Below are 48512 nucleotides of genomic sequence, written 5' to 3'. Positions count from 1 at the left end.
CACCCTTGAAGTTAGAACGCGCCTGCATATACCCCAAAGATATCCAACGAATAACCGGTCGAACAGAACGCTACGGCCGTAAGTTATTATCTAAAATTAAGCAGCACTTTAATAAGGAGCCACATCAATTTATTACCATCAAAGAGTTCTCAGAATACACCGGTATAGACCAAGACACCATTCAAGAATACGTCACAAGCTAATGGACTTTACAAGATTAAGGTATAACAAAGTCATTTTATTATTACCAGGTCTCATACTTAAATTTAAAATAAGAAATTAGGGTTTAAACTTATTTTATAAACAGAGCCATTTAGTAGTAAGTATTAGTTGCCTTTTTTAATACAATTTATATTGTTTTATACCCTTTTGATTTGTAAATTTACTCAGTATTGGATGAAAGCCAATAAGCTTAATTTTAACAAAAATAGCTTGTCAGTTATTCGGTTAGTTCACTTTTAAGCAAGCTGGAATAGCACGTTATACATACGAATTACGGACAGAACTTAAATCCTGTCGCGATCACAAAAAGTCTTAACATATATGTTAAGACTTTTTTGTTTTAAAAAATGTCCATAAATATTATTTAGGTTCACATAATTAACAGCTTAGTTCTAGTTATATACTAATAGCCTTGGCGTGTATTATTAAAATCCATTTTTTCAACCTACTTTTCCACTCATAATAATACTTGTTACATTTTTTTGTTCCGATTTAGTTGAAATGTTTTTGTTTTCATCCAAAATAACGACCTTTTTGTATTGAACATTCAAATTTTAAATAAAGTAAGTACTATCCATTAATAGTGTTTTGTAAGATTAATTACATGGTTGAGTTTAGTTATTATTGAGTATAATTGATTTTTTGCTATCAAAAAAAAGGTTGTTGTATTAAAAAGGAGCTAATTATTTATAATAACGCAAAATTTCTTATCAATCTAATAAATTTGTCTATAGAGCCTTTATTTTTTGCTTATATTATTGAAAGCCGGTAATACTGCTTTTAAACTAACTCAAAACTTAAAGTTTATGCAAGAATATGGAGAACTAGCGTTGGCTTTAGCTTTGGAAAATAATTTACATGTAAATGAAGATGTTTTTTCCAATACTAAAGAGACGAGTTTAAATAACTTGAAAACTTCGAATAATGAAGATTTAAAAATATGGAAAAGACTTATTAAAGGTGATAAGTTGGCTTTAGGTGAACTTTACGATTTGTATATTGATGTTTTGTTTAATTACGGCATGTATCATTCTAAAGACCGAGGTTATGTTATGGATTGTATTCATGACTTGTTCCTGGATTTACACAAATACAGAAAAAACCTGTCTGTTACCAGTAATGTTAAATACTATTTACTACAGTCTTTAAAACGAAAAATAAATAAAAAATATAAAGTAAAAGATAAACCTTTTGAGAATAGTGAATTTCAATCTAAATTAGATACTACTCCAAAAAATCATACCGATTCTTGCGAAAGACAAATAATTAACAAAGAGCAAGTAGCTCACAGGAATAGCTCTTTGTCTAAGGCAATAAAAACCTTAACAGATAAACAACGAAGAGTATTGTATTTAAGGTTTAACGAAGATAGATCTTATGAAGAAATTTCAGAAATCATGGGTATTTCTGTTGAAACAGCTCGAACTTCAATATATAGAGCTATAAAAGCATTACGCAAACTTAATTTTTATTATTAGCAAAATATTGTAGTCTTTTTGTCTATAAAAAGCCCCTAGTTTACTTTAAATAAATGTTACCAACTAATTTAACTAACAGCAGAGTAGTTAATGTTATTAAGTTAAAAAATGAAAGAAAAAGAATCATCCAAAATAAAAATATTACCAATAACAGAGCTTGAAAAAGTTGTGCTTAAAAATAAAATTATTGCCTCTGTAAACGAGCTTCCAAAGCAAAAAAGAAGAAACAGAGTAGCTTATAGCATTATAATGTGTTCAGCTATATTATTGGTTACTTGTTTTTTTATGTATAAGACAACTCCAGAAGCATCTCTATCTAAATTTGTAAATGAATCCAATAATATAAATGTAAATAATTCTGGAGAAGTAGTTTTAGTATTGTCAGAGGGACAAAGTGTTAATATTACAGACGACTCAAAAGGTATAAATTATTCAAAATCTGGCGAAACGGTAGTTTTAGGAGAGACTGAACATTTACAACAAAACACTCAAAAAAATAATAAAGTTCTATACAATACACTTTTAGTGCCATACGGCAGACGTGGAAAAATTAAACTTTCAGATGGCAGTTTGGTATGGTTAAATTCAGGTTCTAAAATAGTATATCCAGCAGCATTTAATGGGAAACGTCGTGAGGTTTATTTAGAAGGAGAAGCTATTTTTGATGTAGCACACAATAAAAGCAAACCTTTTATAGTACTTTCCGAAAATCAGGAAGTAGAGGTGCTTGGTACTGTATTTTGTGTAACTAGTTATACAGACGAAAAAATTACAAACACAGTATTAAAAAGTGGTAGTGTAAAAATTAGTTATAAAGAAAATCTGGGTTCTACAGAATTTACAGAAAAAATGAAAATTACACCGGGAACAAAAGCTAGTTTTAATAAAGGTACTAAAAGCATAATGTCTGAAAAAGTAAACGTAGATAATTATTTTTCTTGGCGTGATGGAATATTAATATTTAAAAACAATAGTTTAAAATATATAACCAAACGAGTATCTAGATATTATAATATTGATGTAGATATTTTAGATAATGACTTAGCTAACGAAACATTTTCAGGATACTTAGATTTAAATGAAAATATAGAAAGCGTGTTACAGAATATTGCAGCTAGTACAGATATGACATACTCTTTAACAAATAATAAAATAATTATAAATCAAAAAAAACAATAAATGAAGAAAACTAAATTCTAAAATTAAAAAAGCTAGAAAATGCGGCAACATTTTCCAGCTATTTAAAATTCAACATTGCTACTTGCGTAGCAACATTAATTAACTCAACTCAAAAGTATGAAAAAAAAATCAAGTTTAGATATTCTAGCTCTCATGAGAATATTTTTATTATTCCTTAGTATCGGACTTACATCGGTTTATGCGAACACGATTTCAAGCCAATCGAAAATTGATATTGACGTAAAAAGTATATCAATAGAACAGCTATTTACCAAAATTCAAAATAGTAGTGATTATATCTTTTTTTATAAAGATGATGTTGTAAAGACATCAAAAAAAATATCTTTAAAATTTATAAATGCTCCGGTAACTAGTGTTTTAGATCAAGCTTTTATAAATACAGGACTTGTTTATAATATTGATGGTAAACAAGTTGTAGTTAAAAAAAATAAAGTTAAGGAGTCAGATGAATCCAAAGTAACTAATGTTATACAAGAAATTACAATAACTGGTACTGTTACAGACGAGTATGGTATGCCACTACCAGGCGTAAATATTATTGTAAAGGGCACAAAAACAGGTGCACAATCTGATTTTGATGGAAAATATAATATTTCAGTCCCAAATCAAGAAAGCGTTTTAGAGTTTAGTTACGTTGGTATGGCAACAGAGACTGTAGTTGTTGGCGCAAAAAAAGAAATTAATATTACCATGAAAGAAAGTGCTGCAGCACTAAACGAGGTAGTAATTGTTGGTTATGGTACACAAACAAAAGAATCAATAACAGGTGCTGTTTCAGTTGTAAAGTCAGAGCAATTAGAGCAAGCACCTACATCTTCTTTCGAACAATCACTACGTGGTAACGTAGCAGGTTTACAGGCATCTTCATCAGATGGAGCTCCAGGTGCGAACACTCAAATTAGAATTAGAGGTATTGGTTCTATAAATGCATCAAGTTCGCCACTCTATGTTATAGATGGTATTCCAATTTCAGCAGGAAGTCAAGCTTTAAACGATAACGACGGAGCAAGTTCTAACGTTATTAGTTCTTTAAACCCAAATGATATAGAGAGTATAAGTGTTTTAAAAGATGCCGCCTCTACAGCTATTTATGGTTCGCGTGGGGCAAACGGTGTAATTTTAATTACGACTAAACAAGGAAAGTCTGGTAAAGCTGTTGTAGAGTTAAAAACGCTTACAGGATTTAACTCTCAAGCTTCCAAGGATATTTTAAAACCTTTAAATGCAGCACAATATACAGAGTTGTTTATTGAGGGCTATGTAAACCAAGGAGACACAGAAGAAGAGGCACAAGCAAGATTAGATGCAAGGTTTATACAACAAACAGATCCTTTAACTGGAGAGCCTACAGATACGAATTGGTTAGATGCAATTACACGTACAGGTGTAACTCAAAGCTACGATTTAAGTGCAAGAGGAGGAACGGATAAAGTAAAGTATTTCATGTCTGCAGGCTATATGGATCAGGAAGGTTACATAATTGGCTACGGTTTTAAAAGATACAGCACACGTGCAAACATCGATTATAAGGTAAACGATTATGTGTCAATTTCAAATAATTTAACAGTATCAGATATAAAATCTAGCACAGCGCCGGATGGTGGTTCTTGGAACAACCCTTTTAAAAATACATTAGAATTATCTCCGCTAATTCCTATTTATGATGAAAACGGGCAATATAATGCGTTACATGCCTCAGCAAACTATTTTCCTATTGGTAGTAACCCTGTAGGGAGTTTAAGTGGAGATGATTTATGGGAAACAAAAACCTTACGTGTAATTGATAATTTTGCTGTAACGGTAACACCTATAAAAAACTTGTTGATTCGTTCTCAATGGAATTTTGATGTTGTTAGTATTGGTGAATCCCAGTATTATAATCGTCGTTACGGTACAGGTTATACCACTAATGGTTATGCATACGAAGGCTCTGTATTAAACAAAACTTGGGTAGGTACACAAACTGTAGATTATTCATTTGATATAAACGATAGCCATAGCTTCAATGTTTTAGCCGGTTACGAAGCACAACAAACTTACAGAGAAACACACTGGGGGTCTGGTACAGATTTTCCTAATGACATTGTTAGAAACTTAGGTAGTGCGGCTGCAGAATATGCTGTTGGTGGTTCAGACTCAGAGTACACATTTAATTCTATGTTTACTAGAGCTAATTATAATTACGATCGTAAATATTACTTATCGGGTAGTTTGCGTCGCGATGGATCTTCTAGATTTGGATCGGATAATCGTCACGGAATATTTTATTCTGTTGGAGCAAGTTGGAATGTTTCTAGAGAGAATTTCTTAGAAGATATGTCTTTTTTAAATTTGTTAAAAATAAGAAGTTCCTTTGGTGTTACGGGTAACGCTGGTATTGGTAATTTCGCGTCGCAAGGTTTATATGGTTATGGGCAAGATTACGATGGTTCACCAGGAGGTAGTCCTTCACAATTAGGTAATCCAGAGTTAACATGGGAAACACAAGAAAACTTTAACGTTGGGGTAGATTTTGGATTATTCAATAAAATTAACGGTACAGTCGAATATTTTAATCGTGAATCATCAGATTTAATTTTAGATGTGCCTATTTCTCCAACAACTGGTTTTACAGAATTAACTCAAAATTTCGGTTCTATGAAAAATTCAGGACTTGAAATTACTTTAAATGCCGATATTATCACAAAAAAAGATTTCAAATGGAGTTTAGGTTTTAACACTACTTTCCTTAAAAATGAAATTACAGAATTGGTTGAAGATTATACCGATGGCGCATACAGACGCCAAGTAGGTCAAGATTTTCAATCTTACTACATGTATGGTTGGGCAGGTGTAGATCAAACCAATGGTTTACCACAATATTATACAGATGCAACCGAAACCACAATTACCAACGATATTGGAGAGGCCGAACGTTATTTAATTGGTAAAAGTGGAACACCAGAATTTTACGGTGGTTTTAACACATCTTTATCTTATAAAGGATTTACCTTAGATGCTAATTTTATGTACTCTTACGGTAACGATTTATTTGATAGTAGAGCGCGTGGATCTTTAGGTGATGGACGATTAACTCCAAGAAGTACGGCTACCTATTTATATGAAAATAGATGGGTTGAAGGTAAAACAGATGCATTATTTCCACAATTTGTTTGGGGAGGGCAATCTGGTAGTAACCAAGCAAATGTTTCCCGTTGGGTTTACGATGGTAGTTTTATCCGTTTAAAAGATTTAACATTAGCTTACAACTTCCCAGAAAAAATAACGTCTTTAGTACATCTTAGTTCTATTAGAATGTACGCTAGAGGTACAAACATTTTAACATGGACCAAGCATAAAGGGCTTTATATAGACCCTGAGCAAGCAATTGATGGTTCGTATTACGGATTAACCCCGGCTATGAAAACTGTTTCATTAGGAATAGATGTTAAACTGTAAATTAAAAAAAAGACTTATGAAAAAATATAATAAAATATTACTGTTAATCATGGTAGGTGTTATGCTATCATGTTCAGAATCGTTTTTAGATGTTTCTCCTCAAAACGCAGTTTCCGATTCTGAGGCTATTACAAATGTAGAGGATGTTGAGACTTCTGTTACAGGAGTTTACGACGAAATTTCTGGAGCATATTACTATGGGCGTTATATGTTTTTAATTCCAGATGTAATGGCAGATGATGTTAAACAAAATGAGCAAGCTAACCGTATTGTAGATTACGCAGAACATATTCAAAGTGTTTCAGATGCACAAGCAAATGCGTTATGGACAGGTATGTATTATGCAAATAATGCGTTAAATAATATTATTAATGCAGACATATCAGTACCAGATGCTTCTCAAGACACATACAATCATTTAATAGGTGAGGCTTATGCTTTAAGAGGTTTAGTTTATTTTGATTTAGTAAAGTTTTTTGCGCAACACTATACATATACCGATGATGCTAGCCATTTAGGTGTGCCTTTAATTTTAACTTTCGATCCTACTTTGGAACCAGAAAGGAACACAGTTGCCGAAGTATACGAACAAATAATTTCAGATATGACTACGGCAATTAGCTTAATGAGCGATACATCCAGAAGTGGTAACTCTAACACGTTATCATCAACAGCTGTAAAAGCATTATTATCTAGAGTGTATTTATACATGGAAGATTGGGAAAATGCAGAAGCCATGGCAACAGATGTAATAAACGCAGGATATAATTTAGTAACTAACGAAAATTATTTAACGCTTTGGACCCAAGATAATAGCACGGAGTCCATTTTCGAAATTTCAATGACTGAAACCGATAACCAGGGTGGAAACAGTATTGCTTGGATGTATATAGAAGATGGATATGGCGATTATTTACCATCAAACGATGTGGTTTCTTTATATGATGCAGACGATGCCAGAATGCAAGTTTTTAAAGAGGATGCTTTTTTACAGGGTGATTATGCACCTTATAGAGTAGATAAATATCCAGATGTTTTAGGTTACGACAATACTAAAGTAGTGCGTCTTGCCGAAATGTATTTAAATAGAGCAGAAGCAAGAGCACAAATTGGTACAAATATTACTGGAGCACAAGACGATTTAAATACAGTGCGCCAAAGAGGTTTACCTACAGCACCAGATGTTACAGCAACTGGCACAGATTTAATTGACGAAATTTTATTCGAAAGAAGACTAGAATTAGCTTTTGAAGGTCAAAGACTTTGGGATTTAATGCGTTACAAACAAGATATAGTTAGAACGCAATGTACTGCAAGTATTTGTTATATCCCTTATGGCGATAATACCAATATTTTACCAATTCCACAAGATGAAACCGATGTAAACCCTAACATCACTCAAAACCCAGGTTGGAATTAATATAAATTAAAAATAACACACATTAATAGTGTATTTGCTATTAATGTGTGTTTAATAAACTAAGCTTATTTTATAAATAGGCTAAGGTTTCTGCACCATTATTGCAAAAAAAGAACTCTTATAACACCACATTATTTTGGAGAAAAATAGACGAAATTTAGTTAAAATTCTATCTGCCGGAACCCTTTTTCCTGGTCTTGCAGCTAATGCGCTCACTTCTATTTTAGAAACTGTAGATGTAAACTCAAAAGCACCAATAGTTTCAGAATTAACTAAAAATAAAATAGAAAAGCTTTATAAAAATGCAATAGTTAACGATGGTTTAATCATCGCTAGAAATTGGAGCGAAGATTCATTTAAAGCTTTAGCCGAATCTGGTTATACTGGTTTTAACGCTTCAGTCTCTTCTGGAGACTTAACAAAGTGCATCGAGAACCTAAACAATTGGAAAAACAGAATAAAAGAAAATTCTGACAAACTTTTATTAGGCACAAGTGCCGAAGTTTATATTCAAGCAAAAAAAGAAGGGAAAACAGCGGTTATGCTTGGTTTTCAAAATGCTTCAATGATTGGAAAATCTTTAAAAAACCTAGATAAACTTTATGATGCAGGTTTACGTTGGATGCAATTAACCTATAATTCAAGAAACTTAATTGGCGATGGTAGTACAGAAAGAACTAACTGCGGATTATCAGATTTTGGAATTCAGGTTGTAAACCACATGAACGAGCGTGGTATTATTATAGATTTATCGCATTGTGGAGAGCAAACCACTTACGAAGGTATTGAGTTTAGTAGCGCGCCAGTTTCAATAAACCATTCTATGTGCGAAGCGTTGCATAAAAATCACCCAAGAGCTAAAACCGATGGGCAAATTAAAGCAATGGCAGATAAAGGAGGAATGATGGGAATTATTTCTTTAGGATACATGATCGGGCCTAAATTAGGCGTAGAAACGACTCTAGAAACTTATGTAGACCATATAGAACATGCCATAAACGTTGGAGGTATAGACCATGTAGGCGTATCTTCAGATTTTGCCATTCAAGGTTTACAAGCAACAGGTTCTACCTACGAAAACTGGTTTGTGCCACGATTAACCCGATTTAAACCATCGTACAAAGTACAATGGCCACCATGGATTCCAGAACTTGATAAACCAGATAGATTTTTACAAGTAGCCAAAGTTTTAGATAAGCGTGGTTACAGCACTGGTGATATTGAAAAAATATTAGGATTAAATTGGTTACGTTTCTACAAAGAAACTTTAAAACCTTAAGTAAAAACAAATAATTTTTTTCATTTTATATGAAGCATATTTTATCATTAGCTTTAGTATTTACATGTTTGTTTACGAGTTGTAAGAAGCGTACCGATTCCAAAAATCAAACAGACACAAAATTATCATACGAAGTTGTTTTTAGAGAAAAAGCAGCTGGCGTTTTCGAAAAATGGAGTACAGGCGAAGGTAGTTTTGAATATTTTTACGAATACACAGATAGAGGTCGGGGGCCAAAGTTTTCTGAAAAAATAACTCTTAAAAATGGTGTAATAGCTTCTCAAACTATTTCTGGAGTGAATTATAGAAAAGTTAATATTGAAGAAAAATTTTCATCAAATCCTAGCACAGTTTCTTGGTCCAACGCAAAAGGAGATGGTGAAGCCAGTTACAATGCTTCTTCATTATATTTTCGTTTTGATGGCACACCAGCTATTTACGAAATATTAGCCCAAAACCTTATAGAATCTAAAAACCATAAAGTAAAACTTTATCCAGAAGGTGAAGCTTCTCTTTTAAAAAAGTATAATTTAACTTTAAAAAACGGAGCGTCTGTGCAATTAATTTCGGTTAAAGGTTTAGATATGAATCCAAAATATATTTGGCTTCAATCTAACGAAATGATTGGGAAAATAGATGGAAACCTGCATGTTATTAGAAGCGATTTCAAATCGGAACGTTTAAACATGAAAAAGCTTCAGGATAGTATAGAAATCGATTATTTAAAACAGGAAGCTACTCGGTTAACACATAAAATTAATCAAACCTTAGTTATTCAAAATGTAAATGTATTTACAGAATCTGGAGGTTTACTATTTAATCAAGATGTTGTTGTTGAAAATAATGTTATCAAAAACATTTATCCTTTTAGTAAAAGCAAAACGTTAAATAAAGAAGCCCAAGTTATTGATGGTTCTTGTAAAACTTTATTACCAGGCATGTACGATATGCATACGCATAACAATAATTCCAGAGGGCTATTACATATTGCTGGCGGAATTACCTCGGTAAGAGATTTAGCAAATAATAAACAACTAAAAAAACTAAGCAAGCAATTTAATACTAACGAAATTATTGGCCCAAGAATAGTAACATTTGCGGGTATTATTGATGGTTCTGGGCCTTATGCAAATCAACGAAATGTTGTAAGTTCTTTAGAAGAAGGCTTAAAAGAAGTACAAGTTTATAAAGATTTAGGCTATCAGCAAATAAAACTATACAGTTCTATAAAGCCAGAATGGGTAAAACCATTGGCCGATAAATCTCATGATTTAGGGATGCGCGTTAGTGGGCATATTCCTGCTTATATGACTGCCAATCAAGCTATAAATCAAGGTTATAATGAGATTCAACATATAAACATGGTGTTTTTAAACTTTTTATCAGACACTATCGATACCAGAACACCATTGCGCCATATTATGCCTGCAGAACATGGGGCTCATTTAGATTTACAATCTAAAGAATATATTGATTTTGTTAATCTTTTAAAAGAAAAAAATATAGTAATCGATCCTACAGTTGCGCTTTTCGAAGACATGTATGTGTCGCGAGTAGGTGAGGTTAGTCCAACATATAAGCCAATAGCTAGTCGTTTACCGGTTATGAATCAACGTGGTTTTTACAGTGGCGGTTTACCAAAATCGGGATATAAAATAGAGCGATATGCTAAAAGCCTTAACAAAATGTTAGATGTAATAAACGATTTTTACAAACAAGGTATACATATTGTTCCGGGAACCGATGGTTTACCAGGATTTTTATATCACAGAGAATTAGAAATGTATGCTAAAGCAGGAATTTCTAATGCCGAGGTATTGCAATTAGCCACCATAAAATCGGCCGAACTAACAGGAACTTCTAAAGATTACGGATCGATTAAAGTGGGTAAAAAAGCCGATTTAATTTTAATAGATGGTAGTCCTTTAGAAGATATTAGTAACATACGTCGTGTAGAATTAACCATTAAAGATGGTAACCTTTTTTACGCGAAAGAACTTTACGAATCTTTAGGAATTAAACATTTTAAATAATTTAAGACATTAAACAAATGAGAATATTAACACTGGTATGCTTATCAATTTTAGTAAGCAACTTACAGGCCCAATCATTAAAATTTTTTAATAGCGGTCGTTTAATTTTAGGAACCTACAAAGAACGCACAGCCTCTATGGGAATAGGCGATATTGATGCCGATGGCGATATGGATATTTTAATCGCAAATGGCAGACATTGGCCTGGACAAAACCGTATTTTTATCAACAATGGCCGAGGTGTTTTTACAGTGTCTCGAATTTTAGGAGACGAACAGGAAACCAGTTATTCTACAGAATTAGCCGATTTTGATAACGATGGAGATTTAGATATTGCTGTTGGTAACGATATGGCACCAAATTACATTTTTATAAATGATGGCACAGGGCATTACACAAAAGGAGCAAGCTTTGGTGAAACTTATGCGCCAACCAGAAATATTGTAGTTGCAGATATTGATAGCGATGGCGATTTAGATATTTTAATAACCAACAGAGGTAAAGAAAACGAAATTTGCTTAAACGATGGCACAGGCAAATTTGCTAAAAGCATAGGTTTTGGATCTAAAAAAGATTCTACAATTGATGTTGAAGTAGCCGATATGAATAACGACGGACATTTAGATTTGGTTCTTGCCAACCGCGACGACCAACCAAACTATGTGTATTTAAATGATGGAGAATTAAATTTCAGCAAAAAAATACCTTACGGAACAGGAAACGATATTACCCGATCTGTTGCAATTGTCGATTTAGATAAAGACGGTTATCTGGATATAATTACAGCAAACATTGGCGAGCCAAACGTTATTTATTTTGGTAGTAAAAAAGGAAATTATAAGCGTAGCGTTGTTTTCGATGATAGTAACGATAAATCATATTCATTATCTATAGGCGATTTAGATTTAGATGGAAATATCGATATTATAATAGGTAATGTTGCTGCACCTAATAATGTGTTTGTAAATACTAATAATGCCCAAACTTGGAGTAAGGTTCAGTTAAATAATGAAGCCTTTAGTACTTACGATATCTTAACTTCCGATTTAAATAACGATGGTAAACTAGATATTATTGAAAGTAATTCCGATGAGTTAAATCAATATTACTTCAACAGATTTACACCAAAATTTCCTTAAAGAGACATCAAAATATTCAATTAAAAAATATGATAATTAAGTATTCAAAAAAAATAAAGCAATTAAGTAAACTTTCGGTTTTATTAATGTTAGCCGGTTGTGCTTCAAAAACAAGTACAAAATGGGAAAATTATACAGACGAAGGTACTTTTCTTGTTTATAGAAGGCAATCCTTAATTGGAGAAGAAAGTTACACGCTTTCAGCAAACAAAGATACTATTACGCTTAGCTCTTTACAAGGTGAAAACGAAAGAGGTCGTATTTCAGGTGTGCAAACCAATTTGCTTTTAACCACTAATTTAACACCTATATCTTACGAGAATAAACGCATTCGCGGAGAAGATACTATCAGTAATTTAACGGTTGATGTTAAAGCTGATAAAATTATAGTGAAAGAAAAATTTTTCGATACTGTAGAGCATGAAAAGTTAGATGATTTTTTCCCGTTACACAGTAATATTTCGGCAGGAGCAGAAATGATGCTGTATTATTACTGTCTTGAAAAAAACTTAAAAACCGTACCAACTTTACCAAGAAACGAGGTTACAATAACATTTAAAAAGAAGGATACCGCTGTTATAAAAGGCGAAAAAATTCCTTTAAATCGTTATGTAGTTACAGGTATAAATTGGGGAGGACGTACTATTTGGACAGACGAGTCAAATAAACTAATAGCCATAGTAAAGGCCAATACTCAAATTAGAGAATTAATTAGAAAGGGCTACGAAGATGCCAAGCAATTATTTATTGATGGTAATGTAGAAGAAGAAATTGCGCAATTAAAGCAATACACAAAAGAAGTAAATGGCGATTTATCGGCAGTAAAAGCTTTAGTAGGTGCCGATTTAGTTGATGCTGTTACCGATGTTACTCAAAAAAACATGACCGTTATTATTGAAAACGGCAAGATAAAAACCATAGGCAAAAAGGATGAAGTAGAAATTCCTGAGAATGCCAAAGTAATAGATGTTTCTGGTAAAACACTTATTCCTGGTTTATTCGATATGCATGCACACTCCAACCAAGTGCAATGGGGGCCAGCGTATTTAGCAGGTGGCGTTACAACCATTAGAGATAACGGTAATGAGTTAGAATTTGCAACCGCATTTAGAGATGAAATAGCTGTTAACGGCGCTGCTGGTCCAGAAATTTTATTGGCAGGAATGACAGATGGTCCTGGAGTTAAAGGAAATGGTATTATAAGAGCCAGATCTGTGGAAGAGGCTAAAGAGGTTGTAGAGCTTTATCATTCAAATGGTTATAAACAAATAAAAATATACACTTCTGTAGCTCCAGAAATTGTTGAGGTATTAGCAACCGAAGCTCATAAAAGAGGTATGACGGTAACTGGCCATGTTCCAATACAAGCACGACATGCTAAAAAAGCAGTAGAGTTGGGTATGGACATGCTTAGTCATCGCTCAAGAATATTAACGGTTTTATATTCCGATAAGGTTACTAAAAATTTAAAACGTGCCGTATATCCAACATTAAGTTTAAATAGCATTACAGACGAGCGTATTAATGATGCTATTGATTTTTATTTAGAGAATAAAACCGTTCTAGATCCTACGATAGCTTTAGATGTGGTTAGAAGCCTTGAAACAGGAAATCCATTAGAAACCATTGAGCCAGATGCGTACAGAATTGCGCCAGAATTATGGGAAGGAAAACGTTTTAGAGCAGGAGTGTCTGCTAAGAAATCTGAAGAAGGCAGAGAAACCTACATGAAATCTATGGAAATTTTAGGAAAGTTCTACAAAGCAGGAATTCCTATTGTAGCAGGAACAGATAATGTTGTACCTGTATTCAGTTTATATTTAGAAATAGAAACTTACCAGAAGTATGGCGATATGTCTCCTTTTGAAGCTATAAAAACAGCAACAATAAATCCAGCAACTGCTATGGGACTTGGAGAACAAACCGGTAGTTTAGAAGTTGGAAAAGATGCAGATATAGCCATTTTAGACAAAAATCCTTTAGAGGATATTACAAATATTAGAACAGTTTCTGCGGTTGTTTCCGATGGAAGATATTATAATAGCAATCCATTATGGAAAGCAGCAGATTTTAAACCAAAAGAATAAATAATAAACGAGAAGAAGCGAATTTTAAGCTTAGATTGCACAGTTGTAAATTATATATAAACCATTGAACTTTAGTTTATTTTATATCATGAGTTAGTCACCGTGTAAAAGTTTATATATAAAATTAATTTTTTCTTAAGAACAAAAAAATAATGATTTCAAAACGTCTTATCGGGCAAATTTTAGGTCCAGTATCTTTTTTTTCAATTCTTCTCTTTTTTCATCCTGAGGGTTTAAACCAACAAGCAAATGCAGTTTTAGCATCTGTGGCTTGGGTTGCTGTTTGGTGGATTACTGAAGCGGTTTCTATTTCTGTAACAGCACTATTACCTATTGTGCTTTTTCCTTTATCGGGTGGATTAACTTTAGCCCAAACTACAGCAACTTATGGGCATAAATATATTTTTCTTTATGTAGGTGGTTTTATTTTAGCTATAGCTATCGAAAAATGGAACTTACATAAACGTATTGCACTTTCCATTATTAAAATAGTGGGTACAAACGTGGTAAATATAATTTTAGGATTCATGATAGCCACAGCATTTTTGTCTATGTGGATTTCTAATACAGCAGCTTCCGTAATGATTTTACCAATGGGTATGGCCATTGTTAGTCAGTTAAAAGATAATCCTAATACCATACAAAACGAAAACGAAATTTTTGGTAAAGCACTTATGCTTGCTATTGCTTATAGTGCTTCTATTGGTGGTATTGGTACTTTAGTAGGTTCGCCTACTAATTTAGTTTTGGCAGGAGTTGTACAAACAACATTTAATGAAGAAATTTCATTTTCTCAATGGTTTATATTTGGTTTTCCAATTGCAGTAATTTTAATTTTCTTGTGCTGGAAATATTTAACATCTATAGCTTTTAAATTTAAACAAAAAGAATTTCCTGGCGGAAGTGAAGAAATAAACAAACAATTAAAAGCTTTAGGTAAATTAACCTATGAAGAAAAAATGGTGTTAATCGTATTTTCTTGCACTGCTTTTGCTTGGATAACACGTTCATTTTTACTTCAAAAACTTATTCCTGCAATCGATGATACTATAATAAGTGTATCGTTCGCAATTATTCTGTTTTTAATACCTTCAAGTAAAAAAGATGAAAAAATAATGCATTGGGAAGATGCTGTAAAATTACCTTGGGGTATTGTGTTGCTTTTTGGTGGAGGATTATCTTTAGCTTTAGGTTTCGAAGAAAGTGGTCTTGCCATTTGGCTTGGAGAAAAGCTAATCGCTTTACAAGCATTTCCATTTGTTATTTTGGTAGTTATAGTTATTGCTATGGTTAATTTTTTAACCGAAATCACTTCAAATATTGCTACAACTGCCATGTTGTTACCAGTTCTTATTTCTTTGGCTTCAACTTTAGGGGTACATCCATATTATTTAATAATTGGTGCTACAATTTCTGCTTCATGTGCATTTATGTTACCAGTTGCTACTCCTCCAAACGCAGTTGTATTTGGTTCAGGGTATTTAAATATAGGCGATATGGTTAAAAAAGGAGTTTGGTTAAATGTTGTTTCGATAATTATATTGAGCGTTTTTGTGTATTTTTTACTTCCATTAGTTTGGGATTTAAACTAATGTTTTAAAGAAAAAATCTTCTAAATAGGATGTCATTTAGTTAAAGTTGTCGAATATTTTTAATGAAATTCAAATTTATTTCCTGTAAAAGAAAATAAATAGTATTATTGAAAATTATAAAAACCAACACTAAACTAAATTATGGGAATAATCTCTTTTGTAGGCTTCACTCTACTTGTGGCCGTTATATCTTATTATGCAACTCGGAAAACAGACGAATCATCATCCGATGGCTATTTTCTTGGAGGACGAAGTTTAACCGGAGTTGTAATTGCAGGTTCATTATTACTTACAAATTTATCTACCGAACAAATTGTAGGATTAAATGGTGATGCATATACCGATGGTATTTTGGTAATGGCATGGGAAACTCTTGCTGCTATAGCAATGGTTATTACTGCTATATTTTTACTGCCAAGATATTTAAAAGGCGGTATATCAACTATTCCAACATTTTTAGAACGACGATTCGATAAAACCACCAAAGCGATAACGTCAGGATTATTTTTAACAGGTTATGCCGTTGTATTGTTACCAATGGTTCTATTTACGGGCTCTAAAGCCATAAGTGGCATGTTTAATATTCCAGAATTGCTAGGTGTTAGTAGTTGGGCTGCAGTTTGGATTTGCGTTTGGGGAATAGGTATTATAGGCTCTATTTATGCAATTTTTGGAGGTTTAAAAGCTGTTGTGGTTTCAGATACTATAAACGCTGTAGGCTTATTAATTGGAGGGCTTTTAATTCCTATATTCGGATTAATGGCTATTGGAGACGATGGAACTATTATGTCAGGATTGGCCAAACTAGGAACCGATCATCCAGAAAAGTTAAATGCTATTGGTGGCCCAGATTCAAGTATTCCTTTTGAGACTATTTTTACAGGTATGATGCTTGTTCAATTATTCTATTGGGGTAGTAATCAGCAAATTATTCAACGTGCTTTAGGAGCAAAAAATCTTGCTGAAGGGCAAAAAGGTTTAACCATTGCCGCATTCATTAAAATTTTAGGTCCAATAATAGTGGTACTTCCTGGTATAATAGCTTATCATAAATATGGAGAAGGTTTAGCAACCAGTGATGTTTACCCTAAATTAGTTGCCGATGTTTTACCCGACGTTTGGGTTGGCTTTTTTGCAGCTGTATTGTTTGGAGCGATTTTAAGTTCATTTAATTCTGCTTTAAATAGTTGTGTAACATTATATGGTGTAGATATTTATAAGCAGTTTATAAACAAAGAAGCTAGCGACCGTGTAGTTGTAAAAAAAGGTAAAACTTTTGGGGTTATTTTAGCATTCTTTGCAATGTTTATAGCGCCATTTTTAATTTATGCAGATAGTATTTTTGGTTACTTACAAACGGTTAATGGGGCTTATAGTGTGCCTATTTTGTCGGTAATTGTAATAGGTATGTTAACCAAACGAGTACCTGCTATTGCAGCAAAAATAGGAGTAACTTTTGCATTTACAGTTTATGTTCTATACATAATTTTAGCCAATGGTTTGGGGGTTATTAGTTTACATATGTTACATATGCAAGCCATTACATTTGTGCTTACTATTATAATTATGCTTGTAATTGGTAAATTAAAACCAAGAGAAACACCATACGAACAGTTTTACACAAAACAAGTTGATGTTGTGCCTTGGAAGCCTGTTAAAATAGTAGGCACATTAATATGCTTAGTTGTAATATCAACCTACATTATTTTTAGCTAAAAATTTATTAAAATAAATAGAATAAAAAACAGGATGTTTTTAGCATCTTGTTTTTTTAGTTTTATATTTTTTGTGTGAGTAGCATTAATTTGTTACCTAAAGCATCGGTAGTAAAAAACAAGTAAATATCTCCACCATCTCTTAAATTAAACTTTTTTCTGATTTGGCTTACGCTTTCAGGAAAGTTTCGTGTAGTAATATTAGCTTTTTTTATTCCTAAAGATTTAATACTTTTCTTGTTATATGGAATCACTTTGTCAATTTTAAATGTACGACCAGGAAACTCAATTAAATCTGCGCTAGTATATAAATGCGAATGTTTTTGAAGTTTAGAAATCTTAAGTTTTTTACTAATAATATTAAAACCACCAGATTTTAAAATAGCTGAATTTGGCTCGTATAAATAAGTTTGCGGTGCTTCATATATTGTTTCAATATCTGATTCTTCATTTAAAACAAAATTGAAGTGTTCTTTTTTATTGTTTTTAAGGTTAACTGTTTTTATCTCTACAGAAGCTTCGTGGCCATATTCTAACTCCCAAAGTAATTCTTTTACCTCGTTATTTATAGCGACAATGTGAATGTTTTTTACAAATTTTAATTCGTTTAACCCTACAGATATATCAAGTAGAGGAGAAGTTTTAATCAATATATTTTTTGAATGATTAAAAAGAAGGTTTAAATGTTCTGGAACGTTTGGTAAACAATCTTTTAAAAAAAAGACTTTACCTTTTGTATCGTGTCTGCGAGACGGGTCGATGTAAATCCAGTCAAAATTAGTATCAATATTACTTAAATAATCTACACCATTAACGTTTTTGGTTTGTACATTAGGTATTGATAATTGTTTGTAATTATGATTTACAATTTTAGATAAGTTTTCATTTATTTCACAGTGCGTTACAACATCAAATTTTTTAGAGAAGTAAAAACAATCTACACCAAAACCACCGGTTAAATCAATTATAGATTTTCCAGAAATTAAAGAAGCTTTGTATTTTGCTGAAATTTCTGAAGAAGTTTGTTCAATATTTAATTTATCTGGATAATAAATATTTTTAGTTTCAAACCAAGTTGGTAGCTTTTTTTGGCATCTTTTTTTAGCTTCAATTTGCCCAATTATTGCTTTTGTTGCTACGGTTTCAAAATTATTGCCTTTTAGTAAAAGGGTGTTAATATCTGCGTTTAGATTTTCATCTATATAATTTTGAATTTCAGTATTTAAAATAGATAAATTCAAAAGAAAATATTATAAATTCTTGGTAAGTTTTTTTACAATTTTATTGTCAGTAACAAAAGCTTTTAAAATTACTTTTAGTGCTGTATAGGCAGGTACAGCAACTATTAAACCTACAATACCAAATAATATACCTGTAATTAAAATAACTAAAAATATTTCTAGAGGGTGAGATTTTACACTTTTAGAAAATATAACTGGCTGAGATATAAAATTATCTATAAGTTGGCCAAAGGTAACAACCACTAAAACCCAGAGAGTTTTAGGTAAAATAAATTCACTAAAAGATTCTCCTAAATTACTTGTAGTTGTTAAAATTACCATTAAAATAGCACCAATAACAGGCCCTAAATAAGGGATAAGGTTTATTAGTGCGCATAAAAAAGCAATAAGCACTGCGTTTTCAATGCCAATTATTAATAAGCCAATGGTGTAAATTATAAAGAGTATTGAAATTTGACAAATTAAGCCTACAAAATAGCGAGAAAGTAAATCTTTAATTTTGTTAGATGATCGTTTCCAGCGTTCTTCTTTACCTTCTGGAATAAGCGTTAATACACCGTTATCGAACATTTTGTTGTCTTTTAAAAAGAAAAACGTAATAAATAAAACCGAAAATAGCCCGATACTAAAATTGCCAAAACCGCTAACCACAGAATTTAAGAAATCTGGCAGAATGGAAAAATCTATTTTTGAAGCTATATTCGATTCTTTTAAAGAATTTCGAATATCGCTTTGGTGTAAATCGAAGTGCGTTAAAATTTCGTTATATAAATTTTCAATATTGGTTTGTAACTCTTCTATGTTTAAAAGAGATAAGTTTTCACCTTGTTTAACTAGAAGTGGTATTATTAAAGCCATTATACCAGCAAAAACTCCAAAAAAAACAAGCATAGTAAAAATTACAGCAAGTGTATTTTTAAATTTTAATTTATTTTCTAAAAAAGTAACAATAGGTCGGCCTATTAAAGATATAACTGCTGCAATAGCTATATAAGTTATTACAGATTGAATTTTATATAAGAAGTAAAGCACTAGAGCAATACTAACTATAATGCCAATAGCTCTTAAAATTCCGTTAGAAATGGTTTTAGACGTCAATGTTATATAATAATTTAAGTAAATCTAGCCATTTCGTTTGAGACTAGAAACAACCAAGATAAAATACTTTAATATTTATTTAAAGTTATAAAAATTGTTTAGTTATTTCATAAAGGGCAATGTTAGTAGCTTGAACTACATTCATACTGCTATTTTGCCCAAACATATTAATATGAATAATAGAACTCGATACATTTAATATAGATTCTGATACTCCAAAGTTTTCGTCTCCAATTACTAAAGCAATAGGTTTTTCTATTTGAAATTGAAATGAATGTATAGGTATGCTATTATCTGTAATTTCAAGTGAAATAATTTGATGCGTTTTTTTTAAAACATTAATTACCTCTGAAGCATCTTTAGCTAATTTGTAAGTCACTGTTTTTTCTGTAGATCTTGAGGTTTTAGTAATCCGTCTGCCTAAAGAAACATCACCACAAAGAATAAGCTCTTCAACTCCAAAAGCATCGCAAATTCTAAATAAGCTACCAATATTTGGTGCATTGGTAACATTATCGCACACTAATGTTATTGGGAAAATGCGCTTTTTAAAATTAGTGTTGTAGTGGTTTAGTTGCATGGTTTAGTTATTGTCTACTACCAAATACTTTTTTAATGTTATTTAAAAAGTATAAGTGGTATTTATTGCTATCTTTTAGGCTAGGAAATTTTTAATTCTCAAAAGCAAATTTTACAATATTAGCACCCATTTTTAGTGCTTTTTCACGAATATCTTCAGGATCGTTATGCACAACGGAATCTTCCCAACCATCACCTAAATCGCTTTCAAAAGTAAACAAAACAACTAATCTGTTTTCTTGAAAAATACCGAAAGCTTGTGGGCGTTTGCCGTCATGTTCATGAATTTTAGGTAAGCCATCGGGGAAATTAAAAGCAGAATTAAAAATAGAATGATTTGCTGGTAGCTCAATTAATTCTTTATCAGGAAATACTTTTTTTAATTCTTTGGTTACATAAGGCTTTAACCCATAATTATCATCTATGTGCAAAAAACCACCAGAAATTAGGTAGTTACGAAGGTTTTCTGCATCAGCCTCACTAAAAAACACATAACCATGCCCCGTCATATGGATAAATGGATATTGAAAAATATCTGGACTACCAACTTCAACGGTTTGAGGTTTAGAGTTTATTTTAGTGTTTATATTTTTATTACAAAATGCTATAAGATTGGGTAATGCTGTTGGGTTTCCATACCAATCGCCACCACCACTGTATTTAAGTACAGCTAAATCTTGAGCTTTAGTTAGAAAAGAAAATAAGCAAAATGTAAAAATTATATATAATTTCATGCTATTCATTTATAAATGCTACCGAATGGCAGGCTACAATAGCTGCAGTTTCAGTACGTAATCTGGTTTCACCCAAAGTTACGGGAATAAATTTATTTTTAATAGCTGCTTCAATTTCTTTGTTTGAAAAATCGCCTTCAGGCCCTATTAAAATAGTAATATTAGTACTAGGTTTAAGTAGGCTTTTTAATGATTTTTTATTAGTTTCTTCACAATGTGCAATAAATAAATCGCCATTAAAATTTTGTTTTAAAAATTCTGAAAATGTAATAGCTTGATTTAATTTAGGCATATAGTATTGCAGTGATTGTTTTACGGCCGATTGTAATATGCGCTCAAAGCGATCAATTTTAACCACTTTGCGTTCGCTGTGGTCGCAAATTATTGGAGTAATACTGTCTATACCTATTTCTGTTGCTTTTTCTAAAAACCACTCATAGCGGTCGTTCATTTTAGTTGGGGCAACTGCCAAATGTAAGTTATAATTATGCTTTTCTTTAAAGGTTTTCGAAATTATTTTAGCAACACATTTGTTTATGTTGCTCACAAAAATTTCGGCAGTAAACAACCAGCCATTACCGTTAGTAATATATAATCTGTCTCCAATATTTTTACGTAATACTTTTACAATATGGCGACTTTCATCTTTATTAAAAGTGAATTCTGCTGTACTATCGGTAATGTCTGGATTGTAAAAAAGTTGCATTATCTAGTTTCCACTATTTTTAAAACTTCAATTTCAGGAATTTTTTTAGGCTCATGTGTCATTACGGCAACATAGTACCAGTTTTTTTCAGGGATATTGATAGCGAAAGGTTTGCCAACTTCATGGCTTGTATTTAACATGTGTGGCTCAAAATCTGCGTGTAAATCACCTTCTGTAAACCAACCTAAATCACCTCCTTTTTGTGCGTTACCATCCATAGAATATTTTTTTGCTAAGGCTTCAAACTCTACACCATCGTATAATTGATCGAAAATAGATTGTCTTAAAACATCAATATTTCTTTTATCATAAACATTGCCATCAATAAAAATGTATGAAGCACGTTGGTACACTTTTTTCTTTCTTTTAACTACTTTATAAAAGGTAGTTTCAAATTCTTTTTCAACTTTTTTTGTGTCTCCAACTCCTAATTTAAATAAATCTTTAGCTAAAATAGTTTTATGCTTTTCCTGGTTAAAGGTAATTAGTTTGTTTTTTTTTGATTTTTTTTCTGCTAAAAAAGTTTCAATTTGCTCTGGAGTTTCTAATAGAGCTAATTCTTTTTCAGTAGATGTTTGGGCGTAAAATACTGTTGTAAAACCTGTTAAGGTTAAAAATAGTAGTGTTTTTTTCATAAATAAATTGTAGGTTAATGTATTAATTTATATCAAAATTAAGAGATATAGAATTTGAGGTTTTTTAGATTAGAATAAGTTATTAATAAAAATTGTTGATAACTTTCCTTTTTTTATAATTAAAATTTTAATCTGGCAGAGGCTGCAATGTTTTTTTGTGCAAAATCTTTATCTAAAAATTTTAGATACCCAACTATAGCTATCATAGCAGCATTATCTGTTGTGAATTCAAATTTAGGAATGTATGTAGTCCATCCAAACTTTTTCTCACCATCTTTTAATGCTTGTCTAATACCTGAATTTGCAGAAACACCGCCGCCAATTGCAATATGGTTAATGCCAGTTTCTTTTGATGCTTTTTTTAACTTATCAATTAAAACACCAATAATGGTGTATTGAATAGAAGCACAAATATCGTTTATATTTTCTTCAATAAAATTGGGGTTAGCTTTAGTTTCTTTTTGTATAAAATATAAAATGGCTGTTTTTAACCCAGAAAAGCTAAAATTTAAACCATCAACTTTAGGCTTAGTAAACTTAAATGCTTTTGGATTTCCAAGTTTTGCGCGTTTATCAATTTCTGGTCCAGCTGGGTAGCCTAATCCCAATATTTTTCCACTTTTATCAAAGGCCTCACCAACGGCATCATCAATTGTTTCCCCAATAACTGTCATGTCAAAATAATTATCAACACGAACAATTTGGGTATGCCCGCCAGAAATGGTCATGGCTAAAAACGGAAAAGGTGGTTTGCTGTAGCCTTCTTCATTTATAAAGTGAGCCAAAATGTGGCCTTGCATATGGTTAACGTCTATTAACGGTATGTTTAAGCCGTAAGCCAAAGATTTTGCAAACGATGTGCCAACAAGTAAACTACCCATTAATCCAGGTCCGCGTGTAAAGGCAATGGCGTGTAATTCTTCTTTTTTAATATTAGCTTTTTCAAGAGCTTGATGAACTACTGGTACAATATTTTGCTGATGTGCACGAGAAGCCAATTCTGGAACAACACCACCATAAGCTTCGTGTATTTTTTGGTTAGCTATTACGTTGCTTAAAATATTGCCATTATGTATTACAGAGGCGGCAGTATCGTCGCATGAAGATTCGATTCCTAAGATGTAAATATTTTGTGAACCCATTAATAAAAATTAGGCATAATAATTGTTAATTTTGAAAACGAATTAGTTTTGTTAATAAACCCCAACTAATTGTATTGCAAAAATAAAGTTTCTCAACAGAAAATACATAATTAAAAGGTATCAAAAAATTTCTAAAAATATTATACAAGATAGCAGGCATAATTTTAATGCTGTTTATTATTTTGGTTATAGTGCTATCTTTTCCGTTTGTGCAAACTAAATTAGGTAATTACGCTACAAAACGTTTAAATGAGGAGTTTAAAACAAATATTAATATTGCTAGAATAAGTTTACAGTTAAATAGCGATGTAGAATTAAAAGATATTTATGTTCAAGATTATAAAAATGATACACTTATTGCAATTAAAGAGCTTAATACTTCTATTTTAAGTTTTAGAAATTTAGCAAAAGGACGTTTGGTTTTTGGAGATATAGATATTGAAAACCTTATTTTTAATATAAAAACATATCCGGAGGAAACCGAAACTAATTTAGATGTTTTTGTTAGAAAATTTGAAACTGACAATCCAAGTACCACATCTACAAGTTTTTTACTCTCTTCTAGCGATGTGTCTGTCTATAACAGTAAATTTAGGTTAATTGATGAAAACAAGGAGCAATCAACACTTTTAAACCTTAATAACTTAAACATTAATGCTACTAATTTTTTAATTAACGGTAGCGATGTAAGTACTCGTATTAATACCTTAACATTTATAGATAACCGTGGTGTAAAAGTTGAAAATTTAATGACTAATTTTGGATATACATTAAAGGGAATGACCTTTGATAATCTTCAAATTAAAACACCAGAGTCTATTATTAATGGTGATTTAGTTTTTAAATACAATCGAGAAGATTTACAATATTTTACAGATAAGGTTTTTCTTGAAGCCAACTTTAATAACTCCAAAATAAGTTTAAACGAATTAAATGTTTTTTATAACGAATTTGGTAAACACCAAACTCTTACATTTAATGCACATTTAACTGGTACATTAAATAGTTTAAAAGCAAGCAACTTAAAAATAAATACAAACTCTAGAACAAAAATTTACGGCGATATTTATTTTGAAAACTTATTTAATAGTAAGGAGCATAACTTTGTAATGGATGGAGATTTTACAAACTTAACCTCTACCTATCAAGATTTAACAGCGCTTTTACCTAATGTTTTAGGCGAGGCAATTCCGTCTACCTTTAACAGAATTGGAGTTTTTACAATAAAAGGAAGCTCTAAAGTTACATCTACAGCCGTAAATGCTGATATAGAAATGAATACCGGTTTAGGTTTTGTTGATGCAAATTTAAAAATTGATAAAATTAATGATATTGATAATGCCGATTATAAAGGTAAAGTTATTTTTAAAGAATTCGATTTAGGTACATTTTTAAACGACCCTAATATTGGAATTGCATCATTAAATTTTGATGTAAACGGAGAGGGTTTTGTTATGGAGTCTTTAAATACACGTGTTTCAGGAGATGTTTTTAGTATAGGTTATAATAATTATAATTACAAAAATATAAAGGTAGCAGGTACAGTAAAAAACAAAATTTTTGATGGAAATTTAGTAGTTAACGATCCTAATTTAAAAATGAATTTTAATGGGCTAGTAGATTTTTCTGAAACCGTAAGAAAATACGATTTTGTTGCCATTGTAGATCATGCCGATTTAAATACCTTAAACTTTGTAACAAAAGATAGTATTTCAGAGTTTAAAAGTCGTGTAAAAATGAACATGAATAGTAGTAACTTAGATGATGCTTATGGAAAAATAAGCTTCGAAAAAACTAGGTATAAAAACGAACACGACGTATATAAGTTTGAAAGATTCGACATTTCTTCAACCTTTAATGGTGACGAGCGTTATATAACATTTAATTCTCCCGATATTATAGAAGGCGAACTAAAAGGTAGATTTAATACTAAAGATATAGCTAAATTATTCGAAAATTCAATAGGTTACATATATACAAACTATATACCTTATAAGGTAGAGCCCGATCAAAGTATCGATTTTCATTTTAATATCTATAATAAAATTGTAGAAGTTTTTTATCCAGAATTAGAGCTTGGAGCAAATACTTTTATTAGAGGAACTGTAGAAAGTAATGAGGAGAATTTTAAGCTCACTTTTAAGTCGCCCGAAATTAAAATTCCAGATTATTTTGCAAATAATATAGAAGTTCAAGTAGATAATAGCAATCCGCTATTTAATACCTACGTCGAGGTAAATAAAATAAATACAAAATTTTATAACGTATCAGATTTTAATTTAATTAATGTAACAGTAAACGATACATTATTTATGCGAAGTGAATTTAATGGGGGTAAAAAAGGTAACGATATGTATAATTTAAGTTTCTATCACACCATTAATGAAGCAAACGAATCGGTAATTGGCTTTAAAAAGAGCGATGTTACTATTAAAAATTATAAATGGAATATTAACCAAAACGAAGATCGTTTTCATAAGGTGTCTTTCAATAAAAAGCTTACCAAGTTTAATGTTGAAAAATTTACAATTAACCATAACGAATCAGAAATAAAATTATCAGGTTTCTTGCGCGACTCTACTCAAAAAGATATCAAATTAAATTTTTCGAATGTAGATTTAGCAAAAATAACACCAGATTTAGATAGCCTACAACTCTCAGGTAATGTAAATGGTAAGTTAGATGTGTTACAAAAAAATGGAAGCTATTTACCAAACTCAACCGTAGTTATAGATGATTTAAAAATAAACGAATTTTTAATAGGTTCTTTTGATGCTTCGGTAACAGGAAACGAATCTTTAACAAATTACAAAGTAGATGCCAATATTAAAGACGACGATAATAAAACCTTCAGGGCAACAGGCGATATATATGTAAACGGGAAACAATCTAACATAAACGTTAATTTAAATTTTAACAAGTTTAACTTATACCCTTTAAATCCATTATTAGAAGATGTATTATCTAACATCCGAGGAGATGTTACAGGAAAAGTTTCAGTTTCGGGTAATTTAAAGCGCCCAAGTATAGATGGCGATGTTGTTTTGCAAAATGCAGGTTTAGGTGTACCATATTTAAATGTAGATTATAGGTTTAGCGACAACGCATCAATGAGTTTAAAAAACCAATCGTTTATATTTAATAATATAGGTTTAACAGATACAAAATATAATTCTAAAGGAAATTTAAGCGGTAAAATAATGCATCAAAACTTCTCAAAATGGGGTTTAGGTTTAAATATTTCATCATCTAATTTATTAATTTTAGATACCGAAGAAACCGAAGAATCTTTATATTATGGTACTGGTTTTATTGGTGGTATGGCTACTATAAATGGTCCAACAGACGAACTTGTTATCAAGGTTATTGCAGAAACTAAAAAGGGAACTGTATTTAAAATTCCATTAAGCGATGCCGAATCGTTTGGAGATAATTCGTATATCCATTTTATTACAAAAGAAGAAAAAGAAGCTAAAAAAGAAGGTCGCGAACTTGTTTTTGAAGAAATAAGAGGGCTTGAACTTGATTTTGATTTAGATGTAACTGAAGATGCAGAAGTTGAAATTATTATAGATAAAGATACAGGACATTCATTAAAAGGTCGAGGTAATGGTGGTTTGTTAGTGGAAATAAACACTAATGGAAAATTTGATATGTGGGGCGATTTTGCCGTATTTGAAGGTGTTTATAATTTTGCATACGGAGGTATAATTCAAAAAGAATTTATAGTACAACCAGGAGGAACCATAGCTTGGGAAGGTAGCCCTTATGATGCACAAATTAACATGGAAGCTGTATATAAAACCCAAGCAAACCCATCACCATTGCTAGACAACCCGATTAGTAGAAGTATTCCAGTAGAATTAAATATAGCTTTAAACGGTAGTTTAGAGCAGTTCGATCCGGTTTTTTCTTTTGAGTTTCCAAATGTAAGCTCTTCTGTAAAATCAGAGTTACAGTATAGTTTAGAGTCAGATGAAATAAAACAAAATCAAGCACTATATCTTATATCAACAGGATCTTTTTCACAAGGGTTAAATGAGGTGAATTTCTCAGGTACTATAGCAGAAAGATTAAATGGTATAATTAACGGTATTTTTTCGAATTCCGATGGCAAATTAAATATAGGTTTAAATTATGAAGCAGGCCAGAACACACCAGATTATCAAACCGATGATAGAGTAGGCTTTACACTGCAAACTCAAATAAACGATCGGGTATTAATTAATGGTAAAGTAGGGGTGCCTGTTGGTGGTGCAACAGAAACTGTTGTAGCAGGCGATGTAGAAATAAGTTTCTTGTTAAACGAAGAAGGTACGTTAACAGCAAAAGTATTTAATAGAGAAAATAGCATTCAAAATTTTGGAGAACAAATAGGTTACACTCAGGGAGTTGGTATATCCTATAATGTAGATTTTGATACCTTTAAAGAACTGCTTCAAAAAATCTTTAACAATAAAGAAGAAGAAGAAAGCATTTTAGAAGAAGTTCCAGAAGAAGAAAAACAAGAAGCGCTACCAGATCATATTTCATTTAAAACATCTTCAAATAATTAGTTGAAAAACTGTTAATAAGTAGTGTTTAAAGTGTTTTTATCAACTAAAACGTTATAGTTTTTAATCTCATATTAAAAAACTGTAAAAGCCTTAGATATATGATATTTGTTTAGTAATTTTACGTAATAATGAATAGAATTTAATGGCAAAAAATATAAAAAAATTAGCTGTTTTAACTTCTGGAGGAGATTCTCCTGGTATGAATGCCGCTATTCGTGCTGTTGTTAGAACATGTGCTTTTCATGGTGTAGAATGCCTAGGTGTTTACCGTGGTTACGAAGGTTTAATTGAAGGCGATTTTCAAGAACTAAATGCCAGAAGCGTAAAAGGTATTATTAATAAAGGAGGAACCTTTTTAAAATCTGCACGTTCACAAAACTTTAGAACTAAAGAAGGAAGGCAAAAAGCTTACAATAATTTATTAAAAAACAATGTAGATGGCCTTGTGGTTATTGGTGGCGATGGGTCTTTTACCGGAGCACTTGTTTTTAATAGCGAATTTAATTTCCCAGTAATGGGAATTCCCGGAACTATAGATAATGATATTGTTGGTACATCGCATACCTTAGGGTTCGATACGGCTTTAAACACAGTTGTAGATGCTATCGATAAAATTAGAGATACAGCAAGTTCGCACAACCGTTTATTCTTTGTTGAGGTTATGGGGCGCGATGTTGGCCATATAGCTCTTAATGCAGGTATAGCAGGTGGTGCCGAAGAAATTTTAATTCCTGAAGAAGATTTAGGATTAGAAAGGTTAGTAGACTCTTTAAACAAAAGCAAAACAACAGGAAAAACATCTAGTATAGTAATAGTAGCCGAAGGAGATAAAATAGGTAAAAACATTTTTGAACTTAAAGATTATGTTGATGAAAACATGGAGGGCTACGACGTACGTGTTTCTGTATTAGGGCATATGCAACGCGGTGGTGCACCATCTTGTTTCGATCGCGTTTTAGCCAGCCGAATGGGTGTAAAAGCTGTTGAGTCTATTTTAGATGGAGAAACAAATTATATGGTTGGTTTAATTAACGGAAAAATGGAATTAACACCTTTAGACCAAGCGATAAAAGGAAAAACAAAAATTAATTTAGAATTACTACGAGTGTCAGATATTATGAGCACTTAAATAAACATTTATAACTATTATTATGTCAAAATTAAAAATTGGAATTAACGGATTTGGAAGAATTGGTAGAATCGCTTTTAGAGTAGCAGCTGCTAGACCAGATATCGAAATAGTAGGTATCAACGATTTATTAGACGTTGAGCACTTAGCATATTTATTAAAATACGATTCAGTTCACGGAAAATTCGACGGAACTATCGATATTAACAACGGAAATTTAGTAGTAAACGGAAACGAAATTCGTGTAACTGCAGAGCGTAACCCAGAAGATTTAAAATGGGATGCTGTAGGGGCAACTGTTGTTTTAGATTGTACAGGTATTTTTACAACTTTAGATAAAGCACAAGCTCACATTAAAGCTGGTGCTAAAAAGGTAGCTATTTCTGCACCTTCTGCAGATGCTCCAATGTTTGTAATGGGTGTTAACCACAATAAAATTACTGCAGACGATACAATAGTATCAAACGCATCTTGTACAACTAACTGTTTAGCGCCTTTAGCTAAAGTAATTAACGATAAGTTTGGTATTGCAGAAGGATTAATGACAACTGTTCACGCATCAACTTCAACACAGTTTGTTGTAGATGCACCATCTAGAAAAAACTACAGATTAGGTCGTGCTGCAATTTCTAACATTATTCCTTCATCAACTGGTGCCGCAAAAGCTGTTGGTAAAGTAATTCCTGAATTAAACGGTAAATTAACAGGTATGGCATTTAGAGTACCAACTCCAGATGTATCTGTAGTAGATTTAACTTGTCGTTTAGAAAACCCTGCGTCTTTTGATGAAGTAAAAGCAGCTCTTAAAGAAGCTTCAGAAAACGAATTAAAAGGTGTGTTAGGGTACACTGAAGAAGGTGTTGTTTCTCAAGATTTCGTGTCTGAGCCTAGAACAAGTGTTTTTGATGCTGAAGCTAGTATAGGTTTAAATGATGGTTTCATTAAATTAATCTCTTGGTACGATAACGAGTTTGGTTACTCAACTAAACTAATCGATCTTGCACAACACATTGGTGCATTATAATATTGTAAATAACTTCAAAACTCCGCAATTGTAAATAGTTGCGGAGTTTTTTTTTATCTTTAAACTTATGGTTTTAATTGTTGATAGTGGTTCTACAAAATCCGATTGGATTGCAGTAGACAATAATGGAAATAAATTATTAGAAAAAATTCGTACCGAAGGCTTAAACCCTGCAATTCTTTCTGAAAGTAAATTAACAAAGCGTATTGAAAAAAGCGATGTTTTAATAAAACACAGTAAAGAAGTTACGCATTTATATTTTTATGGTGCAGGCTGTGGTACAGATAACGCAATACTTAGTTTAGGTAATGTGTTAAAAAAAATGTTTCCCAATGCACACGTAGAAGTAAACGAAGACACCTTGGCGGCAGTTTATGCCACAATTAACAACCCAAAAGAAGCTGCTGTAGTGTGTATATTAGGAACAGGTTCAAACTGTAGTTATTTCGATGGCGAAAACCTTCATCAACGTGTTATTTCATTAGGTTATACACTAATGGATGATGCTTCAGGAAACTATTATGGTAAACAATTAGTTCGCGACTATTATTATAATAAAATGCCTGAAAATATTAAAATTGCTTTTGGTAGTAAATTTAATATGGATGCAGATTTTATAAAAAACAGTTTGTACAAAAAACCAAGTCCGAATGCATATTTAGCAAATTTTGCTGAGTTTATGTTCTTGCATAAAGATTCCGATTATACCATAGACCTAATTAAAAAAGGTATTCGATTATTTACCGAAACCATGATTATGCAGTATAAAGAAGAGCTTAAAACAGTTCCTGTGCATTTTGCTGGTTCTATAGCTTACTTTGCACAAGATGAAATTAAAGCTGTAGCTGAAGAAATGGGCTTTACTGCCGGTAATTTTGTTCGAAGACCAATTGAAGGTTTAATTCCTTTTCATACAAAAAATCTGTAATTTATTAGCTTAGTAGCCAAACATACGGCCTTTTATCTTTCGAATAAAGACGATAAAAAAACGCTTATTCAAGATATATTAGATTCAAAAATTATTCCTGAAACCAAAGGATTAAAAGGAGTTTTGTTTTCTGATATTACTTTAAACAAACTTATTAATGAAGAATTACGTCATGGTAAAGTGGATGTTAAAACTAAAGTAAATAATAGTTTATATCATTCTTCTGAAGGTGAGCGTAAGCAAGCATTATTAAAGTATTTAATAGGTTTAAATCCAGATTACATTGTATTAGATAATGTTTTTGGAAGTTTAGATATACAAGCTCAAGAAACATTTAAAACTACTTTACAGGCCTTAAGCGAAAATACACTTGTAATACAAATTACCAATAGAAAAGCCGATGTATTGTCTTTTATACAATCGGTTTTTTCTATTAAAAACAATACACTTGTAGAAGTTAATTTAGAAGATGATAGTGTAAATACATCTTTTAACTTAGCATTGCCTAAGCCATATAAACCTATAAATTACGACTATAACCGATTAGTTGAATTTAATAAGGTATCAATAAAATATACAGACCGAACCATTATAAAAGATATCTCATGGACCATAAAACCAGGTGAGTTTTGGAAGTTAATGGGACCCAACGGTTCTGGTAAAAGTACCATGTTAAGTATGATTTATGGCGATAACCCAAAAGCATTCGGGCAAAATATTTATTTATTTGATGTAAAAAAGGGAAGCGGAGAAAGTGTTTGGGAAATTAAAAAGAAAATAGGTTATTTTACAGCCGATATGGTTCGTGGTTTTGCACGTTTAGATTCTATAGGAAATATGGTTGTTTCTGGTTTTTATGATTCTGTAGGGCTTTATAAATCACCTTCACATTTAGAGATTGAAATAGCACACCAATGGTTAAAAGTTTTAGAGTTATTTGAAATAAGAAAACAGAGTTTTCTTGATTTAACTAAAGGGCAACAACGTTTAGTTTTAATAGCAAGAGCTATGGTTAAAAGTCCTCCATTGTTAATTTTAGACGAACCTACAAACGGTTTAGATGATGCTGAAGCTGTGCTTTTTGCTAATTTAATAAATAAAATTGCTACAGAAACACAAACAGCCATATTATACGTATCGCATAGAAAAGAAGAAGCGTTATCTCCAGATTACATTTTTGAATTAATACCAAGCAATACAGGTTCAATAGGAAAAGTAAGTTAACTTATTATTATTTAACGTCTTCCCACCAATTTTTAAATACCTGTGTAGAATCGTTTACATTTACTTGTTCTCCAATTTTGGGTGTAACAATACGAATGTTGTTATTTTTAAAAGTTGAGATAATTTTAGCTAGAGGTTCATCCCAGTCATGGTTAGCAAGTGTAAATTTTCCAGAATGTACAGGTAGTACCGTTTTTGCCTTTAAATTTTTAGCGGCGTTTAATTGTTCGTTTGGTAGCATATGAATGTATTTCCATTGTTCATCATACTGTCCGTTTTCTAAAATAGCTAAATCAAAAGGGCCATATTTTTCTCCAATATCATTAAAATGATAATCGTAACCACTATCACCACCAATGTATATATTTTGGCTTGGTGTTTTTAATACAAAAGAAGCCCAGAGTGTTTGTCCACGCTTAAAACCTCTACCAGAAAAATGACGAGCAGGCGTAATATGTACTGTAAATCCATTATTTAGATTAATAGAATCATACCAATCACCCTCTATAATTACTGATTTATTGTAACCCCAATATTCCAGGTGAGCACCGTTACCTAATCCTGTAATTACCTTATTAACTTTAGGTTTTAATTTAATTAAAGTTTTATAATCCATATGATCCCAGTGGTCGTGTGATATAAAAAGATAATCTATTTCAGGCAAATCTTCTGTAGTGTAAATATTACTACCCTTAAAAGCTTTTGTTGTAAAGGATAGGGGTGAAGCGTTTTCCGTAAAAACGGGGTCAATTAAAAATGTTTTACCATCAATTTGCATAAAGTATGAAGAGTGCCCCATCCAGACTAAAATATTTTCGGTAGGTTTTAGCGCTTTTAAATTCGTTTTTATAGAAGGTAAAACGGTAGAGGGTTCTTTTGGTTTGGCAGAAAATAAAAATTGATACAACATGCCTGTGTAACTAACACCTTCAGTTAGCATAGGTGTTTCACTTAAATTTTGAAAGCTTCCGTTTTTGTAGTTGGGCGATGATTTAATTTTTTCTAATCTTTTGCCAGATGGATGTTTCCCAAATCTTTTTGTGTTTAAAAAAAGTACCAATACAATACAACTAATAGCTATTATGGAGAGTAAGATTATCATAATTTTTTTGAATAAAATCATTTTCATTAAAACTAAAAAAATTGAAGGTTATGCTTTTTTACCTAATAATCTAACGAATGAATTTGTGTAAGTTATTTTAGTTTTTGCGATTAAAAGTTGATTACTAAATTACTTTTTTAATAACTCTTAATTTATGTGTGTGCGTTTTTGTATCTACATTATAAATTCCTGAATGGTCTATTCTATCAATTCTTACTTTACCATGTGCATGAATAATGTAATTATCGGGCATAATAATACCTACATGGGTAATTATGCCTTCTTCATTATCAAAAAAAGCTAAATCTCCAGGTTCACTTTCTTCAATAAAACTAAGCGCCTCACCTTGAGAAGCTTGTTGGGAAGCATCACGTAATAATTTATAACCATTTAATTTATAAACCATTTGTGTAAAACCAGAACAGTCTATACCAAATGCCGTTTTTCCACCCCAAAGGTAAGGTGCATTTAAATATAGAAAAGCAGTGTCTAATAGTTTGTTTTTGGGAGCTACTTGGTCTGTGCTAGTGCCTTCATAATGGTGATTTAAAATAGATAATCCGTTTAGTGTAGAGCCTAAAACAACAGGGTGAAGTTGATTGTTTTGATCTTCAATAAATTCAACTAAATCTAGAGTAAGTACAGGTTTTTCGTTATTTAAGTATTTGTATTGCTCTTCGGAGAGCTCAAAATATTGTTTATTATCTATCCAACCTTCATATTTATCGAAAGCCAAACGAATTTTACTCCATTTTTTTCTAGGTTCAATAATTTTAAAAATATCACCATACAACACTTGCGAAATCAGTTCACTTTTGTCTGAGGCTTCACTTCTAAGCGGTACAATGCTTAAATTACAAATTCCGTACTGCATTTAATTTAATTTCGTTCTATAATAATTGCCGAAGCACCACCGCCACCATTGCAAATAGCAGCTGCGCCAATTTTGGCATTATTTTGTTTTAATACGTTTATTAAGGTTATTAAAATTCTAACACCAGAACACCCTAAAGGATGTCCAAGTGAAACAGCACCACCGTTTACATTTACATTTGCATCGGTTAAACCTAAAATTTTCATATTAGCTAAACCAACTACAGAGAATGCTTCATTAAACTCAAAAAAATCGACATCTTCTAGTTTTAAATTTGCTTTAATTAAAGCTTTTGGTAATGCCTTTGCAGGAGCTGTTGTAAACCATTTAGGTTCGTGCGCAGCATCTGCATAACTTTTAATGGTTGCTAAAGGCTGTATACCTAATTCTGTGGCTTTTTGTTTACTCATTAATATTACAGCACCAGCGCCATCGTTTATGGTAGATGCATTAGCCGCAGTAACTGTTCCGTTTTTAGTAAAAGCGGCTCGTAGGGTAGGTATTTTGTCTAATTTTACGTTTGTAAATTCTTCGTCGGTATCTACTATAATTGGTTCTCCACGACGTTGTGAAACTTCAACAGGTATAACTTCGTTGTTAAACTTTCCTTGTTTCCATGCTTCAGCCGATCGTTTATACGATTGTATAGCGTAGGCATCCTGCTCTTCTCTGGAGAACTCATATTTTTCAGCACAAGCATCAGCACAAACTCCCATAGCGTTTTGGTCGTAAGCATCAACTAAGCCGTCTTTTTGCATACCATCTTCAAGTGTTGCTGGTCCAAATTTTTTGCCTGAACGTGCATGAAAATAATGAGGAATTAAACTCATATTCTCCATACCACCAGCTACAATTATTTCGGCATCTCCCAAGGCAATACTTTGTGCAGCTTGCATAACGGCTTTCATGCCAGAAGCACATACTTTATTTATGGTTGTACAAGGTACAGTATTAGGTATACCAGCATAAATGGCAGCTTGTCGTGCAGGGGCTTGACCTGTTCCTGCTTGTACAACGTTGCCCATTAAAACTTCATCAACTAAATTTGGGTTTAAATCAATTTTATGTAATGCAGCTTTAATTGCTGTGGCTCCTAATTTTGGTGCAGGTATTGTAGAAAGCGCCCCTAAAAAACTTCCTATAGGGGTTCTTGCTGCAGATACTATGATAACTTCGTTATGCATACGCTAATTTGTTTAGTTTAGTACTTGCGAAAATAAGATTTTTTTAATAGATAAATAAGCTATAAGTTGAATATAAAAAATGGATTAAGGCTATATTTTATTACATTTGATTTACACAATACATTTAATGAAAGATTTTATAAACAAACTTTATAGAAACCATTCCTTAATTTATAAAGGCTTACTATTTATTGCAACCACAATTTTTATTGTGTATTTATTTCCTAAAAGCGGTAAATTTAAATATGATTTTGAAAAAGGAAAGCCTTGGCAATCTGAGAACTTACAGGCACCTTTTAATTTTGCTATTAAGAAAACCGATGCAGAAATAGCGGAAGAAAAACAACGAATAAAAGATAATACTCCGTTATATTTTGATGTTGATTTTGAGGTTAAAAATAAAGTTAACACAGATTTTAAAAATCAGTTTAAAAATGCCTTTCCCGATTCTACTTCGGTTTCCGTTTTATCGAATTTAAAAAATATAGGAAGTAAGGTAATAAGTGAATTATATAGTTTTGGAGTTTTAAATGAAGCTTATAATTATTCCGCCGAAAGGCAAATTGTTTTATTAGATGGTCGTGAAATTGCTAAAGATGGTGTTTTTTCTAACCTTATTAAGCAAGATCAAGTTTCAAAAATTATAGATAAAAATTTTAAAGATGATATTTACGGTAGCTATAAACCATACTTTACAGCTTTGTTTTTTGATATTATTGAGCCGAATGTAATTTTTGATAAGTCGTTTACAGAAAAAGTAACCGAGGATGAACTAGCAACTATTTCGTACACTCGAGGAAGTATAGATAAAGAAACCTTAATTATATCTAAAGGTGAAGTTGTTGATGATGAAACATATCAAATTTTAAAGTCTTTACAGATAGAGTATGAGTCTCAGGTTTGGAGCAAATCAAGCTATATTTTAGTGTTAATAGCTTATACTTTATTAGTAGCCTTGGCATTGCTTATGCTTTTATTATTTTTAATGAAATATAGGATTAATGTTTTTGAAAATAACACCAAAGTAACCTTTATATTTTTTAATATATCATTAATAGTTCTAATTTCTACAATGGTGGTTAACTACAACTCGAAGTATATTTATGTAGTGCCTATTTGTATATTACCTTTAGTTTTTAAAGCGTTTTTTGATGCACGTTTAGGGCTTTTTGCACACGTACTAACAGTGTTGCTATTAGGGTTTATTGTACCTAATAGTTACGAATATATGTTTTTACAAATAATTGCAGGTATTGTAACTATTTTAACAGTGTCAGAGCTTTATAAACGTGCCAATTTATTTATTTCTGTAGGGCAAATAACCTTAATTTATATTATTGCTTATTTTGCGTTTTTTGTTATTCATGAAGGGAGTGTAACCGATTTAAAATGGGAAACCTTTATTTGGTTTATTTTATGTGGTCTAGCAACTTTGTTTGTACAGCCTTTAATTTATGTTTACGAAAAGATTTTTGGTTTAGTATCAGATGTGTCACTTTTAGAACTATCAGACACCAATTCTAAGTTATTAAAAGAACTTTCAAATAAAGCCCCAGGAACATTTCATCATTCGTTAAATGTTGCTAATCTTGCCGAAGCTAGCGCCAACGAAATAGGTGCAAATGCTATGTTAGTAAGGGTAGGAGCTTTGTATCATGATATTGGTAAAATGAAAAATCCAACCTATTTTACAGAAAACCAATCTACAGGTATAAATCCGCATCAAGAGCTATCTAATAAAGAGAGTGCACGTGTTATAGTAGATCATGTTATAAATGGTATTGAAATAGCAAGAAAATATAATTTACCAGACAGAGTTATAGATTTTATACGATCGCATCATGGTACTAGTGTTGTATACTATTTTTATGCTAAAGAAAAAAAGGAATTTGAAGACGTTAAAAAAGAAGATTTTAGCTATCCAGGACCAAAACCATTTAGCAAAGAAACATCAATTTTAATGATGTGCGATAGTGTTGAAGCAGCATCAAAAAGTTTAAAAGAACCTACAATAAGTAAAATTGAAGCTTTTGTTGAAAATATAATTGATAAGCAAATTGAAGAAGGACAATTTTTAAATGCTAATATCACTTTTAAAGAAATTCAATCTATAAAAAAAGTGCTAAAGTCCAAATTAGCAAACATTTATCATTTACGAATAGAATACCCGGAATAATTTTTCAAAAAAATAGATAAAAATAGTTGCGCAACTCTTAAGTAAGAGCTACATTTGCAACCGCAAATTTATTGTGAAAGTTCTTAAACTATAAGAAAAAGGAGAGGTGCCAGAGTGGTAATGGAGCAGATTGCTAATCTGTCAACGCGTAAGTGTTGCCCGGGTTCGAGTCCCGGTCTCTCCGCAAAATTAGATAACCACAATCGGGGTGTAGCGTAGCCCGGTTATCGCGCCGCGTTTGGGACGCGGAGGTCGCAGGTTCGAATCCTGCCACCCCGACAAATATGGAAACCATATTAAATTAAAACCTTGTAAATTGTATAATTTACAAGGTTTTATGTTTTTTAGGTATTCATATAATTTGAATTAAATGGTTTAATTCGGTTAACAGTTTGTGAAGTAAAAAAAGCGTTAACTAAATTGGTGGTTAAAACACTGTAATTAAAATAGTTGACTTGACTTTTGTCTTGAATAAATGTTTAACAAAAGGCGACAACTATGCAATCACATCTAACATTTATACTATCCTTTTTGAGGTATTGCTTATCGTATAAAGATAACGAAGTTTCTGTTTATTTACGCATAGCAGTAAATAGGCAAACATCAGTTTACATTGTAAAGAGGCTTTATTACAATGGAATTCAATTGGACTACCTAGTAAATTTAATAGTTTTTATCTTAAATATTATTATAACTAAACTAGGCATTTCAGTTACATAAACCCAACCATATTTTTTAGTAAAAATTATGTCACTATGCCTAGTGGTTTGATCGTGCTCTGTATCGTCCCAGTTTGGTTCAAATTCACAATCATCACTGTTATTTAAAGATTTTGAAGTTGTTGATTTTTAATGGATCATAAATTTTAATTTTTTTTTTGAATTTCTATGAGTTCTTTTTATCAAAATTAGTAAATAATTCAATCAGTCTATATTCTTTGCTTCAAGTTGTTTTACATCTAAAAATGTAAATACTATTAATAAATAGTATTTGTTATTTTTATTACTTTTTGTTTTGTATACTGGTAAAGTAATGTTCAGCGAATTTGCCTTCGTCTGCTTTACTAATAGGAGGTACTTGTATGCGTTGAGAATTTAATTGAAGTTGTTCATCAGACTGTTTGACTATGATGTACTTTGTATTTCCTCCCAGAATATTTGTTGTTAGTTCTTGATTTGAATGCTTATATCTACCTTTCATTATTGATGAAGGAGTTTCTGCACTAAGTGATGTTTTACGTTTAACACCATCTTCAACTACACTAATTTCATATTGATTTTGTTGGATTTTCACAGTATATTCTCCCTTATTTGAAAACGACCAAATGGTTGTATTAAACGGAATTTGTTTCTGTCCTCTGGTGCTATCATTAATAAAAACTACAGAATCTAGTTTCCAATCTCCAATTAACGATGAAATGCCTTTGTTCTTTCCTGCTTCAGGTTCAATATCTACATAATCATATGTGTATGTGGCGTCTTTTATTTTTTTGTTGATACAACTTGTTGTCAATATAACAATTAAACCGATGAAGGTTAGGTGTTTTATTGTTAATATATTTCTTTGTTTTAGTGTTTTATCCATAATTTTATGGAGCTTTCAAATAGATTTTATTGGCTTAATTTGCGAAAACATTGATGCTAAATTTACACGATTATTTTATCTTTTATTTGGTTTGGTGCGTTTGTGTTTTTATTTCAGTAAGGTTCATTATTTGCATTACATCCAAGGGGCTCGGTTTGTCTGTTTAAAGCACCATATTTAATAAAAATTTAAAATAGTAAATTTCAGGCTAATAATGCAAATAAAGTATAAGAGGTAGAGATGGCTCGGTAGAATACTTATGGCAAGCCACAATAAATCTTATAGAAAGCGCTAAAAATTGATCATAACTATCAAGAACTGCAATTTAATATTAAATCAATTTTTAGTTATTAAAAAAACAGAATTAAGCTATAAACAACTTAGCCCTGAAATTTTGAACTTATATACTTTTTATAATAGTATTGGCAGTAATTAATTCGGGTAATTGTCTCTTATTTTATCTCCAACATAAATATGATTCTTGTCTCTATAAATCCATTTATCATGGTCTGTAGGGCCAAAGGTTTCTACATCGGCACCTTCTATTTTTTTTCCAAAATAATAAACCCAATTTTTATCGCTGCTATATTGGTCGTTATCATAAAGCTTAAAGGTTTTAATATCGGCATCCACAATTATTTTACCATTGCAAAAAACATGTGTATCATCTATTGCATAAGCTTTACTAGAGCTTTCTAATACCTTAAAATATGATGTATTGGCTCCTTCAATCAGTAGCCCCTCATAAATCACACTATTATCGAAAAGTAAATAATCGTTATTTAAAAACTTTATACTCTCCTTGTATTTATAGCTAAATTGATTAAGTCGATTTACTTTTTCCCCATCAGCCCACGCTACAAAATCATAGATATTGTTAGCATCGGCAACATATCGGTTGTTTAATATTTTAAAAGTTTGAGGATCTATCTTACAAGGTATAAGATCAAAATATGTTCTTAAGTATACAGTATAATCATCTTTACAAAATGAGTCATTCATTGGAGTGAAGCTTGCATAGTCTACATCTATTTTTTTATAACCATAAAACCAATTCTTAGCATCTTTACTCCAGTTCCAATCATCTGTTTCATAGTAAGTTTCTGGGTCAGCGCCTTCTAGGACAAACAATTTTTTTGTACGTGGTAAGGTGTCTTGTACAGAGTAGGCCATATTATCTATAGGAATATATACATGATCTTTATCTAATGCAAAGTGATTAGCAGCTCTAAACGAAGCAACATGTACTTCATCGTCGATAATAATATCTTTGTAAAAAATATGATTTTTATCTTTTGCAAAATCTCTGCTCAAAGGAATAAAAGTTTGAGGATCTGCATCAACCTTTGAATTTCCAAGTTCGAACCAATTTCCTCCTGGACTGTAACGAATTTGACTATCAGCTTTAGCATAATAGTAATTATTTGAAATTTCTTTGTTAACGGCTCCAGAAAAAGGATTACAAGCTTGACTTATTATTGAAGTAATGCTTAAAAGTATCCATGCTACCGGTGAGCTTTTTGAATTAGTGATTTTTTTTATGAAACTATTGAGAAGCATAAGAAGAAAAAAGCCTGAAATGTAAGGGTGGTTATAAACAAACTGCATATAGTAAAGGTGTATATTCTATGTTAAGTATTGAATAGGGTAAAATTCATGTTGTAATTTGCTTATGGCTTAGGTAGTGATTGATGCGGGAATAAGTAAGCAATTAGCTAAAACTCTTTATTTTGTTTTAATTTTTTCATTTTAAAAGCCAAGGGAAAAGATTTGTACTCTAAAAAAAATAAACTTATTTTTTGGAATAAATACCATATTTTATTCAAAATTAAGTTTAAATTATTATATGTACTAAACTACTAGTTTTAATGCGTCAAGAAATAGTGTTTTACTTATTTCTAATACTCTATCTTCATTTTTATTTTTTAGACCAATCCATAGAAAAGAATGGGTATGTACATCAGAATAACATCCTTCAATATTAAACAATTCTATAATGCTTATTATCTTCCCACATATTCAAAAATGCTATTTTACTTTCTTCATTACCTATAAGTTCTTCAGCAATATTCTTACGTAGTTTTTCTGGCATAGAAGTAAAAGGAAAAGGAATCATAGAAAAATATACTGAAGTATTTACTTTAGTTTGAGGTGTTATAAATTCTTGTAAACTAGGGTCGTTTTTTAATTTTTCTCCTACTTTTTCAAACAATATTTCACAAAGAGAAGATTCAAGTATTTCAAAGAAACTATCCTCATCGTCATCACAATAATTTTTTAATTCCTCTTCTGTAGGGCTCCAATCTTTTGTGTTAAGATCATCAACAAGACTGAAATAGTCATCAAAATCGTCAATATTATCTGCCATACCTTCCCAGTCTTCACTTTCCGCATTATTATCTAATCCTATCTGAAAACCATCTGCAACAAAATCATTACAACGCATAGTTAGATATGCGTATGGTTTTTGTGTATTTGTTGCTGTTTTTGACACATAAACAGGATATTGTTTAATAGCTTGTTTGAATATTTTGAAGATGGCATCTTCCATAAATTCAAACCACTTTTTTTCTATGTTATTATTAGGCTGATCAGCGACAGTTAATAATAGTTTTTTGACTTTTTCGTAGTCAATTTCAAACATTTTACATCCTTCTTTCAAAAATTCGCCTTGAGCCTCCTTTTGTTGAAGTATAAGTGGTATTGCTCCTGTTTTAAGTAATTTTAGTTTTTCTAACCCTTCAGGTAATTCTTCAAGATCATTACATTCTAATATTTCTAGAATTGAATGTTGTATAAAAATTTCGTCAAAATTTACTGTATCCATTTTATGTTATTTAGTATTATGTATCGTTTTTAATAAGATAAGTTGCGTAGTTTAAGTATTAGATAGAAAGTCCTAGTGGACTTTCGTAAGTTGGCTAGAAGCAAGTAATTAATTTAAAAGGTGTTAGCAAAAGTTTTAATTATCAGTATCTTGATAAAATACTTCAATAGAATAATCGGTTCCGTTAGTAGATTGTTGAATTGTGACAGTATTGTTCAGTATGTCAGAAAATTTAAACCATACTGATGATACAACTTGTCCGTTACCTCCAAGATTATCAATTTTCATTATCCCAGAACTTTCATTTTCCCAAGTCCAATTTCCAGTTCCTGTAATTTCATTGCCTAATAATATTATTTTTTGTTCATATTGTCCATCTGCATGAAAATAAATATCTGCAGTAACATTATTGGAATCATACCACCATTTATCAAATAGAGAAGAATTGTTAGTATTTGTAATACTGTCATCATCACTGCTGCAACTTGTAAGCATTGTAAATCCAATTACAAAAATTACGATAAGTTTTAATAGGTTTTTGTTTTTCATAAATTTATTATTATTTATTAATATTCTGTTTAATTGTTGCTAACAATAAATATTAATGTTTGCATGTTGATTTTTAATGTACAACGATTGTTTACAAAAATAAAACCATTGTATTTTATCTAATACCCTGAATTCCGTGAAAAAATGCGATTTCTGATAAATAAACTTATAATAACAATAGAACTTGTCTGAGTTTGTATTACTGCTAACGATCTCGTATAACCATTAGTTACATATAAATATAAGAAGTTTTTCAATTAGCATTGACATTAGTAATTACGAGTGGATTATAGCCAGCACTGAGCGCAGTCGAAAGGTAGTCGAATCCGACGAAATTGCGGTTATACATCTTAAGTGTGCCGTTTTTTTGTTTCAGTCGTTTCTTTATATCCATTCTCTGGTGTAAAAATCTAACGATTTCGACTATTTCATTTTCAAATTTTCTGTAAAAAAAGATGTGATTTTCGTTATTCGATAATTTTTTCGCGTTTGCTCTACGGATTTTCCAATCAGATAGTTGTCAGCAATAAATTCAATTTCTATTATTATTAAGTTTAAATATCTATCCATTAGGTCTTTAGGTCATTTTAAACTAAGCAGCGCTATCGGTTAATTTTACTATAATTTAATTATAAAATTTTATACATTTAATTATTAATAATCAATGAGAAGAATAGATAGCAATTAAAAAATAAATTATTAGTATATGTTAATGCTTTTTATGTTGATTTAGTGTTAGTTAAGTCTTGAATTTGTAGACAAGACGTTCTATTAAAACAAACTATTTAAAGGGTTAACTATTCGGTCAACACGGATTGCCTAGACTTTTAAAAGTATTGATTTTACAGGGTATATTAAATTTGGGTGTTATCCTGCCACCCCGACAAAAAAGCCAGAAACTTATGTTTTTGGATTTTTTTTATTCACTTAGCTTAAACAATAGGTAGTTGTTAAAATTATAAAATGATTTAATTTATAATAACAAAGCTTATTTCAACCCAAATTGTTTATTCTACATTTTTTTGTGCTTCTAAGCGCTTAATCATTGCTTTCATTTTAGCAATCTCCTTTTCTTGAGTTTTTATAATACTTTCAGCAAGTTCTTTTACCTCAGAATCGTTTAAATCAGCGTTTTTACTAGTAAGAATAGCAATAGAATGATGCGGTATCATAGCTTTCATCCATTTAACATCATTTATCGGAATTTGTTTCCGAACTAAAAAAGTAGAAGTTGCCATTAGCAATAGGCTTCCAAACACTATAGCTGTGTTCTTAAGTTTATTCTTATACATTTTTTTCATAAAAATAAACATAATTAAAGCCATTCCGCTAATTCCAATAAAAGTCATGTACATCCTAGTCCAACTAAAAAAAACATCATTTAGTTCGTAAGTATTAAAATACATAGTTATGTACATAGAAGCTGCAGAACAAGCAAGCATTAAAAAAAAGGTAGTATAATTTTTAGTTTTCATTTTATATACTTTTTATTAAAATTAAAAAATGTGATGTCGTATAATTTAACGAAAAGTATATAAAAAACAAAACCCGCAACTAAGTTGCGGGTTTTAGCGGAGAAAGAGGGATTCGAACCCCCGGAGGTGTGACCCTCAACAGTTTTCAAGACTGCCGCATTCGACCACTCTGCCATTTCTCCTTGAGTGCGTCATAAGGTATTTCCTTAATGCGGGTGCAAATATATAATCCTTTTTTAACTCTTTCAAATAAATTTCAATTTTTTTTTCAAAAAAAATTTCAAGCATTAAAAAATGAATTTTTATACAATTTTAGCAATAAACAAATTCCCAAGTATTATTTTTGCTTAGCTACAAAACATTTTATGGATATAATAAAGCAATTAAACTGGCGCTATGCCACAAAAAAATTCGACGCTACAAAAAAAATAACAGACCAACAGCTCGATACATTAAAGCAAGCCTTTAACCTAACCGCAACATCGTATGGTTTACAAACAATAGCCATGGTAGTTGTAGAAAATAAAACTAAGCGCGAGCAATTGGTGCCACACTCGTATAACCAAAATCAAGTTTTAGATGCCTCACATTTATTAGTAATATGCATTCAAGAACATGTAGATGCTACCGATGTTAAAAAATATTACAGCAATATAAAACAAATACGAAACACACCAGACCATATTTTAAAACCTTACCAAGAAGGTCTAATAGCAATGCTCGACAAAAAAACACAAGCAGAGTGTCAACAATGGTCAAAAAATCAAGCCTACATAGCTTTAGGAAATTTAATGACTGTATGTGCAAACATACAAGTAGATGCCTGCCCAATGGAAGGTTTCGTACCCGAAAAATACGACGACATTTTAGGCTTAACCAAACTAGGTTTAAAATCAGTACTACTTTTACCAGTGGGTATAAGAGCCGAAGACGACTTGTTTGCAACACTTAAAAAGGTGCGTAAACCAATAACCGAAACAGTAATAGAAATATAAAAATAAGGGCGTTACCCCAAAGGGGTCGGGCTTTACGTTGCAATCTTTTTATCGTACCTCAAAAAAGGATTTCCACTACAATCCCTAACGCACTACCCAACAAAATAAAAACATCATGCCAGGATTTGAACTATTTGGAGAATTAGAAAAACAACAAGTAAACGATGTGCTAGATAATGGCGTACTAATGCGCTATGGCTTCGATGGTATGCGAAAAGGCCACTGGAAAGCAAAAGAACTAGAAACCGAATTATCTAAAACATTTAAAACAAACCACGTACAATTAGTATCAAGCGGTACAGCAGCCGTAAGCGTTGCATTAGCAAGTGCAGGAGTAGGAGCGGGAGATGAGGTAATTATGCCAACCTTTACCTTTGTAGCCAGTTTCGAGGCTATAATGCTACTAGGAGCCATACCCGTTTTAGTTGATATAGACGAAACACTTTGCCTTAACCCAGAAGCCGTAAAAAAAGCCATAACGCCAAAAACCAAAGCCATAATGGTCGTGCAAATGTGTGGTAGTATGGGAAGCATGGATGCGTTACAAACCATAGCCGAAAATAATGATTTACTTTTAGTAGAAGATGCCTGTCAAGCTATAGGCGGTACTTTTAATGGTAAACCATTAGGTAGTATTGGCCATTTAGGTTGCTTTTCCTTCGATTTTGTAAAAACTATAACCTGTGGCGAGGGCGGTGCTGTAATAACCAATAACGAAAGCTATTATACCAATGCCGACCATTATAGCGATCATGGTCACGACCATGAAGGAAGCGATCGTGGGGCAGAAACACATCCGTTTTTAGGTTATAATTTCAGAATTTCAGAACTTCATGCTGCAGTAGGTTTAGCGCAAGTAAAGCGTTTACCAGAGTTTTTGGAAATTCAGCGTAAATACCTTAAAATATTTCAAGAAGTTGTTGGCGCTTTACCAGAAGTAACTTTACGAAAAGTGCCAGAAGGCGGTATAGAAAGTGGTGCTTTTTTTAATTTCTTTTTACCAGATTTAGAATCAGCTAGAAAAGTAATTCAAGGCTTTAAAGAGGGCGGAATCGATGCATGTTGGAACTATTACGATAATAATTGGCATTATATTCGTAAATGGAACCATTTAAAAGAGCTAAAATCTTTATTCCCAATTTCAGAGGAAGTAAAAACAGGTTTAAAATATTTAGAAAACGCCAATTTCCAAGAATCCGATCATTTTATTGGCCGAAATATTTCATGCTTAATAAAACTTTCATGGACGGAAGATGAAGTTAAAGAGAGAGCAACTAAAATGGCTCAAATTATTAAGTCAGTTTTAAATTAGTTTGTAAAAAAACTAATAATTTACATACTCAACAATTTCTAAACCATAGCCAATTAAACCAACACGTTTGGTTTGTTGGCTATTCGATAAAAGTTTTAGTTTGTGAATGTTTAAATCGTGTAATATTTGAGCTCCAATACCAAAATCTCGAGCATCCATACTTATTTTTGGTGCATTAGTTATTTGGTTAGGTGTTTGTTGAGCTTTTAATGTTTGCAATCGGTTTAAAATATTCATCGATTGCGATTCTTGATTAATAAAAAGTATGGCGCCTTTACCTTCTTTATTAATTATCTCGAACATATTGTTTAATTGGGCATCAACATTACTAGTAATAGCACCTAAAACATCGTTATTTGTTGGGTTAGAGTTTATTCGTGTAAGTACTTCTTCATTTTCACTCCAAGTTCCTTTTGTTAAAGCAATATGTACTTGGTTATTTGTGGTTTGTTGGTATGCTCTAAGCCTATAATTGCCAAAACGCGTTTCAATCTGGAAATCTTCTTTCTTTTCAATTAACGAATCGTGTTGCATTCTGTAAGCCACTAAATCTTCAATAGAAACTATTTTTAAATCTAACTTTTTTGCAACTTCCATAAGTTGAGGTAGTCTAGCCATACTACCATCATCATTCATAATTTCAACAATTACACCAGCAGGTTTTAGGCCAGCTAATCTTGCAAAATCTATAGCAGCTTCGGTGTGTCCAGTTCTTCTTAAAACACCACCTTCTTTGGCAACTAAAGGAAAAATATGGCCAGGTCTGGCTAGTTCAAATGGTTTAGTGTTTTCATTAATTAAGGCTTCAATAGTTTTAGCTCTGTCGCTTGCAGAAATACCTGTGGTAACTCCACCACCTCTTAAATCTACAGAAACTGTAAATGCAGTTTCCATAGGGTCGGTGTTGTTGTTAACCATCATGTTAAGCTCTAATTCTTTACAGCGGTTTTCGGTTAGTGGCGCACAAATTAAACCGCGGCCATGTTTAGCCATAAAGTTTATTATTTGTGGCGTAACTGTTTCGGCTGCTGCAACAAAATCGCCCTCGTTTTCACGATTTTCATCATCAACAACAATAATAACTTTACCGTTTTTAATATCGTTAATGGCTTCTTGAATGGTGTTTAGTTGAAATGTAGAAGCTTTCTTAGGTGTCATAGGTTCTGCTAACATGTTACAAAGATATTACTTATTTTAAAGATTCTAAATAATTTAACTTTAAGTCTTCTCTTACTTTTTCTTTAAATATTAGATAAGATATAAAGTACAGCGGGAAACCTAAAATAACCAATATTATATGAGGTTTTTTTCTTGGTTTTTTAATGAACTTATAAAATGAATATAAATTGACTAGTGATTTTACGTAATAAACAACGAATAAAATTAAAGCCATAATGCTTAATTGAATTGAGGCAGCAGCCACAGAAGGTAATTTGTTGTTTTTAAATATAAAATGAAGAATAAGTAATACAACTCCAGTTATAAATAAAGCAATAGCATATGTAGAGTGAGGTGTGTATTCATTGAAGATTAAGTTTTCAGATGTTTTATAATTATTATTAATTAATAGCCCTTTTTCTTTTAAATCTTCAATATCGTTACCTCTTTGTTTTAAAACTTTGTAGGCTTCATATCGGCATAATTCATCATGACCTAAAGCCTCGTAATTATTAATAATATCGATTAATTCGGTGTTTTTCTTAGAGTTTAAAAATTTATAATCGTGACTGTTATTATTTTTAATTTTGAATATTTTTTTAAGCGGATCTAAAACACTATCAAAATCGAATAAACCTTTATCGGCAGTAGCACGTTTAGTTAAAAACACACCTAAT

The 48512-nt window shown here is 31.5% G+C and carries 36 protein-coding genes and 3 tRNA genes (1 of these 39 only partly in view); 21 read left to right on the top strand and 18 right to left on the bottom strand.

What is annotated here, in order from left to right; genetic code table 11:
• The 11 genes from LG649_RS14825 to LG649_RS14775 form a co-directional block, all read left to right on the top strand.
• A partial coding sequence (locus LG649_RS14825; RefSeq protein WP_317197667.1) for a hypothetical protein occupies positions 1-203 on the top strand: 203 nt, incomplete at its 5' end.
• Between the two features lie 825 nt (positions 204-1028).
• Positions 1029-1700: an RNA polymerase sigma factor gene (locus tag LG649_RS14820; protein WP_226544599.1), complete on the top strand. Its 672-nt coding sequence runs from the start codon at positions 1029-1031 to the stop codon at positions 1698-1700.
• A 108-nt stretch (positions 1701-1808) separates the two neighbouring features.
• Entirely contained in the window at positions 1809-2879 is a 1071-nt protein-coding gene (locus LG649_RS14815) for a FecR family protein (protein ID WP_226544598.1), read from the top strand.
• A 117-nt stretch (positions 2880-2996) separates the two neighbouring features.
• The gene (locus tag LG649_RS14810; RefSeq protein WP_226544597.1) at positions 2997-6338 is read left to right on the top strand and encodes a TonB-dependent receptor; all 3342 of its coding nucleotides are present in this window, start codon (positions 2997-2999) and stop codon (positions 6336-6338) included.
• Positions 6339-6354: 16 nt separating this feature from the next.
• A complete protein-coding gene (locus LG649_RS14805; RefSeq protein WP_226544596.1) occupies positions 6355-7758 on the top strand; it encodes a RagB/SusD family nutrient uptake outer membrane protein in 1404 nt (467 codons plus the stop codon).
• A gap of 136 nt (positions 7759-7894) precedes the next feature.
• Complete coding sequence (locus LG649_RS14800; RefSeq protein ID WP_226544595.1) at positions 7895-9037, top strand: dipeptidase; 1143 nt, start codon at positions 7895-7897, stop codon at positions 9035-9037.
• 29 nt (positions 9038-9066) lie between these two features.
• Positions 9067-11070: an amidohydrolase family protein gene (locus tag LG649_RS14795; RefSeq protein WP_226544594.1), complete on the top strand. Its 2004-nt coding sequence runs from the start codon at positions 9067-9069 to the stop codon at positions 11068-11070.
• 17 nt (positions 11071-11087) lie between these two features.
• Entirely contained in the window at positions 11088-12209 is a 1122-nt protein-coding gene (locus LG649_RS14790; RefSeq protein ID WP_226544593.1) for an FG-GAP repeat domain-containing protein, read from the top strand.
• 29 nt (positions 12210-12238) lie between these two features.
• Positions 12239-14296 carry an amidohydrolase family protein gene (locus tag LG649_RS14785; RefSeq protein ID WP_226544592.1) on the top strand — a complete coding sequence of 686 codons (2058 nt, stop codon included), beginning with the start codon at positions 12239-12241 and terminating at the stop codon, positions 14294-14296.
• Positions 14297-14448: 152 nt separating this feature from the next.
• Positions 14449-15888: an SLC13 family permease gene (locus tag LG649_RS14780; protein ID WP_262904511.1), complete on the top strand. Its 1440-nt coding sequence runs from the start codon at positions 14449-14451 to the stop codon at positions 15886-15888.
• Positions 15889-16029: 141 nt separating this feature from the next.
• Positions 16030-17604: a solute:sodium symporter family transporter gene (locus tag LG649_RS14775; protein ID WP_226544591.1), complete on the top strand. Its 1575-nt coding sequence runs from the start codon at positions 16030-16032 to the stop codon at positions 17602-17604.
• Between the two features lie 61 nt (positions 17605-17665).
• On the opposite strand, the gene LG649_RS14770 is transcribed toward LG649_RS14775, so the two are convergent.
• The 7 genes from LG649_RS14770 to tsaD all read right to left on the bottom strand — a co-directional run bounded on the left by LG649_RS14770 (position 17666) and on the right by tsaD (position 23738).
• The gene (locus LG649_RS14770) at positions 17666-18844 is read right to left on the bottom strand and encodes a THUMP-like domain-containing protein (RefSeq protein ID WP_226544590.1); all 1179 of its coding nucleotides are present in this window, start codon (positions 18842-18844) and stop codon (positions 17666-17668) included.
• A 9-nt stretch (positions 18845-18853) separates the two neighbouring features.
• Positions 18854-19942 carry an AI-2E family transporter gene (locus LG649_RS14765; RefSeq protein WP_226544589.1) on the bottom strand — a complete coding sequence of 363 codons (1089 nt, stop codon included), beginning with the start codon at positions 19940-19942 and terminating at the stop codon, positions 18854-18856.
• 85 nt (positions 19943-20027) lie between these two features.
• A complete protein-coding gene (locus LG649_RS14760; RefSeq protein ID WP_226544588.1) occupies positions 20028-20522 on the bottom strand; it encodes a TrmH family RNA methyltransferase in 495 nt (164 codons plus the stop codon).
• A gap of 91 nt (positions 20523-20613) precedes the next feature.
• Positions 20614-21255, bottom strand: a complete 642-nt coding sequence (locus LG649_RS14755) for a DUF4159 domain-containing protein (RefSeq protein WP_394371924.1) — start codon at positions 21253-21255, stop codon at positions 20614-20616.
• Between the two features lies 1 nt (position 21256).
• Positions 21257-21961, bottom strand: a complete 705-nt coding sequence (locus tag LG649_RS14750; protein ID WP_226544586.1) for a 16S rRNA (uracil(1498)-N(3))-methyltransferase — start codon at positions 21959-21961, stop codon at positions 21257-21259.
• Positions 21961-22596 (bottom strand): peptidylprolyl isomerase, encoded by a 636-nt coding sequence (locus LG649_RS14745; RefSeq protein ID WP_226544585.1) that lies wholly within the window; start codon positions 22594-22596, stop codon positions 21961-21963. The genes LG649_RS14750 and LG649_RS14745 overlap by 1 nt, the downstream gene beginning before the upstream one ends.
• Before the next feature lie 119 nt (positions 22597-22715).
• Entirely contained in the window at positions 22716-23738 is a 1023-nt protein-coding gene (gene tsaD / locus LG649_RS14740; protein WP_226544584.1) for a tRNA (adenosine(37)-N6)-threonylcarbamoyltransferase complex transferase subunit TsaD, read from the bottom strand.
• Between the two features lie 167 nt (positions 23739-23905).
• Here tsaD and LG649_RS14735 point away from each other — a divergent pair, with 167 nt between their 5' ends.
• The 5 genes from LG649_RS14735 to LG649_RS14715 all read left to right on the top strand — a co-directional run bounded on the left by LG649_RS14735 (position 23906) and on the right by LG649_RS14715 (position 32599).
• A complete protein-coding gene (locus LG649_RS14735; RefSeq protein WP_226544583.1) occupies positions 23906-28294 on the top strand; it encodes a translocation/assembly module TamB domain-containing protein in 4389 nt (1462 codons plus the stop codon).
• 142 nt (positions 28295-28436) lie between these two features.
• A complete protein-coding gene (pfkA, locus tag LG649_RS14730; protein ID WP_226544582.1) occupies positions 28437-29423 on the top strand; it encodes a 6-phosphofructokinase in 987 nt (328 codons plus the stop codon).
• 22 nt (positions 29424-29445) lie between these two features.
• Entirely contained in the window at positions 29446-30447 is a 1002-nt protein-coding gene (gene gap, locus LG649_RS14725; protein WP_044632218.1) for a type I glyceraldehyde-3-phosphate dehydrogenase, read from the top strand.
• Between the two features lie 67 nt (positions 30448-30514).
• Positions 30515-31375 carry an N-acetylglucosamine kinase gene (locus LG649_RS14720; RefSeq protein WP_226544581.1) on the top strand — a complete coding sequence of 287 codons (861 nt, stop codon included), beginning with the start codon at positions 30515-30517 and terminating at the stop codon, positions 31373-31375.
• Between the two features lie 123 nt (positions 31376-31498).
• The gene (locus tag LG649_RS14715) at positions 31499-32599 is read left to right on the top strand and encodes an ATP-binding cassette domain-containing protein (RefSeq protein WP_226544580.1); all 1101 of its coding nucleotides are present in this window, start codon (positions 31499-31501) and stop codon (positions 32597-32599) included.
• Between the two features lie 7 nt (positions 32600-32606).
• Here LG649_RS14715 and LG649_RS14710 read toward each other — a convergent pair whose 3' ends face one another.
• The 3 genes from LG649_RS14710 to LG649_RS14700 all read right to left on the bottom strand — a co-directional run bounded on the left by LG649_RS14710 (position 32607) and on the right by LG649_RS14700 (position 35759).
• Positions 32607-33701, bottom strand: a complete 1095-nt coding sequence (locus LG649_RS14710; protein WP_226544579.1) for an MBL fold metallo-hydrolase — start codon at positions 33699-33701, stop codon at positions 32607-32609.
• A gap of 124 nt (positions 33702-33825) precedes the next feature.
• Positions 33826-34575: a C40 family peptidase gene (locus LG649_RS14705; protein ID WP_226544578.1), complete on the bottom strand. Its 750-nt coding sequence runs from the start codon at positions 34573-34575 to the stop codon at positions 33826-33828.
• A 5-nt stretch (positions 34576-34580) separates the two neighbouring features.
• Entirely contained in the window at positions 34581-35759 is a 1179-nt protein-coding gene (locus LG649_RS14700) for an acetyl-CoA C-acyltransferase (RefSeq protein ID WP_226544577.1), read from the bottom strand.
• A gap of 127 nt (positions 35760-35886) precedes the next feature.
• Here LG649_RS14700 and LG649_RS14695 point away from each other — a divergent pair, with 127 nt between their 5' ends.
• The 3 genes from LG649_RS14695 (at position 35887) to LG649_RS14685 (ending at position 38214) form a co-directional block, all read left to right on the top strand.
• The gene (locus LG649_RS14695) at positions 35887-37935 is read left to right on the top strand and encodes an HD family phosphohydrolase (protein ID WP_226544576.1); all 2049 of its coding nucleotides are present in this window, start codon (positions 35887-35889) and stop codon (positions 37933-37935) included.
• 100 nt (positions 37936-38035) lie between these two features.
• A tRNA-Ser gene (locus tag LG649_RS14690) sits at positions 38036-38119 on the top strand.
• 20 nt (positions 38120-38139) lie between these two features.
• Positions 38140-38214: transfer RNA gene (locus LG649_RS14685), tRNA-Pro, on the top strand.
• Between the two features lie 723 nt (positions 38215-38937).
• Here LG649_RS14685 and LG649_RS14680 read toward each other — a convergent pair.
• From LG649_RS14680 to LG649_RS14655, 6 genes are all read right to left on the bottom strand, one after another.
• Entirely contained in the window at positions 38938-39519 is a 582-nt protein-coding gene (locus tag LG649_RS14680; RefSeq protein WP_226544575.1) for a hypothetical protein, read from the bottom strand.
• Positions 39520-39951: 432 nt separating this feature from the next.
• A complete protein-coding gene (locus LG649_RS14675; protein WP_226544574.1) occupies positions 39952-41127 on the bottom strand; it encodes a DKNYY domain-containing protein in 1176 nt (391 codons plus the stop codon).
• Positions 41128-41500: 373 nt separating this feature from the next.
• A complete protein-coding gene (locus LG649_RS14670; RefSeq protein WP_226544573.1) occupies positions 41501-42346 on the bottom strand; it encodes a hypothetical protein in 846 nt (281 codons plus the stop codon).
• 135 nt (positions 42347-42481) lie between these two features.
• The gene (locus tag LG649_RS14665) at positions 42482-42895 is read right to left on the bottom strand and encodes a hypothetical protein (RefSeq protein WP_226544572.1); all 414 of its coding nucleotides are present in this window, start codon (positions 42893-42895) and stop codon (positions 42482-42484) included.
• 1007 nt (positions 42896-43902) lie between these two features.
• Complete coding sequence (locus tag LG649_RS14660; protein WP_226544571.1) at positions 43903-44370, bottom strand: DUF305 domain-containing protein; 468 nt, start codon at positions 44368-44370, stop codon at positions 43903-43905.
• Positions 44371-44467: 97 nt separating this feature from the next.
• Positions 44468-44552 (bottom strand) — tRNA-Ser (locus LG649_RS14655).
• A gap of 183 nt (positions 44553-44735) precedes the next feature.
• On the opposite strand from LG649_RS14655, the gene LG649_RS14650 reads away from it, so the two are divergent.
• Together LG649_RS14650 and LG649_RS14645 are read left to right on the top strand one after the other, a co-directional pair.
• Positions 44736-45365 (top strand): NAD(P)H-dependent oxidoreductase, encoded by a 630-nt coding sequence (locus LG649_RS14650; RefSeq protein ID WP_226544570.1) that lies wholly within the window; start codon positions 44736-44738, stop codon positions 45363-45365.
• Positions 45366-45480: 115 nt separating this feature from the next.
• Positions 45481-46677: a DegT/DnrJ/EryC1/StrS family aminotransferase gene (locus LG649_RS14645; RefSeq protein WP_226544569.1), complete on the top strand. Its 1197-nt coding sequence runs from the start codon at positions 45481-45483 to the stop codon at positions 46675-46677.
• A gap of 12 nt (positions 46678-46689) precedes the next feature.
• Here the strand turns inward: LG649_RS14645 and ribB are convergent, their stop codons facing one another.
• On the bottom strand, positions 46690-47850 hold the full coding sequence (ribB, locus tag LG649_RS14640) for a 3,4-dihydroxy-2-butanone-4-phosphate synthase (protein WP_226544568.1): 1161 nt from the start codon (positions 47848-47850) through the stop codon (positions 46690-46692).
• A gap of 16 nt (positions 47851-47866) precedes the next feature.
• On the bottom strand, positions 47867-48512 hold the 3' end of the coding sequence (locus tag LG649_RS14635) for an LptF/LptG family permease (protein ID WP_226544567.1). 1340 nt of this gene lie beyond the right edge of the window; only the last 646 of its 1986 coding nucleotides appear in the window; the start codon falls outside the window, past its right edge; its stop codon occupies positions 47867-47869.

Origin of the sequence: Neotamlana laminarinivorans (genome assembly GCF_020523925.1) — a bacterium.
GTDB classification, from domain to species: Bacteria; Bacteroidota; Bacteroidia; order Flavobacteriales; family Flavobacteriaceae; genus Neotamlana; species Neotamlana laminarinivorans.
The sequence above is the reverse complement of the archived record's forward strand: the minus strand, read 5'-3'. Positions and strand labels throughout refer to the sequence as shown.

Excerpts from the sequence above, each read along its gene's own strand:
- LG649_RS14795 (WP_226544594.1), top strand. The coding sequence starts at position 9,067 with ATGAAGCATATTTTATCATTAGCTTTAGTATTTACATGTTTGTTTACG.
- LG649_RS14735 (WP_226544583.1), top strand. The coding sequence starts at position 23,906 with ATGCTGTTTATTATTTTGGTTATAGTGCTATCTTTTCCGTTTGTGCAA.
- LG649_RS14815 (WP_226544598.1), top strand. The coding sequence starts at position 1,809 with ATGAAAGAAAAAGAATCATCCAAAATAAAAATATTACCAATAACAGAG.
- LG649_RS14760 (WP_226544588.1), bottom strand. The coding sequence starts at position 20,522 with ATGCAACTAAACCACTACAACACTAATTTTAAAAAGCGCATTTTCCCA.
- LG649_RS14695 (WP_226544576.1), top strand. The coding sequence starts at position 35,887 with ATGAAAGATTTTATAAACAAACTTTATAGAAACCATTCCTTAATTTAT.
- LG649_RS14785 (WP_226544592.1), top strand. The coding sequence starts at position 12,239 with ATGATAATTAAGTATTCAAAAAAAATAAAGCAATTAAGTAAACTTTCG.
- LG649_RS14700 (WP_226544577.1), bottom strand. The coding sequence starts at position 35,759 with ATGCATAACGAAGTTATCATAGTATCTGCAGCAAGAACCCCTATAGGA.
- LG649_RS14775 (WP_226544591.1), top strand. The coding sequence starts at position 16,030 with ATGGGAATAATCTCTTTTGTAGGCTTCACTCTACTTGTGGCCGTTATA.
- LG649_RS14645 (WP_226544569.1), top strand. The coding sequence starts at position 45,481 with ATGCCAGGATTTGAACTATTTGGAGAATTAGAAAAACAACAAGTAAAC.
- LG649_RS14790 (WP_226544593.1), top strand. The coding sequence starts at position 11,088 with ATGAGAATATTAACACTGGTATGCTTATCAATTTTAGTAAGCAACTTA.
- LG649_RS14660 (WP_226544571.1), bottom strand. The coding sequence starts at position 44,370 with ATGAAAACTAAAAATTATACTACCTTTTTTTTAATGCTTGCTTGTTCT.
- tsaD (WP_226544584.1), bottom strand. The coding sequence starts at position 23,738 with ATGGGTTCACAAAATATTTACATCTTAGGAATCGAATCTTCATGCGAC.
- LG649_RS14745 (WP_226544585.1), bottom strand. The coding sequence starts at position 22,596 with ATGAAAAAAACACTACTATTTTTAACCTTAACAGGTTTTACAACAGTA.
- LG649_RS14710 (WP_226544579.1), bottom strand. The coding sequence starts at position 33,701 with ATGATAATCTTACTCTCCATAATAGCTATTAGTTGTATTGTATTGGTA.
- LG649_RS14665 (WP_226544572.1), bottom strand. The coding sequence starts at position 42,895 with ATGAAAAACAAAAACCTATTAAAACTTATCGTAATTTTTGTAATTGGA.
- LG649_RS14780 (WP_262904511.1), top strand. The coding sequence starts at position 14,449 with ATGATTTCAAAACGTCTTATCGGGCAAATTTTAGGTCCAGTATCTTTT.
- LG649_RS14705 (WP_226544578.1), bottom strand. The coding sequence starts at position 34,575 with ATGCAGTACGGAATTTGTAATTTAAGCATTGTACCGCTTAGAAGTGAA.
- LG649_RS14720 (WP_226544581.1), top strand. The coding sequence starts at position 30,515 with ATGGTTTTAATTGTTGATAGTGGTTCTACAAAATCCGATTGGATTGCA.
- LG649_RS14675 (WP_226544574.1), bottom strand. The coding sequence starts at position 41,127 with ATGCAGTTTGTTTATAACCACCCTTACATTTCAGGCTTTTTTCTTCTT.
- gap (WP_044632218.1), top strand. The coding sequence starts at position 29,446 with ATGTCAAAATTAAAAATTGGAATTAACGGATTTGGAAGAATTGGTAGA.
- LG649_RS14810 (WP_226544597.1), top strand. The coding sequence starts at position 2,997 with ATGAAAAAAAAATCAAGTTTAGATATTCTAGCTCTCATGAGAATATTT.
- pfkA (WP_226544582.1), top strand. The coding sequence starts at position 28,437 with ATGGCAAAAAATATAAAAAAATTAGCTGTTTTAACTTCTGGAGGAGAT.
- LG649_RS14755 (WP_394371924.1), bottom strand. The coding sequence starts at position 21,255 with ATGAAATTATATATAATTTTTACATTTTGCTTATTTTCTTTTCTAACT.
- LG649_RS14670 (WP_226544573.1), bottom strand. The coding sequence starts at position 42,346 with ATGGATACAGTAAATTTTGACGAAATTTTTATACAACATTCAATTCTA.
- LG649_RS14650 (WP_226544570.1), top strand. The coding sequence starts at position 44,736 with ATGGATATAATAAAGCAATTAAACTGGCGCTATGCCACAAAAAAATTC.
- ribB (WP_226544568.1), bottom strand. The coding sequence starts at position 47,850 with ATGTTAGCAGAACCTATGACACCTAAGAAAGCTTCTACATTTCAACTA.
- LG649_RS14805 (WP_226544596.1), top strand. The coding sequence starts at position 6,355 with ATGAAAAAATATAATAAAATATTACTGTTAATCATGGTAGGTGTTATG.
- LG649_RS14820 (WP_226544599.1), top strand. The coding sequence starts at position 1,029 with ATGCAAGAATATGGAGAACTAGCGTTGGCTTTAGCTTTGGAAAATAAT.
- LG649_RS14680 (WP_226544575.1), bottom strand. The coding sequence starts at position 39,519 with ATGGATAAAACACTAAAACAAAGAAATATATTAACAATAAAACACCTA.
- LG649_RS14750 (WP_226544586.1), bottom strand. The coding sequence starts at position 21,961 with ATGCAACTTTTTTACAATCCAGACATTACCGATAGTACAGCAGAATTC.